This is a genomic window from Paenibacillus sp. LHD-117 (assembly GCF_030929555.1).
Classification (GTDB): Bacteria; Bacillota; Bacilli; order Paenibacillales; family Paenibacillaceae; genus Pristimantibacillus.
In genome coordinates, this window is the sequence record NZ_JAVFVT010000051.1 from 1 (window position 1) to 48,404 (window position 48,404).

At 56.2% G+C, this 48,404-nt stretch carries 42 protein-coding genes and 1 pseudogene; 13 read left to right on the forward strand and 30 right to left on the reverse strand.

The window, feature by feature from the left end; genetic code table 11:
- Positions 1-664: 664 nt before the first annotated feature.
- From RB620_RS27655 to RB620_RS27695, 9 genes are all read right to left on the reverse strand, one after another.
- The gene (locus tag RB620_RS27655; protein WP_308100064.1) at positions 665-1,444 is read right to left on the reverse strand and encodes a DeoR/GlpR family DNA-binding transcription regulator; all 780 of its coding nucleotides are present in this window, start codon (positions 1,442-1,444) and stop codon (positions 665-667) included.
- 165 nt (positions 1,445-1,609) lie between these two features.
- Complete coding sequence (locus tag RB620_RS27660) at positions 1,610-2,701, reverse strand: ABC transporter substrate-binding protein (protein ID WP_308100066.1); 1,092 nt, start codon at positions 2,699-2,701, stop codon at positions 1,610-1,612.
- A gap of 122 nt (positions 2,702-2,823) precedes the next feature.
- The gene (locus tag RB620_RS27665) at positions 2,824-4,116 is read right to left on the reverse strand and encodes an amidohydrolase family protein (protein WP_308100068.1); all 1,293 of its coding nucleotides are present in this window, start codon (positions 4,114-4,116) and stop codon (positions 2,824-2,826) included.
- A 4-nt stretch (positions 4,117-4,120) separates the two neighbouring features.
- Positions 4,121-4,984 carry an ABC transporter permease gene (locus tag RB620_RS27670; protein WP_308100070.1) on the reverse strand — a complete coding sequence of 288 codons (864 nt, stop codon included), beginning with the start codon at positions 4,982-4,984 and terminating at the stop codon, positions 4,121-4,123.
- 16 nt (positions 4,985-5,000) lie between these two features.
- Positions 5,001-6,329, reverse strand: coding sequence for an FAD-binding oxidoreductase (locus tag RB620_RS27675; RefSeq protein ID WP_308100072.1), 1,329 nt, complete (start codon positions 6,327-6,329; stop codon positions 5,001-5,003).
- Positions 6,330-6,345: 16 nt separating this feature from the next.
- On the reverse strand, positions 6,346-7,086 hold the full coding sequence (locus RB620_RS27680) for an ABC transporter ATP-binding protein (protein ID WP_308100132.1): 741 nt from the start codon (positions 7,084-7,086) through the stop codon (positions 6,346-6,348).
- A gap of 114 nt (positions 7,087-7,200) precedes the next feature.
- On the reverse strand, positions 7,201-8,004 hold the full coding sequence (locus tag RB620_RS27685; RefSeq protein WP_308100074.1) for a creatininase family protein: 804 nt from the start codon (positions 8,002-8,004) through the stop codon (positions 7,201-7,203).
- 54 nt (positions 8,005-8,058) lie between these two features.
- Positions 8,059-9,321, reverse strand: a complete 1,263-nt coding sequence (locus tag RB620_RS27690; protein WP_308100076.1) for an isochorismatase family protein — start codon at positions 9,319-9,321, stop codon at positions 8,059-8,061.
- The gene (locus tag RB620_RS27695) at positions 9,282-11,018 is read right to left on the reverse strand and encodes a CocE/NonD family hydrolase (protein WP_308100078.1); all 1,737 of its coding nucleotides are present in this window, start codon (positions 11,016-11,018) and stop codon (positions 9,282-9,284) included. Before RB620_RS27695 ends, RB620_RS27690 begins: the two co-directional genes overlap by 40 nt.
- A 375-nt stretch (positions 11,019-11,393) precedes the next feature.
- Here RB620_RS27695 and RB620_RS27700 point away from each other — a divergent pair, with 375 nt between their 5' ends.
- A complete protein-coding gene (locus RB620_RS27700) occupies positions 11,394-11,933 on the forward strand; it encodes a hypothetical protein (RefSeq protein WP_308100079.1) in 540 nt (179 codons plus the stop codon).
- Positions 11,934-12,007: 74 nt separating this feature from the next.
- Here the strand turns inward: RB620_RS27700 and RB620_RS27705 are convergent, their stop codons facing one another.
- Positions 12,008-13,009, reverse strand: a complete 1,002-nt coding sequence (locus tag RB620_RS27705; protein WP_308100080.1) for a cell wall hydrolase — start codon at positions 13,007-13,009, stop codon at positions 12,008-12,010.
- A gap of 244 nt (positions 13,010-13,253) precedes the next feature.
- Between RB620_RS27705 and RB620_RS27710 the strand changes: the two genes are divergently transcribed.
- On the forward strand, positions 13,254-14,879 hold the full coding sequence (locus RB620_RS27710) for an S-layer homology domain-containing protein (protein WP_308100082.1): 1,626 nt from the start codon (positions 13,254-13,256) through the stop codon (positions 14,877-14,879).
- Positions 14,880-14,984: 105 nt separating this feature from the next.
- Here the strand turns inward: RB620_RS27710 and RB620_RS27715 are convergent, their stop codons facing one another.
- Complete coding sequence (locus RB620_RS27715) at positions 14,985-15,758, reverse strand: stalk domain-containing protein (RefSeq protein ID WP_308100083.1); 774 nt, start codon at positions 15,756-15,758, stop codon at positions 14,985-14,987.
- 139 nt (positions 15,759-15,897) lie between these two features.
- On the opposite strand from RB620_RS27715, the gene RB620_RS27720 reads away from it, so the two are divergent.
- The 6 genes from RB620_RS27720 (at position 15,898) to RB620_RS27745 (ending at position 21,248) form a co-directional block, all read left to right on the forward strand.
- Positions 15,898-16,392 carry an RNA polymerase sigma factor gene (locus tag RB620_RS27720; protein WP_308100085.1) on the forward strand — a complete coding sequence of 165 codons (495 nt, stop codon included), beginning with the start codon at positions 15,898-15,900 and terminating at the stop codon, positions 16,390-16,392.
- Positions 16,389-17,093 (forward strand): zf-HC2 domain-containing protein, encoded by a 705-nt coding sequence (locus RB620_RS27725; protein ID WP_308100087.1) that lies wholly within the window; start codon positions 16,389-16,391, stop codon positions 17,091-17,093. Before RB620_RS27720 ends, RB620_RS27725 begins: the two co-directional genes overlap by 4 nt.
- 283 nt (positions 17,094-17,376) lie before the next feature.
- A complete protein-coding gene (locus RB620_RS27730) occupies positions 17,377-18,279 on the forward strand; it encodes an ATP-binding cassette domain-containing protein (protein ID WP_308100088.1) in 903 nt (300 codons plus the stop codon).
- Complete coding sequence (locus tag RB620_RS27735) at positions 18,276-19,034, forward strand: ABC transporter permease (RefSeq protein WP_308100091.1); 759 nt, start codon at positions 18,276-18,278, stop codon at positions 19,032-19,034. Before RB620_RS27730 ends, RB620_RS27735 begins: the two co-directional genes overlap by 4 nt.
- A 193-nt stretch (positions 19,035-19,227) precedes the next feature.
- On the forward strand, positions 19,228-20,352 hold the full coding sequence (locus RB620_RS27740) for an ATP-binding protein (RefSeq protein WP_308100093.1): 1,125 nt from the start codon (positions 19,228-19,230) through the stop codon (positions 20,350-20,352).
- 146 nt (positions 20,353-20,498) lie between these two features.
- Positions 20,499-21,248 (forward strand): EcsC family protein, encoded by a 750-nt coding sequence (locus RB620_RS27745; RefSeq protein WP_308100094.1) that lies wholly within the window; start codon positions 20,499-20,501, stop codon positions 21,246-21,248.
- A gap of 79 nt (positions 21,249-21,327) precedes the next feature.
- Here RB620_RS27745 and RB620_RS27750 read toward each other — a convergent pair whose 3' ends face one another.
- Together RB620_RS27750 and RB620_RS27755 are read right to left on the reverse strand one after the other, a co-directional pair.
- A complete protein-coding gene (locus RB620_RS27750; RefSeq protein WP_308100095.1) occupies positions 21,328-22,116 on the reverse strand; it encodes a TetR/AcrR family transcriptional regulator in 789 nt (262 codons plus the stop codon).
- A 60-nt stretch (positions 22,117-22,176) separates the two neighbouring features.
- Positions 22,177-22,983, reverse strand: a complete 807-nt coding sequence (locus RB620_RS27755) for a DUF4362 domain-containing protein (RefSeq protein WP_308100096.1) — start codon at positions 22,981-22,983, stop codon at positions 22,177-22,179.
- Between the two features lie 204 nt (positions 22,984-23,187).
- On the opposite strand from RB620_RS27755, the gene RB620_RS27760 reads away from it, so the two are divergent.
- Positions 23,188-23,622 (forward strand): SRPBCC family protein, encoded by a 435-nt coding sequence (locus RB620_RS27760; protein ID WP_308100097.1) that lies wholly within the window; start codon positions 23,188-23,190, stop codon positions 23,620-23,622.
- 64 nt (positions 23,623-23,686) lie between these two features.
- On the opposite strand, the gene RB620_RS27765 is transcribed toward RB620_RS27760, so the two are convergent.
- From RB620_RS27765 to RB620_RS27775, 3 genes are all read right to left on the reverse strand, one after another.
- Entirely contained in the window at positions 23,687-23,971 is a 285-nt protein-coding gene (locus tag RB620_RS27765) for a hypothetical protein (RefSeq protein WP_308100098.1), read from the reverse strand.
- Between the two features lie 19 nt (positions 23,972-23,990).
- A complete protein-coding gene (locus tag RB620_RS27770; protein ID WP_308100099.1) occupies positions 23,991-24,275 on the reverse strand; it encodes a hypothetical protein in 285 nt (94 codons plus the stop codon).
- Positions 24,276-24,555: 280 nt separating this feature from the next.
- Positions 24,556-25,677, reverse strand: a complete 1,122-nt coding sequence (locus tag RB620_RS27775) for a glycoside hydrolase family 88 protein (protein WP_308100100.1) — start codon at positions 25,675-25,677, stop codon at positions 24,556-24,558.
- Between the two features lie 120 nt (positions 25,678-25,797).
- Here RB620_RS27775 and RB620_RS27780 point away from each other — a divergent pair, with 120 nt between their 5' ends.
- Entirely contained in the window at positions 25,798-26,691 is an 894-nt protein-coding gene (locus tag RB620_RS27780; protein ID WP_308100101.1) for a helix-turn-helix domain-containing protein, read from the forward strand.
- 415 nt (positions 26,692-27,106) lie between these two features.
- Here the strand turns inward: RB620_RS27780 and thrS are convergent.
- Together thrS and RB620_RS27790 are read right to left on the reverse strand one after the other, a co-directional pair.
- Positions 27,107-28,798: pseudogene (thrS, locus tag RB620_RS27785) on the reverse strand (threonine--tRNA ligase); the annotation flags it as partial.
- A gap of 796 nt (positions 28,799-29,594) precedes the next feature.
- Positions 29,595-30,593: an ABC transporter substrate-binding protein gene (locus tag RB620_RS27790; RefSeq protein WP_308100103.1), complete on the reverse strand. Its 999-nt coding sequence runs from the start codon at positions 30,591-30,593 to the stop codon at positions 29,595-29,597.
- 207 nt (positions 30,594-30,800) lie between these two features.
- Here RB620_RS27790 and RB620_RS27795 point away from each other — a divergent pair, with 207 nt between their 5' ends.
- Genes RB620_RS27795 through RB620_RS27805 form a run of 3 tightly spaced genes read left to right on the forward strand, consistent with a single transcriptional unit; the run spans position 30,801 to position 33,720 of the window.
- Complete coding sequence (locus tag RB620_RS27795) at positions 30,801-31,811, forward strand: FecCD family ABC transporter permease (protein WP_374121472.1); 1,011 nt, start codon at positions 30,801-30,803, stop codon at positions 31,809-31,811.
- A 1-nt stretch (position 31,812) separates the two neighbouring features.
- Positions 31,813-32,859, forward strand: a complete 1,047-nt coding sequence (locus RB620_RS27800; protein WP_308100107.1) for a FecCD family ABC transporter permease — start codon at positions 31,813-31,815, stop codon at positions 32,857-32,859.
- Positions 32,860-32,910: 51 nt separating this feature from the next.
- On the forward strand, positions 32,911-33,720 hold the full coding sequence (locus tag RB620_RS27805; RefSeq protein ID WP_308100109.1) for an ABC transporter ATP-binding protein: 810 nt from the start codon (positions 32,911-32,913) through the stop codon (positions 33,718-33,720).
- 73 nt (positions 33,721-33,793) lie between these two features.
- On the opposite strand, the gene RB620_RS27810 is transcribed toward RB620_RS27805, so the two are convergent.
- The 12 genes from RB620_RS27810 to RB620_RS27865 form a co-directional block, all read right to left on the reverse strand.
- On the reverse strand, positions 33,794-34,885 hold the full coding sequence (locus RB620_RS27810) for a Fe(3+) ABC transporter substrate-binding protein (protein WP_308100112.1): 1,092 nt from the start codon (positions 34,883-34,885) through the stop codon (positions 33,794-33,796).
- A gap of 36 nt (positions 34,886-34,921) precedes the next feature.
- A complete protein-coding gene (locus RB620_RS27815; protein WP_308100114.1) occupies positions 34,922-36,340 on the reverse strand; it encodes a HAMP domain-containing sensor histidine kinase in 1,419 nt (472 codons plus the stop codon).
- Positions 36,337-37,023: a response regulator transcription factor gene (locus RB620_RS27820; RefSeq protein ID WP_308100116.1), complete on the reverse strand. Its 687-nt coding sequence runs from the start codon at positions 37,021-37,023 to the stop codon at positions 36,337-36,339. Before RB620_RS27820 ends, RB620_RS27815 begins: the two co-directional genes overlap by 4 nt.
- 168 nt (positions 37,024-37,191) lie before the next feature.
- Positions 37,192-38,103, reverse strand: a complete 912-nt coding sequence (locus tag RB620_RS27825) for an FTR1 family iron permease (protein ID WP_308100118.1) — start codon at positions 38,101-38,103, stop codon at positions 37,192-37,194.
- A gap of 85 nt (positions 38,104-38,188) precedes the next feature.
- A complete protein-coding gene (locus RB620_RS27830) occupies positions 38,189-39,670 on the reverse strand; it encodes a stalk domain-containing protein (RefSeq protein WP_308100120.1) in 1,482 nt (493 codons plus the stop codon).
- Positions 39,671-39,708: 38 nt separating this feature from the next.
- On the reverse strand, positions 39,709-40,764 hold the full coding sequence (locus RB620_RS27835) for a hypothetical protein (RefSeq protein ID WP_308100122.1): 1,056 nt from the start codon (positions 40,762-40,764) through the stop codon (positions 39,709-39,711).
- A gap of 31 nt (positions 40,765-40,795) precedes the next feature.
- Positions 40,796-42,358, reverse strand: a complete 1,563-nt coding sequence (locus tag RB620_RS27840) for a hypothetical protein (protein ID WP_308100123.1) — start codon at positions 42,356-42,358, stop codon at positions 40,796-40,798.
- Between the two features lie 30 nt (positions 42,359-42,388).
- Positions 42,389-43,156, reverse strand: coding sequence for a glycosyltransferase family 2 protein (locus RB620_RS27845; protein ID WP_308100124.1), 768 nt, complete (start codon positions 43,154-43,156; stop codon positions 42,389-42,391).
- A 36-nt stretch (positions 43,157-43,192) separates the two neighbouring features.
- Complete coding sequence (locus RB620_RS27850) at positions 43,193-44,662, reverse strand: alkaline phosphatase family protein (protein ID WP_308100125.1); 1,470 nt, start codon at positions 44,660-44,662, stop codon at positions 43,193-43,195.
- Between the two features lie 186 nt (positions 44,663-44,848).
- Entirely contained in the window at positions 44,849-45,808 is a 960-nt protein-coding gene (locus RB620_RS27855) for an iron-hydroxamate ABC transporter substrate-binding protein (protein ID WP_308100127.1), read from the reverse strand.
- A 210-nt stretch (positions 45,809-46,018) separates the two neighbouring features.
- Complete coding sequence (locus RB620_RS27860) at positions 46,019-47,176, reverse strand: copper amine oxidase N-terminal domain-containing protein (RefSeq protein ID WP_308100128.1); 1,158 nt, start codon at positions 47,174-47,176, stop codon at positions 46,019-46,021.
- 93 nt (positions 47,177-47,269) lie between these two features.
- Complete coding sequence (locus RB620_RS27865) at positions 47,270-48,067, reverse strand: Nif3-like dinuclear metal center hexameric protein (protein WP_308100130.1); 798 nt, start codon at positions 48,065-48,067, stop codon at positions 47,270-47,272.
- Between the last annotated feature and the right edge of the window lie 337 nt (positions 48,068-48,404).

Below are 48,404 nucleotides of genomic sequence, written 5' to 3' on the forward strand. Positions count from 1 at the left end.
TTAGGATCATTCGTGCGAAGCATTAAAACACCGCGCTTTCTATGGAATGGTTTCTACCCTCATTATACCATATTAACGCGGTGATTTATTGAAGTTTTTGTATTTCTCAACAGCCTGATGAAATGCAGGATTGGTTCAAGCTGAACCCATCACCGCTAAAAAAGATGTATGTTTTGCAGGAATAGTAACTTTCGGAGAGGTTTTTTGCTGTGAAGTCGGCGGATCGTCGGCTTACTGGAACGCGAAGTAGGCACGGAGAGCGCGATAGGCCGAGAAAATCGGCTTACTGGTGTGCGGAGCAGGTACGGAGAGCGCGATAGGCCGAGAAAGTCGGCTTACTGGCGCGCGAAGAGGCTCGGCTAACGCGATAGACCGAGAAAGTCGGCTTACTGGTGCGCGGAGTAGGTGTGGAGAGCGCGATAGGCCGGGAAAATCGGCTTACTGGTACGCGAAGAGGGTGCGGCGAGCGCGATAGGCCGAGAAAGTCGGCTTACTGGTGCGCGAAGAGGCGAGGGGAGCGTGATAAGCCGAAGAAAAAAAGCGAGGATACATCCCCGCTTTTTCCGCTTCTTCCCTTCTTGTTTTTATGCTGTTTTACAGTGTAATCCGCTTCATGCAGAAGCTCGCTTCCGCGCCGCGACTCTCTCCCTCCCCGTACGCTCCGCTACCCCTGCAGCGACACGACGTTTAGCGCGTAACCCGAGCTGCGGAAGATGCCGATCTCGTGTTCGTCGAGGCGGTCATCCGTAATAATTTCGTCGAAGGCTTCGAGGTCGGAGAAGATGGCGAGCGAGGTGTAGCTGAACTTGGAGGCGTCCGCGAGCAAAATTCGCGTATTGGCCGCCTTCATGCTGCTCTGCCTCGCGCCCACCAGTACCGGCGACCAGGCCATGGCGCCCTTGTCGTAGGAGACGGCCTCGCAGGTCATGAACGCGATGTCGACCGTGACGGCGTTCATCATGCGCTCCGCGTAGATGCCGTCCATGCTGTACGCCCACTTGCTGACGCGGCCGCCGGTGCAGTACACCTCCATGCTGCCGAACCGCTCTTCGTTCGAGAGCAGCAGCGCGATGTGCAGATCCCGGGTGATGACCTTCAGGTTGCGGAACCGCTCCAACTCGTGGACCATCGCCGCCGTCGTCGTGCCCGCGTCCAGGATGATGCTCATCCCGTCCTGGATATGCCGCGACGCTTCCTTGGCGATCGCGGCTTTCTCGAGCGGATTCTCGCTCGCCCGCTGCTCGTAGCCCGCGCCCATGTAGCGCTTCACCTTCACCGCCCCGCCGTGGGAGCGCTGAATTTTGCCCTCGGACTCCAGCAAGTCCAGATCCCGGCGAATCGTCATCTGCGATACGTTAAACTTCTCGGATAACTCCGTTATCGTCACTTGCTGCTTCAAGTCGAGCAGCTTCATAATTTCATGCCGTCTCGTTCCTACGAGCATAACATTCTCCCCCATGGCAGGAATTCGATCAAAAATAGTACGGATCGGATGCGTTTTTTCCCAATAATAGCATAAAACCTGCCGAGGCGCTCCTATAGGAAAGAAGGATGGCCCATCGGCCACCCTCCCTGCCGCTTGCTGCCCGAATCCGGCGCCGAATGCCGCTTACTTCAGCTTCGCGACTGCCGCTTCCACGAACTGATTTGTGAACGCGACCGCGACGTCCTGGGTTTCCTTCATGACGCCAAGGTCGACAAGCGCGTCGTTCATCTCCTGCCAGCGCTCCGTCGTCATATAACCGACGCCGTGCTCGGCCGCGTCGCCCTCGTACACGAGCGGCTGCAGCGCCTTGGCGCTGTAGGCGAACGCGTCGAGCGGCACCTCCGGATTTTCTTTTTGGATAGCAGGGTTGATCTCCTCGTAGTTGTCCTTGTAATACATCCAGCCTTTGATCGTCGCATCCACGAACGCCTGCACCACGTCCGGATGCTCCTTGATCATCTCTTCCGTCGTCACCATGATGTTGGCGTACGGATCGAAGCCGAAGTCGCCGATCAGCATGCTCTCCGTCTCGAAGCCCTCTTGCGTAAGCGTGTACGGCTCGGAGGTGATGTAGCTTTGCACGACAGAGGTCTCGTTTGCCATGAAGCTGCCGAGCTCGTAGTTGTACTTGAGCTCCCTGGCGTCGGATAGATCGTACGCTTTCTTCAGGTATTCCCAATAAGGCGACCCGCTGCTGACGTAGACATCGCGGCCGTTCAGGTCTTCCATGCCTTTGATGTCTTGGCCTTTATGGAAGGTCAACGATTGCGGACTCTTCTGGAACGTGCCGAGAATCGCGACCAGCGGAATGCCGTTCTCGCGGGCGAGCAGCACGTTGTCGCTCGAGCTCATCGCGAACTGCGCCTTGCCCGTGGCGACAAGCTGTGTGCCGGATACGTTGACGCCCGGCATGATCGTCATGTCGAGCCCGGCTTCCTTGTAGAAGTCCTTCACTAAAGCCGCGTAGTTGCCTCCATGCTCCGACTGCGCGTACCAGTTCGTCACTTGAGTAATTTTCGTCAGCTCCTTGGGTGCTTCCGTCGCGGGAGCGTCCGTCGCTTCCGCGGAAGGAGAAGCCGACGGTGCATCCGTCGCGGCGCCGCCGTTATTGCCGCCCGAGGAACAAGCGGACACGATTGCCATCAGAAAGGTGAGCGCCATTACCGTCATCGAACGTTTTCCCATCCGTCGTTTTACGTTTGTTTGAGTTTGCATGGTTGTTCCCTCCACTATTCTCTATAGGATTGGTTACGCACTCTCTGGTTTCCCTTGCATCCGACATTCTGAATTCGACTACCCTTACGAACTTTCCGTCCAAGCCTCAGACCTCGAGCTTCTTACAGCCAGCTCTCTCTCACTTGCGCGCTTACCCACGATCCGTTCGCCATCACCCATCTGGACGGCGACTCCCAGAGCAACAGCTCCGTCTCCGACATCGCGTCCGTCACGACCAGATTGGCGGGGCCGCCGGCCTTCACGCCATATTCGGCAAGCCCTATCAAGGCCGCCGGCGTCTCGGTGATCATCCTCACGATCCTTCCGGCATCCGCCGGAGCGCCCATGTGGGCGGCATACGCGGCGACGGAACCGATATGAAGCAAGTCGCCCCGGCCGAACGGATGGAACGGATCCTGAATGTTGTCCGAACCCGCGGCCACCTTCACCCCCGCTTCCAGCAGCTCCTTTACGCGCGTCACCCCGCGCCGGAACGGACCGTCGTCTCCCCTCCCTTGCAAATACAAGTTCACCGCGGGAAGCGTCACGGCGCCGACGCCCGCCTCGGCCATGAGCGCCATCAACGGCTCCGCTTCGCGCTTCGGCATGCTGGCGAGCGAGCAGAGATGGCCGGCCGTCACCTTGCCTTGGTAGCCCTCCGCGATGGCCGCCCGGCAGATCGCCTCGATCGTCCGCATCGACGGGTTGTCCGTCTCGTCCGTATGAAGGTCGACCGGGACGCCGAGCTTCGCCGCCTGGCGGAAGAGCAGCTTTACGTCGGACACCGGGTCCTCCCGCAGATGCGGGCAGCCGCCGAGGCCGTCCATGCCTAGGCCGATCAGCTCCTCGCTCAGCTTCGCGGCTTCAGCCGGATGTTCGTCGAAGGCCAGCATCGGGAAAAATTGCAGCTCCACGCGCCCCTTCAGCTCCTCCCGAGCCTCCAGCGCCGCTTCCACCGTGCGCATCATGACCTCCCTGCCGTGCTGCAAAGCGATGTCCAGATGCGACCGCATATACAGCGTCCCATGGCTGAGCCCTAGCAAGGCGGCGCGGACGATTCGCTCCCGGATATGCGCCTTCGAGAAACCGGCGATCTTGCCGCCGTAATTCGCGATCGCCTCCAGCAGCGTGCCGGATTCGTTGCCTACCTCCGGAAGCGTCAGCGCCTTGTCCAGATGCATATGCATGTCGGCAAAACCGGGAAGGGCGATCCGACCTTCTAGGTCAATGGCGGGCGCGACTGCGGAAACATCGACCACCCTCCGGTCCCGGATCGGAATAGCCCCGGCCACCTCCAAAAGCTCCTCCTGAGGACGGACGACGGTCCATCGTCCACCTTCCGAAGCCAGCTCGTAGAGGCCCCCGCCCGACAGGGGCAGCCGCGCGTTGACGAAACGCAATTCCCCCTTCGGCATGCGCTTAGTTCTCCTTGGCCAGCTCGGATTCGTGCCAGGAGCTGAGCAGCCATTTGGAAATTTGATTCACGATGAGGAAGAAAACGATGCCGAGAATGGAAGCCGATAAGCCGCATGCGAACAGATAAGGCGTCCGTAGCCGCGTCGCCGCGACGGTGATGGCGTAGCCGAGTCCGCCGTTCGCGCCGCCGAGGCCGGCCATGTATTCGCCGACGATGGCGCCGATGACGGATAAGGTCGCCGAAATTTTCAGGCCTCCGATAATGTAGGGCAGCGCCGCCGGCAAGCGCAGCCGGATCATCGTCTGGAACGGATTCGCGTTGTAGAGGAAAAACAGGTTTTTCATGTTGTGGTCGGTGCTGTTCAGGCCGATCAGCGTGTTCGACAGCATGGGGAAAAATCCGATAAGGAACGTAATGAAGACGATGGCGTTAATGCCCGCCCCGAACCAAATGACGATGATCGGCGCGATCGCGATGATCGGAATCGTCTGCAGGACGATCGCGTACGGATAGACGCTTCGTTCCACCAGCTTGGAGCTGGCCAGCAGGATCGCCGCCCCGATGCCGATGATGACGCTGAGCAGGAAGCCGATGACCGTCTCGGATGCCGTCGTGATCAGGGCGGCCGATAGGCTGCCCCAATTCTCCGATGCGGCGTTCACGATATCCGACGGCTTCGGCAGCAGGAAGACCGGAACGTCGAATTGGCGGCCGATCAGCTCCCATAGCCCTACGACGATGATGAATGCGGAGACCGGCGGGACCACGCCGGCCAGCTTCGCCTTCCATGCGCCCGGAAACGTCCGCTCGCGCGGCGCCGTATTCTCGGACGCGATGGGACCTGCGCTTGCAATGGTTTTACTCATCTTAGCTCACCTCTTCCTATTCGTGGTCGGCATACAGCTTGCCGGGGTTCAACAGATTAAGCGGGTCGTTAACCCGCTTGCGGGCGACCATGCCCTCGTAGGTGGAGCTCTTCGCGCTCAGCTTCCACGTATGCGGATTGTTTACGGGAACGCCGATCGCTTCCAGGAAGTCTACGATTTCATACAATCGCTCCTCCGTCGTGAATTTGAACAGCGGCAGGTTCGCCGGAGCGGTTCCGCCTTCCACCTTCATCCACTCCATGTGCATGAGCACCTCGTCGCCGAACTTTTCTTTTACCAGCGCGATCTCCCGCTCGTAGTCCGTCAGAGAGAATCTGCATTGCAGATAGGTGTAGTTATCGTCCGCTTTGAGCGCCCAGAGTGTCGTATGATTAAATGTAAAATCCGTAAGGCTTACACCCTTGCGCGTATGCGAATCGTCTTTCGTATAACCGATCTCTCCACCTTCTTCGGAGGCATATTGCCGCAGCGTATCCAGCGACCCTTTCTCCACTTCCAGAAGCACGGCAACCTTGCCTTGCTGGATGTGCTTTGCCAACGGGGCAAAATAGCTCGGCAGCGGCCATTCGTGCAAGCTGATGACCCGCTTCGTCAACGCAGGATCGTCGGCGACCCGGTTCGAGAACCGCATCGCGTCCTCCAGCCTCTCGAATTGGCCGATCGCTTCCTGCCATTCCTTGGCCGGAGCCAGCGGGATGACCACCTCCGCGAGAATGCCGGTCGTGCCGTAGCCGTGGATGTAATCGTTCAGTTCTTCGCCGCGGATGACCAGCCTTCTCGGCTCCTCCTCCATCGTGTACACAACCAGCTCGAGCACGTTGCCGTCCCACAAGCCGCCGTACGTGATGGAGCCGATGCCCCCGGAGCCGCCGCCGATGAACCCGCCGATCGTCGCGATCATGATCGTGCTCGGGTAGATGCGAAGCTCCTGCCCCGTCAAGCGGGCCGCCTTCTCAAGTGCGCCGAGCTTCACCCCCGCCTGGCATCTGGCGTAGCCGTCCCCGATTTCCAGAATCTCGTTGTACCCGGTCAGGTCCAGCACGATGCCACCGTTCAGCGGCACCGCCTGCCCGTAATTGCCCGTTCCGCCTCCCCGCGGCGTAACGGGAATGCGGTTCGCGTAAGCGTAAGCCAGCGTCTGCTTCAAATCGGCTTCCGTCCGGATTCGAACCGCACCTTCCGCAACCTTGTCCTTCAGCTTCGCCTGCAGGAGAGGGGAATACCAATAATAATCCTTGGACAGCTTCTCGATGGCCGTCTTCTCCACGACCGTCTTGCCTTCGCCCAGCAATTCGTCCACTTCGACCTGCCAGCTTGCGCCCATGGCGGCACCTCCGTTCTTAATCATGGCTCAGCGACCTTGATACGGAACCGACCAGCTCGCTGAACCTCGCGGTCGTCCGGTATTGCTCTCCTCTCGGATAAGGCACGTCGATAGGAACGACCGTCGAAATTTTGCCCGGGCGCGGCGTCATGACCGCTACCCGGCTTGACAGGAATACCGCTTCGAACACGTTATGCGTGACGAACAGCACGGTCATGCCCCTCTCTTGCTGCCAGATGGAGAGCAGCTCATCCTGGAGCGTCTGCCGCGTAATTTCGTCGAGCGCCGCGAACGGCTCATCCATCAGCAGCAGCTTGGGCTTCGAGACGAGCGCCCTCGCGATGGAGACGCGCATCTTCATGCCGCCCGACAACATCCGGGGCAACGCCTTCGCGTAATCGCGCAGGCCGACCATCTCCAGCACGCGCTCCGCTTCCTTGCGGCTTTCCTTCTTGGAATCGCCCCGGAGCGAAAGCGGCAGCATAACGTTATCGATGACGGAGCTCCAAGGCAGCAGCGTGTGATCCTGGAACACGAACGAGGTGTTGTTCGCTTTGCGCGCGTCCTTCGGCGAGGCACCTAGAATCGACAGTTCCCCCGACGTATGGCTGCTCAGGCCCGTAATCAGCTTAAAAATGGTCGACTTGCCGCAGCCGGATGGGCCGACGAAGGAGATGAACTCGCCTTCGGCGATGTCGAGATTCACGTCCTGCAGCGCGACCGTCCCGTTCGGATACACCTTGGACAAGGCGCTCATCCGGACGAACGCTTCCTCCTCCGCCTTCCCGGCTCTGCCGCCCGCTCCGATACCCGTGTCTGTACCGGTGTCGATGCTTCCATTCAGAATCGCTTCCATGATCAGCCGCCTCCTTTATTCGCCTTTCGATCTCAAGCTCGTCATGTCGAATCGGACAAGCTCCATGAGCGTCGCCGCCATCGCCTTTCCCCAGCGCTCGTACAAATGCTCGCCCAGCGCCGCCGTCGCCAGCTGCGCATTGCCGCAAATGCCCGAAGCCGACAGATCGTTCATGACCCACGCGAACGCCTTGTTCTTGAACTGCAGATTGGGAGACGCGGGCAACGACGATATTTCGTCCGGCGCTTCATCCATGTCGACCCAATGCTCCCGGGAAGCGAGCACCAGGGAGGTCTCGACTTCGCCGCCGTGAATGTCCAGCGTCGGCTCGTTCGGGATGACCGCCGGATCGACGGACCGGTCGAACTGCACCTGGTAGACCGCAAGTCCCGTCTCGATCCGGATTTCCCGGGCCATCATGTTCAGCAGGTCGACGTTGCCCCCATGCGTATTATAGAAGGCAAGCTTGCGGAAGCCGCTGACCTTGAGACTCTTCGCGATGTCCATTACGACCGCCATGAGGGTGGTCGCCGACAGCGTGATCGTACCGGGATGGCCGAGATGCTCCGTGCTTTTGCCATACGACAGGGCCGGGATCAGCCAAACCGGCGCTCCTTCGGGCAACGCCTCAAAGGCGTAGGTCAGCATTGTTTCGTTAATGAGGGTGTCCGTGTAGACCGGCAAGTGCGGTCCGTGCTGCTCGATTGCCGCGACCGGCAGTACGACGAGCGCGTCCGTCTTATCCAGCTCCGCGACCTGCTTGCGGCTAAGCCGAGGCAGGAAATGGGCATCCCACGCTTTTCCCGTATATCTGTTCACCGTTTATCCCTCCTTCGTCCGGTTCATGAATCGCGCCGCAATGTATGCGGGCGGTTATGGAGATACTTGCTGCCTGGCCGGAGCGAGCGCGAGCAGATCTTCTTCGTCGAGCGAGTCGGTCACCCCCGATTTGATCAGATCGGAGAACTTCTCGTCCGGCACCATCGTCGTCAGCACGTACAGCCTGGAGCCGCCCGTGTTGCGAACCTGGTGAAGCTGGCCCGGGGTGACGATGAAATAGGAGCCTTGCCCGATGGGCATGCTGTCCTCCCCGACCGTGGCGATGCCTTCGCCGTGCAGCACGTAGAAGTATTCGAACGCTTCCGCGTGTTCGTTCGGCGGCGTCTGTCCGCCCACGTCGAAAATCTCGACGACCGACACGAAGGGAACTTGCGTGCCGTCGCACAGCAGCACGAACTTGTTGCTGTCTTTCGGCGAAATGCGGTAAACCGGGCTTTGGTCGAAGCGGCCTGCGTACAATGCGGGCATGGTCATTTGAAGCACCTCCGTGGTATGGTTGGTCCGAATGGACTCGAGAAGCTGAACGGAATCCGATAGAAACCCGTAACATTGCTTAATGTTGTAAAAGGTCGCGTCCGCGCAATACGGCGGCGAGTTCGTCGCGCAGCAGTCGCGCAGCAGGATCGCGTCGTAGCCGGCATGAACGGCGTCTTCGAGCGTCGACATGACGCATTGATCCAGGTTGACGCCCATGAACAGGAGGGTGTCTGCTTTCAGATTGCGCAGGATGCTGTCCATCGGCGTATCCCAGAAGCCGCTCATCCTGTATTTGTCCACGTGGATATCGGCTGGATCCACGACCAGCCCGTCAATGATCGCCGCGCCCCAGCTGCCTTTCTCCAATACCTTGGAGCCGCTGCGCGGCAGCCGATCTCCGAGGCCTTTGCCGGTGCCCGCCCCATTGTACACGTGCAGAATGGAAGGACTGAGGTTCAGCCGATCTTCGCGGTTTCCCCAATTAAGCCAAATGACCGGGACGCCTTCGCGCCTCAGCGCCTCCAGCGCGCGGTTCTGCGCCTCGGCCAATGCCGCCAGCGGAGCGTAATCGCCGCCGATGTAGTCGACCCAGCCGCCCGGCGAGCAGAAGTCGTTCTGCATGTCGACGACGATGACGACCGTTCGGTCCAGGTCGATCACGACGCGCTGGGGTTCGGCTTGCAAGCGGAGGATTCTACCGCCGCCGAGAGCACCGCTACTTCTTGCGCCATTCCCTCTCGCCGGGCGCCGGCCCCTGCTGAGATCGACCTCTTCCTCGTTTACGTACCAGTCGTTTCTGCCATTGCCAAGCTGATGCATTCGGCTTCCACCTCCATCTTCATCAAAGGGAGCTCCAGCACGGAGCCGCCATAATTAACCGAGACGGACGCCATCATGAGCTCTCCGGCATTCGCAAGCCGGGCTTCGCTTGCCGGCCTGCCGTTCGGATGGCAGGCGAAGAGCGGATACGCGCTTCCCGTCAGCTCCAGTCTCAGCCTCTCCCCAGCTTTAAGCTCGATCGCGACGGGTCTCAGCTTCAGCCGCAGCGTCTGCCATTGTCCCCGGTCATCGGCCTCGGCTTCCGTTTCGGCGATGCCCGCCGTCAAGAACAAAGCGCTTCCGTCCAAGCGTACGACGCTTACGATCGCGGCCACGTCCGTCGGCCCCCCGATTGTCTGAACCTGAACTGACAGCCGGATGGCACCGAAGAGGCGAGCATCCTCCTCCATCGCGTCTCCCGTATAGACCAGCTTCTCGTAACGGTCCTGCTCGGTTCGCCGATCCTTCGGCTGGAACCCTTCCAGCTTCATCGGAAACCTGGCATCGTAGACGAATACGTCGGGCCTGACCTGCGCCGCGGCGGGCTGCCGTTCCGTCAGCCTGCCTCCGCCGGATGCGCCGTTCGCCGGCTTCCCCTTGCGATCTAGCCAATACCGCGCCGTTCGTCCCGTGCCGGAAGCAGCCGACAGCTGCCGGTATGTCCGCCAACGCCCGCTCCCTCGCTCGTAACAGGCGACCTCCGGTTCCGCCGGCTTCCCGGGCTGGCGATTCGGATCAAGCCAATAGCGAAACCACGCCGCCTGCTCCACATGAATGTCGCCGTCCGCTTCCTCTCCGTGATCGTGACCGCCTGAATGCCTTCCCCACGGAATGTGGTCCCAGGGGCCGATCATGAGTTTGAAGAACAAGTCGCCGGAACGCTCGATGGCGCTTAACCGCTCATAATCGCTTATCGTTCCGGCCAGGAATACGTCGTACCATCCGCCGATGAGGAAAGCAGGAATCGGATGTTTCAGGAAATTTTGCGTCCAGCTCCTCCGCTCCCAATACGCGTCGTATTCGGCATGCTCCCTCCATTCCCGGAAAGCCGGGAAATACGTCTGCAGAATCGGATGCGAGCCATCCTCCATGACCGGATACAACAATTCGTCGGGCGTGCTCTTGCGAACGAGCGTACAATACGCTTCGGCCTTCGCGTCGCCCGCCCGTCTGGCCTCGTCGCGGGCGAGCTGGAACGCCCAAGGCACATGTTCGCCCGCCGCGAACCGGCCTTGCGGGTAGATCATGCCGTGGTAGACATCCGATCCGCACATGCCGGGCGCGATTGCCTTCAGCGAAGGAGGCGCCTTTGACGCTGCCGCCCATTGGGTGCAGCCCTGGTACGAGAAGCCGTACATCCCCACGTGACCATTCGAGCCCGGCAAAGCGGCCGCCCATTCTACGGCGTCGTAACCGTCATCCGCTTCGCGGACGAAGGGATCGAACTCGCCTTCCGATTCGCCGCGCCCCCTCACGTCCTGAATGACCACGATAAAGCCTTGCTGCGCGTACCATACTGGATGAGCCTGCGTTACGGTAGATGCGAGCGTCTTCCCGTAGGGCTGCCTCATCAGGAGCACCGGATACGCGCCCCCCTGCGACGGTCGGTACACATCCGAGTAAAGTACGGTACCGTCCCGCATCGAACAAGGAATGTCGCGCTCCACTAAACATCCGCCAAACCGAATCGCACCCATACCAGCACCTACTTTATGTTAGTTTATATAACTCTAATTTCCGAATAAATCAAAAAACCTCACACATAACTCCCCATAAACACTTATATCCTGCCGCATATCTCACTCGTAACACTCATAATCACGCAAATGCACCTCAATTATCTGAAAATTCATTATCTTATGTCACTTATTATAACGCGTCTAGTCAGCATGTCAACGAAAAAATGTTCGAATGTGATTATTCGTTGTTCATTTTCGTTAAAAAGCGAACATTCGGGATGTAAGGGTTTGCACAAATGATCATTGTTCGACCATGATCGCGAAACAATGCTGCAACTTCGCATGGCTCTCCTTCGTCAATAGAGTAGTTGCTGCCGGGGAGGTGTTCGGTTCATGAGCAAGCGTATTAGACTCATCTTGGTTGTGCTCATTCTCGGAGTCGCGCTAGGCACGGCCCATCGAGCGGACGCCCTATCTTGCGCTCCGCCCGGGCCTGCGTCCGAGGAGCTGAACGAAAGTGCCGTCGTGTTCAAAGGTACGGCCATCGCCGCCAAGCGCAGCGGCCTGACTGCCTTTCGCGTAGAGAGGGGTTGGAAAGGGATAGAGAGCGGCCGGATCGAGTTGTTCGACAACGGCTGGGATCCTTTTCAGCTGAACAAGGAGTACTTGGTGTTCGGGAGCATGCGGGACGGGGAGCTGAGGATGAATCTGTGCGGGAATACCGGCGTCTGGGACGCGAATCGGGATAAGGCGATGCAACAAGCGGACGTGGAGCCTACGGTGTTCGGGGCCGCTTCTTTGGTTGAGGAAGAACCGGCCCAGCCAAGGAGTTTGAAGCTCGGAATAAGAGAGGCATCGACGATCCTGCTTTTTTCCATCCCTGTGTTAGCCTTAATCGTGTGGATGGCCCGGAGGCGCCGCCGAAGTAGGTAGCCGGCGCGTGCAATTTGATAAAAAAAAAACGCAGAACCGGCAACCGGCTCTGCGTCTTGCTTATATCGATTCGATTATTCCGCGAAATGATGATGCCCGATCTTCGCGACGACGTCCAGGCTGGACCAGAACGATCCTTTGGACACCTTCGGATTAAAGAAATAAACCGCGCCTTTTACGTTGTTCTTGCCGTTGAGCGCGTCCTTAGCGGCGCGCAGCACGCTGGCGTTCGGAGCGGCCTTGTCGAGCAGTCCGTTATGCGCCGGCGGGAACTGTTTGCCGGAGTAGATGACGTCGCGGATGGAATCCGGGAACCTGGCATCCTTCACGCGGTTAAGAATGACGTTGGCGACCGCAAGCTGCCCTTCATAGGACTCGTACCCGGCCTCGACCATCGTGATCTTCGCCAGCAGCGTGTAGTCCTGCTCCGTGTACGGTTTCGCAGGTTTGTCGAAGATGGACGGCATGACGACCCGAAGCGACGTTCCCTCCTTGATGCCGTCGGCAGTTTTCATCTCGTTGCGGACAAGCAGCTCCGCTTGGCTCGTGCCGAATGCTTTGACGATCTCGCCCAGACCGTTCTCCTCCGTCACGACCGCGGGCTGCACCGTCGTCAGCTCGGCCGCTTCCTCTTCCTTGTTCCACTTGACCTTCGCATGCAGCAATTCGGCCACATGGCGCAGCGGAACGTACATTCTTCCGTCCTCGATGAACGGCGCTTCATCCATGACGTATCGGGCTTTATTAAAGTAAACGACCGGCACGCCGTCGCCCAGCACGATCGTATCGCCGAGCGCGGTCTCGATTGTCGTTTCTTCGTTTTTCTTGTCCCAGCCAATTTTCTTCGCCTTGAACAGATCCGCGACGAGCGCCACCGGCACAAACAATCTGCCGTCCAGCATTATCGGCGGTTCGGACAGCTTTACGGCCTCCCCGTCCAGCTTGATGACCGTATCCTGAGCGGCTTTCGCGCCCCATGGCGCGGCCGAAGCCGACATCGGCAAGGCGAGCAGCATCATGGCTGCCACAACGATATGTATCCATCTTTTATATTTTCGTTTGGTTGTTCCGATCATGATTACCTCCTTGCAATCGCTAATGCTGTACTGTGTTACCCCGATCCCCTTTGGCCTCGCCAAATTATAGCACAGCATAAAGCGTTTGCAGGATTAACATTTTTTCAGAATTGGAGCAGGCATGCCTCCCCGCATTGCGCGATCCCTTCGGCAACGATGCGAAACTACCAGTATTTTCGCGATGATTCCTACTAATATCCTTGATATAATTCAAAGGTTGGATTTTTATCGAGGAGGAATGATTATGTATCGACGGACAGGCTTAATGGCTAAACTAACATTCGCCACGATTATTCTAGCGGGTTTGTTCATGCCGAAAGCTTCTTCTGCCTCGAATCTTCCATTCGACGACATTGACGATAGCTATGCTAAACAAGCGATAATAGATTTATACAACAAAAAGATTATAACGGGGACTTCGAGCACGAGCTTCTCCCCAACAAGGTCGATGACGAGGGCCGAATTCATTGCCGTGCTGAATCGACTGCTGAAGCTCGAGCAGGTTTTCAGCCCGGTCTCGCCCTATGCGGATGTTCCGAAGAGCGCCTGGTATTACGGCTGGATTCAGGCAGCCGTTCAGCTTGAGCTGGTAAGCGGGACTTCCGCGACAACCTTCGCTCCGAACAAGCAGATTACGCGGCAGGAAGCCGCCGTTCTTTTAACGAATGCCCTAAAACTGTCGGGGAACACAAACGGCAGCGGCGTCTCATTTAAGGACATAGACGATATAGCCGAATGGGCGCTTGATTCCGTTGCGGAGGTTAACAAGCTTAAGCTTATGGTAGGCGATGATCACAGCCGCTTCCGCCCTTCCGACCCGATCAAACGGCAAGAAGCCGCCATTCTCCTATCGCGCGTTCTGAAGCAGGACGGCTGGGAAGCGGAGCTGAATGCCGCACCTGACGATCGGATCGTGATGGGATGGCAATACGGGCAGACGGTGGACGAATACACGAGCACGATCAAAAAGTCGAACGTGAATACCTTGTCTCCACGTTGGTATTTTGTCGGCAACACGGGCGAAGTCACGGATGTAACCGATAGCTCGCTCGTCACCTGGGCGAAAAAGAATAACAAAAAAGTATGGGCCATGGTCGGCAATCGCTCCAACCAAGAGGCGACCCACGAGCTGCTATCCAGTGCAACGGCCAGGAACAACGCGGTGAATCAATTAGCCGCGAAAGCGAAACAATATGGCGTGGACGGACTTAATCTCGACTTCGAAAATGTCGCTCCCGCCGATCGCGCGTATTTCACAGCCTTTGTGACGGAGCTGGCCGCCAAGCTGCATGCGATGAACAAAACGCTGTCGGTCGATGTCTCTCCCGACCTCGGCACCGACTGGACGGAAGCGTTCGATTATGCCAAGCTCGGCAAGCAAGCGGATTATATAGTGTTGATGGGGTATGACGAGCATTATGGCGGCAGCTTGTATCCGGGGCCCAATGCCTCTCTGCCCTATGTTCGAAGTGCCATAAACACTTTGATGAAGGCCGTCGACCCTGCGAAAATCATTCTTGCGCTGCCTTTCTATAATCGCGACTGGACGCTCAATCCGAACGGAACCGCAGCGTCCTCCTCGTACCTGACATTTACCGAGCAGAACGGGCTGATCGAGAAGCTATCGCTCCGGCCTGTATGGGATGCGGAGTTAGGCCAATATGTGGCCGGTTATACCAAGCAGTCGCTCGTTCACTCCATCTGGATCGAGGACGGCCGGTCCTTGATTGCCAAATACAAGCTTGTCGCAACCAAAGGCTTGGCCGGAATCGCCTATTGGCATATCGGCGGCGAGAGCCCGGATATTTGGCCGAGCATGCGCAATGCCGAGCGTTATTACGATTATCGATTCGAAACGGGTAATTCATAATTATAGTGTGGTTTCACGACAAAAAATCATTCGCTTCTTTTTGAAGAGGCGGATGATTTTTTTCATTGATTCAACAGTGATCGGCAAGATCGCATTGCGCCGATATTATTTTGTCGTTGTAGCGAAACGATGGTCTCCGATAAGAATAAAGCTAGTTGTTTCATATTGATTATCCCAAAATAAGATCGACAGCACATAGATTGAATCCATATCGACTTCTCCGGGTTTGGCGAATGCCATAGGCTCCAATTTTTTCAATTGGCCGCTGCTCTCGTTTTGAAAAACGTAAGAAACAGTATTAATCTTTTCGTCCACACCACCATTTCCATACGCCTCGAATACATCATTTTTGGGATTGCCGAGACCAATATCTCTGTTGGTTCGAAATCGATTCGTCAAGTTATCGCCGGCATCAATGATGAATCCAGCTGCCTTGTTTTCTCTGTAATACACTTCAAGACCTTCATACATGTACCTACCCAAAAATTCATCGTCCGGTTCCCCCAAAATCGCTTCCACTTCTTCCTTTGTCATGCCCAAGGCGAACGTTGCGCCGGTAACGGAATCCTTCACGTGGAGATCTTCCACCGTAAACTCGCCAGGATCGTCGCTGATCCAGATTGTCTCCGTCTCCTCGTCCCAGCCGACTTCCTTGCCCAGCGACTCGCCGACGAACCGAATCGGCACATACGTCGTCCCCTTATACACAAACCCCTGCTTGTCCGGATCCGGCGTTTCCTTTACGCCATTAAACTTATACGTGAGATTTTTAAAAAACACATCGATCCGGGTTGAACCTACAGCCGCATAAGCGGTCGTCGCGCTGAGCATCGCGCAGCATACAAAGCCCGCGACAAACGATTTGAATTGAACGCGCATGGCAAGCCTCCTCAAACCTTGTTATGATGGATAACGATTCACAATCATTCCCATTTTGTCACGGGAGAATAAATTTTTCTATATTAACTTGTAACGAATCCTACCTTAAGCGGTCTAATTGCTGTTAGGACGTGAGAATGTGACCACCGATTTCGAGCAAATCTACGCCGAATACTTCAAGCCCGTATACGCCTTTGCGTTATCGCTAAGCCAAGATGCCGCCGTCGCCGAAGAGATTACGCAGGATACCTTCTTTAAGGCGATGAAGAAGATCGATTCGTTCCGAGGCGAATGCAAAATGAGCGTCTGGCTCTGCCAAATTGCCAAAAACAGCTACTTTTCCTATTTGGACAAGCAGAAGAGGCAGGTGCCGACGATCGATCCGGACTACGCCGGGCAATCCGGCGAAACGTTTGAAGCCGCGCTTGCGGACAAGGAACAGGCGTTCCGCGTCCATCAGGCTTTGCACCGGCTCGGCGAACCGTACAAGGAAGTGTTCACCCTGCGGGTGTTCGGGGAGCTGCCGTTCGCCCAAATTAGCTTGCTGTTCGGGAAAACCGAGAGCTGGGCAAGGGTGACCTTCCATCGCGCCAAACAGCAATTAATCGTCAAGCTTGAGGAGGAACAAACATGAGCACCGCCAAATGCGAAATCATTAAGGATTTATTGCCTCTCTACGTGGACGAGGTGTGCAGCGAGGCAAGCCGGCAGTTCATTGAGGAGCATCTCGCCGAATGCAATAGCTGCCGGCTCGCGCTCGCGGACATCGAAGTCGCGCTGCCGCTGCCCCCGTCGATGCTGGAGGCGAACCGCCGGGAAGGGACGGCCATCCAATCCCTCTCCGCGTTCTGGAGCCGCGCGAAGCTGAGAGCGTTTCTGAAAGGGGCCGTTATCGCGGTTTCCTTATGCACCGTCCTGCTGCTTGGTTACGTCGGTTTGTTCCAATGGAACATCCGCCCCGTCCCTTCTGACGTCATCCAAATCTCGGACGTGTCCCGGCTGTCGGACGGCCGGATCGTCTACCACGTGAAGATTACGGACGGGTATGATCTGAACCAGACCAATTTCGAAACCGACGAATCCGGCAACTTTTACGTCACCCCGGTACGTCCCGTCGTGAAGAAGAAACCGATCACCGAAGTGGGCCTGTTCAATATGTACTACACGTTCGACGAAGCGGAAAACAACGCCTACCAGGCGAACTTTGGCAACGGCAAGGCCATCGAGGCGCTGTACTTCGGAAGCGAGAAGGATCCCGTGCTCGTGTGGAAAAAAGGAATGGAGCTGCCGCCTGCGAGCGTGGAAGTCGAAGCTCATTTCGCGCAGGACCACTAAGTAGGCAATACTAATGAGGGAGCGTGCCATGGCAACGGCAATGGCAATCGTCGCGTAGCGCGGCACGCAATCGAATCGGCAGAGCAAGCGACCGCCATGCGGGGGCTTGCTCTTTTTGAGCTGCACCAGGTTCTGCAGCTTCTGCGCGGTCTTCTACGACACCCATGCGCCGTGTCCCCTTCGCCGCCGGGCGCTCCCAAGATCGGTCCGGAGGCTGAGGTATAATAACCGAGTACTTAATATACTGTTTATATAACATACAATTACTGAGGAGTGATAAAAAATGTCGCGAAACGCAATCGAAGTGCGCAGACTCGGCAAATCGTACAAGGACAAAGCCGTGCTTGACGGTCTTAATCTATCCGTGCCTGCGGGCTCCATCTTCGGGCTGCTCGGCCCGAACGGCGCCGGCAAAACGACGCTCATCCGGATTCTGTCCACGTTGACAGCGCCGGATGAAGGATCGGCAAGCATCGCGGGTTACGACGTCGTCGCCGACAAGAAGGAAGTCAAGCGGTCGATCAGCTTGACCGGACAATTCGCGGCCGTCGACGAGGTGTTGACCGGCGAAGAAAATCTGCGACTGATGTGCCGGTTATCCGGGTTGTCGGCGGCGAAGACGAGCGAACGCACGGCGGAGCTGCTGAAGCAATTCGACCTTGAGACGGCGGCCGGCAAGCGGGCCAAAACCTACTCCGGCGGCATGCGGCGCAGACTAGATCTCGCCCTTAGCCTTGTGGTGAACCGCCCCGTCCTGTTCCTCGACGAACCGACGACGGGCCTCGATACCATCAGCCGCCGCGCCTTGTGGGAGATGATCCAGAAGCTGAAGCAGCAAGGCATGACAATTTTCCTGACGACGCAATATTTGGAGGAAGCCGACGAGCTCGCCGACCTGATCGCCGTCATTCACGGCGGCCGCATCGTCGCCCAAGGCACCCCGGAAGAGCTGAAAGCCCGGGTCGGCGGAGAGGTTATCGAACTGCGGAACGGCCGCGACGAGCTCATCCGGTCGATTCCGACGAGCGGCGGCCTAGCAGACATCCGGCAATCGATGAACGAGCTTGCCGTCCTCTATCCGCCGGACACGAGAATCGGCATTCGCAAGCCGAGCATGGACGACGTGTTCCTCGCTTTAACGCAAGAGCCGTCAACCAAGAAGGAAAAGGAGGTATCCGTTTCATGAGAACCTTGCTAACGACAAACGCCATGTTCATAGGGCGCAGCCTGCGCCACAGCATTCGGAACGTCGAAGCGCTGCTGATGGCCATTATGCTGCCTATATTTCTTATGCTGCTGTTCACGTACGTATTCGGAGGCGCGATCGACTCGGGCGGCGATTACGTCAATTACGTCGTGCCGGGCATTATTTTGTTATGCGCGGGCTTCGGGGCGTCCAGCACGGCGGTCGATGTGGCCACTGACATGACGAACGGCATCATCGACCGATTCCGCACGATGCCGATCCAAGCGACCGGCGTCGTGACGGGCCATGTCGTCGCCAGCTTGGCACGCAACCTGGTGGCCACCTGCGTCGTCATCGGCGTCGCACTTCTTGTCGGCTTCGAGCCGTCCGCCAGCCCCGCGGAATGGCTCGCGGCTTTCGGGCTCATCGCCCTGTTCATCCTCACATTCACTTGGCTATTTGCGGCGATCGGCCTCGTGACGGGCAGCCCTGCTGCGGCGAGCGGCTACGGCTTCGCGCTCCTGTTCCTCCCGTACTTGTCGAGCGCCTTCGTGCCGACGAATACGATGCCCTCTTGGCTGCAGGGCTTCGCGAACCATCAGCCGATCACGCCTGTCATCGAGACGATCCGCGGGCTGCTCTCCGGCACGCCGATCGGCGACACCGGCTGGCAGGCTGCACTCTGGTGTGTCGGCATTCTGGCGGCCGCCATCGTTTGGGGCGCTATCGCTTTCGCTCGGAAATCGCGGCAATAACACGTGCGCAAGCTGAAAGGGACCTGGTCTCCATCGCCGGATGGAAACGAGGTCCCTTTTTTCCGTTCGTACTTTTTCCGTTCGTACTTTTCCCCTTCGTCGCTTGCCTTGATCCTTTGAATCATATTTACAATTACGACACTGAGTGTTATTATATAATTACGTAATTACGTTATTAAATAATTTAATCGAGGTGATTCGCTTGACCAGAGATTACGGAAAGGAACTGGACTCGCTCAAGCAGCAGCTTGACCAGCTTCAAGCAAGCTTTGAGCGGTTTGCCAATCAAGCATCGCGTCAATCCCCGTTGCCCGGCAACGGCAGCGGCAGACAACTACATGCCGAAGACGTACAAGACCCGCAAGACATGGGCGCCTTTTATTTCTCGGGACAATTCAAGGGCGAGAACGGGCGCTACAAATGGGAGCCGCAGGAACGCTCCGTTCGGCGCCTGCTCGACCTCGACGGCGACAAAACGGCCAAAATTTTATCGGCGCTCGGCCACAAACAGCGGATCGATATCCTGCGAGCCGTCTTGCAAGAGCCGCTGACGGGAGCTGAACTAGTGGATCGCTTGAATATGGGAACAACAGGACAACTTTACCATCACATCAAAGCTTTGCAAGGAGCCGATCTCCTCGCGCAAGAGGAACGCGGCGGCAAATATACCTTTCCCGGCCATCGGGCGCTACCGTTCCTGCTGTTATTGGCCGCGGCGTCGGAGCTTCTGGATACGAGCGAATACATGGAGTTGGCGGAGGCCAGAAATCATGCCGGCGACTATTTAGGAGCTTCGCCGGAACAATATGATCCGCACCATTTATTAAGATCGGTATTGGAAAACTCGATTCTCGAGCATCAAGCCGGCTATTGCTCCGACGTGAGCGTCGTTTTTCACAACGATGGCAGCGTGACAGTGGCCGATAATGGCAGAGGCATCCCCGTTCAGGCTTTTCCCAATTCGGAAAAACCTCGCGTGCAAGCGGTTCTCACTGAAATTAGCCGATTCGCCACCGCTACCATCCATTCTCCGGGCGGCGAAAAAGGGATCAGCATGCCGATCGTCAACGCATTGTCTCAAAGGCTTACGGTCGAGGTGCGAAGAGAAGGCAAAGTGTTCCGTCAGGATTATAAGCACGGTATCCCGCAAACGTCCCTTCTCACCGTCGGACTCACGAGCGAAACCGGAACCAGCCTGACGTTTCTACCCGACAAAAACATCTTCCAAATCGGCTTTGATCATAGATTGTTCGCCAATGAAATAACGGGCATCACGAAAACCGCTCCAAACTTAAAGATCCATCTGCTTGAGGATTAAAGGTAATGCCAAAATGGAGCAGCAGCCATCGCGCGCCGCTCCTTACCCCCGACTTCCGCCCAGGTTCGCCACCTGCCAAAGTCTATTCCTCATCGGGCCGTCTGACGGTAAAATAAAGCCATGTTTGACTAAGGGAGCGAATGACGATGCATTACGAGCAGAAAGTCCGACACGAAATCGCCGTCTGGGAGCATCAATTGTTCAAGCCGCCCGGCTGGCTGGAGCGAACCTCGAAGACGATCGGCACTCGAATCAACAATTTGATTCCCCCGAAGGTTCACAACGTCATTACGACGACCATCAAGTCGATCGTGCGCACGGCGCTGTTCGGCGCGGAGTATTCTCCGCATCGGCCCGTGCAGCGGGATATCGGGCTGGAGCTTACGGATCAAGAAGCGAAGCGTCTCTTCTCCTTATACCAAAAAATCGCGACGGCCGAAGGCGCGGGCACTGGCGCAGGCGGTTTTGTGCTGAATCTCGTGGACTTCCCGGCGCTGATCGCGATAAAGATGAAGATGTTGTTCGAGACGGCCCATGTTTACGGGTATGATACGAAGCAGTTCGACGAGCGGGTTTTTATTCTGAAGGTGTTCCAGCTCACGTTCTCCGGACATGGGCAACGCGCCAGACTGCTGGATTCGATCAAGAGGTGGAATACGGAGAAGAAACAGTGGGTATCGGAAGCCGATTATTCGACCAACCTGGACTGGGAGACGTTCCAGAAGGAATACCGCGATGCCATCGACTTCCGTAAAATGCTGCAGATGGTGCCGGGCATCGGCGCGGTTGCCGGCGCTTGGGCGAATTATACCATTCTCGAGGAGCTTGGCGAATCCGCCATGAACGCCTACCGATTAAGAAGATTAAACGACGACGCAGACAGAATGCTCGAATAAATGGGGAGTCATGGGTTCTCGAACAAAAAACCACTCTCCTCCGCATCGTCGATACGAAAGTAGAGTGGCTTGGCTTTTCTCATTTGGCCCCCATGCAGCGCCGAGTCTCGACGTATTGCTCGATGCCGTCCAGGATGCGCTCCAGTCCGAAGGCCAAGTCATCCTCGATCGGATTACCCGTCTCTCCGGTGTAGGCGCCGGACATGATCAGCGGGGACAGGAACGGGAATTGTCCCGGCTTCACGAGCTCCTGAAGAGCGGTGGTATAATCCAGCCCGTTAAAGGCGTCCATGGTCCCCCCCGCTTGCAGCACAAGCGCCTGATCCCGTTCGATCAAGCCGCAGGCTCTCGAATAGCTGCTGACGAGAAGAAGAAACGACATTTTCTCGAAATCGTTCACCGGAAAATCGCGCATGATGCGCAGCATCCAGTCGATGACGCGCAGGTTGTTCGGCATGAGCGGCAAGCCCTGAATCGGAATGTCGGCGTACCACGGATGATCGCGGAAGACCCCGACGCAGACGCGCACGTACTCCTTCATTTGCTCCCGCCAGCTATCCCCTTCGCGCTCTTCCGGAATCGGAATGTCGCACACGGCGTCCTGCATAAGCAGGAGAAGATCATTTTTGCTTGATACGTATCGATACAGGGACATGGTCGTAAAACCGAGCGATTGCGCGACTCTTGCCATCGACACCGCCGCAAGCCCTTCCGCGTCCGCGATCGCGATGGCCGCCTGCACGATTTGCGGAATGCTGAGCTCGCCCTTTGGCCCCCTGCGCTGCTTCTTCATGATGCCCCAGCCCAGCTTGACGCTTTCGGGGAGACGATTGATCGCTTCTTCATTGTACTGGTCGTTGCTTGACATAGAACCCGCGCCCTCCGCTGCTGCATTTGTATACTTGATATACAGTATATCATAAGGGGGTCACGGCAACACCAGTTCGAACAACCCATCGGTCTCGCCGCCGCAGCCGGCCAGCTTATATTCCGTTCCACGTTCCGTCCCCGCCTTCTCGATCGATTCGCAGAAATCCACCCTTTTATCCGGCACTCCGAACGCATCGTGTGTATTATCGTAACGGAACCGGATCGTATCCCCCGCGAAATTCAGATTATAAAAGATCGGACCGCCTTCGATCGTATACTGGACGACCTGCACGTCGTCATGTTTGCCGCCTTCCACATTGCTCACGAACGTCTCCCACTCCTCGGCATTCGCGTATTCGCCGGTCGGCTCGCCAACGACGTCGCCGTTCGCCTTCGCCTGCTCCGAGTCGTATTGAACCTCCCAGATCAGCTCGTACAGCGCTTTGGTCGCTTCCTTCGTCAGCGTATAACCCGTGCCGGTGTCGCTTACATAGGTGAACATGCCATGATCGCTGCCGGCATCCAGCCACAAGTGGATTTCCTTCCGCTTGCCGCCTTGATCGATCACGACATCGTAATCGGGGAACGACACATCGAGCTGCCCTTCCATTTTGTCGGCGGATTTGACCGCTTTCGAAAAGGCCGCAATCTCATCTTTCCCCTCGAACGCGGCGTACGGCTTCTCATTCACGCGCATGAAGTCCAGCGACCTGCTTACAACGACCCTGTTGCCTTGCATATCTCCGCCCTGCGTCCCGGCTGCATTCGTAGCCGTCGGAGCTGCTTCACCTTGCTTGCCGGCGCCGCAGCCAGCTATGGCCATGCCCAAGACGATGCTCATCCCGATCAATAATAGGCGTCTCATCTTCATTCCCCCCTCTTTTTTTATCAATAACGAAACTCACGAAGCAAAAGGTGCAAAACTCCCTGGCCTCCAAAAAATAGCAGCAGGCATTAGCAGGTCATAAAGTCCTAAACTACTTTTGTTCGATTGAACAATCGTATCCGTTAGTGGTATCATTATCCAGAAACCGAAACCTAAATCCAATAAAGCGAGGCGGTATTCCAAATGGAAACAGAGAACACGGTCACTATAACGGTAGAAACCACGGTTCACGCACCGGTCGAAAAAGTATGGGCATACTGGACAGAGCCGCAGCATATTACCCAGTGGTCTTTTGCTTCCGATGACTGGCATGCGCCGCATGCCGAAAATGAGTTAAAGGCCGGCGGAAAATTCCTTACGCGAATGGAAGCGAAGGATGGAAGCTTTGGATTTGATTTTGGCGGAGTTTACGATGAGGTAGTAGAAAACAAACTTATTTCTTACACGCTTGGAGACGGAAGAAAAGTCAAAATTACATTTATTAGTCAAGAGAACGGCACTCGGATCATCGAAGATTTCGAAGCGGAAGGCACCAATCCCGTTGAAATGCAACAAGCAGGCTGGCAGGCGTTTATGGACAATTTTAAAACATATAGCGAAACTACGAATCAAGCTTAGGCAAAATGAATCGGACAAGCAGATTGAACCTTCCTTTCGGAAGGTTTTTTCTTTTATTGAACATTTACAGCAAAGGCGCCATCTTCAGCCCAAAAAAAATGATGCCGCCGATGCCCAGCAGAACGATGAGGCCGTACAGGGCTGACGCGGCGTATGGACGCGCGTTGCCGGCTGGAAGCCTGCATTCCAGCCACTTGGCCGCAGAAACGATCGCCATCCCTTGCGCGAGGAACAAGGATGTCCACAGGGCTTGATTAACCGCTCGATAAACGGGCTGCTCCAGATCCGTCAGAACAAGGAAAAGGAAGGGGATGCCTATAACGATAAATAACAGGAGCCCGTTAAGCACGGAGGCGCGCCAGGCTGATTTAGGCAGAAAACCTGCGCAGGAGCGCATAAGCAATTCCGGACATCGACCCGGCGGAGAGGAACGCGAAGAGCTGGATGCTGAACAACCCTCCCCATGTAAAATCCGGCACGCTATCGGACATGATCGCGGCGACTCTCATATAAAGCCGCGAAAGCAAACCGACGGGCTGGCTTACCGCAAAACCGGCGATAAGGGCAACCGCTAGATTCCGTATGATCGGCAGCAGCTTGCGGAATCGATTCGCGGTTTTTTCAGTTGCGGTTGCGGTTGCGGCAGGATTCATAGTCGTTAGCCTCCGATAGAATCAGATAAAAAAGGATGCCATTTTCCCTCAATCTTACTATACAAGAAGGCGCCTATATAGCGCGTTTTTCGAAAAAAATAGGTTCGCGAGGCGTATCTATTCCGTGCGCCGCCCCTCGCGTACGGCGAGCCGGCCGCATAAAAAAACAACAAAAAGGACTGCCGCGGAAAGTCCGGATGACTTTCGCGACAGCCCCGAACCGGAACTGGTTTTGTATTTGTGCTTGCCTAGCCGCTTGCTACTAGCCAATCACTCTCCGTTACTCGTACCAGTACCCCTTGTGCCCCTTCTCGATCCGCATCAGCGCTTCCATATAATAGTAGTCGCCCCAGATCATGAAGTCGTCGGGGGAGCTGCCGCCGCGCACGCTGTACGAGCCACGCTCCAACAAACCTTGCGCGTCAGGCTTATCCTTCGTGTAATAATGCTCCGCGAGACCTTTCATGGTCAGACTCAGGCCCTCTTCCAAAGCTGGACGAGCCTCGTGTCCCTCCGGCAATACCTTCAGCAATTCCAGGATGCCGCAAGCCGTGATGGCAGACGCCGAGCTGTCGCGTTTCGTCTCCGCGTTCACCGGCGCGTTGAAGTCCCAGTAGACGACATGATCCTCCGGCAGCCGATCCAGGAAATAACGAGCGAGACGTACCGACGTCTCCAAATACTTCTCGTCGCGCGTGTAATGATAGGATAACGCAAAGCCGTAAATGCCCCAGGCCTGCCCGCGCGTCCACGTCGAACCGTCCTTATAGCCTTGGTGCGTTCCGCCTCGCTGCGCGTCGCCCGTCTCTTGGTCGAAGTAGAACGTATGATAGGACGAATCGTCTCCGCGGACAAGGAATCGGCGGCTCTGATCGGCGTGCGTAACCGCAACGTCGTAATACTTCCGGTCGCCTGTCACTTGATGCGCCCAGTAGAGCAGAGGCAAGTTCATCAGACAATCGATGATGATGCGGCCCCCGTTATGCGGATCTCCCTTCGGTCCCCATGCCTGAATGATCTGCAAGTTCGGCCGCCAGCGCTCCATGAGCGCGTCCGCTGCCTCGATCGTCAATTGTTTGGCCTCTTCGTCGCCTTCGATCATCCATTGCGCTTTAGAAGACAACGAGTAGAGGAAGCCGATATCGTGATGGTCGAGCGCGACGCGGTTGTCAAGGCGCTGCCTGAAGCTCGCCACCGTTTGCCGCGCCGCTTCCCTGAACGCTTCGTCCCCGGAATATTCGTAACAGAGCCAGAGAAGGCCCGACCAGAAGCCGTCCGTCCAATCCGTGTTGTCATTCAGCAAATATTCGTCGTTCAAGCTAACATGGGGAAATTGACCTCCGAATCGCTCCATGTTTTGTTTCGTCTTCCGTACTGCGTCATCCATGATATGCAGCCACATGCGCATCCCTCTTCCCATTGGTTTCTACCATGAGCATACCAAAATATCCGCGGCGACAGTTCAGTTCTCTTGTGCTAGACTGTAGTTATATTGCGGTTTTTTGGAAGGGGTTGCATCCGCATGAACCGTCTGATGTTTGTCGATTTCCATGACGCGCCAATTCATGGAAAGCTTCAGATCGAAGCCGAGCCCGGCTACAAAGGTTACTTTCACTACCATCAAGGCATAGAGCTCCTTTACGTCCATCAAGGCGATGGCAGCGTCATTCTCGATCAGAACGTTTACCCCATTGAGCCCGGAACGTTGTTCCTCTTCCAGCCTTACCAGCTTCATTACGTCAAAGCATCGACCGAATCGGCAACCTATGTCCGATCAATCATTCACTTCGAGCCCAACACACTCCAAACCGCGCTGCAATCCTTCGGCAGTTTAGCCGTCGCATTGAAGCGAATCTGGCGGGAGCGTTTAACGACGCAAGTATTCCGGGGTTTCGGCAACCGCCATCCGGCAGAGCCGCTTTACCGGTATTACGGCGAGCTGCTCGAACAAGCGACGCCGGAAGGCCGGCTATCGCTGCTCGCGGCGCTGCTCACGCAGCTTCTCGTCTTCCTGGACGCCGAAGGCGCCTATCCGCAGGACAAGTCGCCAGCCGTATCCCGGTCGGCTTCGCATACGGAGTCCATTCTGGAGTGGATCGAGAAGCATTTCGACAAGCCGTTCAAGTTGGAGGAGCTGGCGAGCGACCTCCATTTGTCCAAATATCATGTCTCCCGTCTGTTCCGGGAAGAAACCGGCCATACCGTCACCGATTATTTGCTTGCCCGGCGCATTCAGGAGGCTTGCTTGCTGCTCATCTCTTCCGACCGGTCCGTCGAGGAGATCGGCGCGAAGGTCGGCTGGCCCATCCCGTCCCACTTCTCCAGCCAGTTCCGCAAGTGGGTCGGCTGTACGCCCTCGCAATACCGGGGCAAACAATCGATCCTCCTGCAGCAGAATGCGGATACGCCCATATGAGTGTTACCGTGCGCTGCAGGTTCGTTTCGCGGACCTGCAGCCGACAAGCTGGCGCTGCCGCGCGCTGCAGGTTCGTTTCGCGGACCTGCAGCCGCCAAACCGGCGCTACCACGCACTGCAGGTTCGTTTCGCGGACCTGCAGCCGACAAGCTGGCGCTGCCGCGCGCTGCAGGTTCGTTTCGCGGACCTGCAGCCGACAAGCTGGCGCTGCCGCGCGCTGCAGGTTCGTTTCGCGGACCTGCAGCCGCCAAACCGGCGTTGCCGCGCGCTGCAGGTTCGTTTCGCGGACCTGCAGCCGCCAAACCGGCGTTGCCGCGCGCTGCAGGTTCGTTTCGCGGACCTGCAGCCGCCAAACCGGCGCTACCGCGCGCTGCAGGTTCGTCTCGCGAACCTGCAGCCGCCCCACCACCTTCGCCTACGCCCTCGTCCGAAGCTGCTCCTCCAGCATGGCGACGAACTCGCCCGCCTCGTATGGTCGCTGGACGCCGTCGCCGAAAGCGCGCGCCTGCAGACCGCCGCTCGCGAGCTCCTTGTCGCCGACGACCGCCGCGTACGGGATTTTGCGGAGCTGGGCTTCGCGGATGCGATAGCCGAGCTTCTCCTTCCTGTCGTCGACTTCGACTCTGATCCCCGCGGCCGCCAGACGCTCCCGCAACTCCGATGCGTATGCTTCATGCGCCTCCGCGACGGGTACGATTATCGCTTGAACCGGCGCCAGCCAGAGCGGGAACGCCCCCGCGTAATGCTCGATCAGGATGCCGAGGAAACGATCGATCGAGCCGTAGACGGCGCGATGGATGACGATCGGCGTTTGTTTCTCGTTCCGCTCGTCGACGTACGAGAGGCCGAACTTCTCCGGCATTTGGAAGTCGAGCTGGACCGTTCCGCATTGATGGCTCCGGCCGAGCGCGTCCTTGATGTGGAAGTCGATCTTCGGTCCGTAGAACGCGCCGTCGCCCGGATTCAGCGAATAGGGAATGCCAGCCGCGTGCAGCACGTTCCGCAAAGCCGCTTCCGCCAGCTCCCACTGCTCGTCGCTGCCCATGGAGTCGTCCGGCCTTGTCGACAGCTCCAAACTATACGAGAACCCGAACAGATCGTAAATCGTTTGAATGAGCTCGATCGTCCGCATGATTTCCTCTTCCACTTGTTCGGGTCTCGCGAAAATGTGCGCGTCGTCTTGGCAGAACGTCCGCACCCGGAACAGTCCGTTCAGCGCCCCGCTGAATTCGTACCGGTGCACTTGCCCGAACTCCGCGTACCGAATCGGCAGCTCCCGATAGGAATGCTTCCGGTTCTTGAACATCAGCATATGTCCCGGGCAATTCATCGGCTTCACCGCAAAATGCTGCCCATCCAGCTCCGAGAAATACATGTTGTCGCGGTAATGCTCCCAGTGCCCGGACTGCTCCCACATCGCCCTGTTCATGATGAACGGCGTCCGCACCTCGTCGTATCCGAACTTCGCCAGACATTCCCGGGACAACCGCTCCAGCTCATTCCGAAGCACCGTCCCTTTGGGCAAATAAAACGGCATCCCCGGCGCCTCGTCCGCGAACATGAACAGCTCCAGCTGCTTGCCGAGCTTTCTGTGATCGCGCTTCTGCGCCTCCTCCTGCCAAGCCAGGTACGCGTCAAGCTCCTCCTGACTCCCGAAGGCAACGCCGTAAATCCGCTGCAGCACGGCGTTATTGCTGTCTCCGCGCCAATATGCGCCCGCAATATTGAGCAGCTTGAAAGCCAGCCCGGCCGCAGCGCCGCCTACGCTCGGTACCATACCTTCCATACCGATATCCGCGAACGCCCCCTGCTCATAAAGCGCCACATCCTCCGCTTCCGCATGCCCTCGCAGCTCCTCCAGCTTCCAATTCTCGCCCCTCGACTCGAATAGGCGCAGCGCTTCCGCATGCGGGATCTTACGCCATCCGATTGGCTGATTCTCGGCCAGTATCGCCCGCATCTCTTCCTCGACAGATGCCAGTTCCTCCGCGGCAGGCGGCTGTTCCAGGACGCCTTGGAAGTCGAAGTCGTAATAAAAGCCCTGATTCGTCAGTCCGCCTATCCCGAGCCGAGCGCCCGGATAACGCCGCTGGACGGCCGCCGCCAGCAGCATGGACGCCCCCATCCTCAGTTGTCCCTCTTGATGATCGTGATTACATTTAACCTTCACTCCTTCGTTTTTTTTTGGAAAACAAAAAAAGCCCGTCCGCAAAGGGACGAGCTTGCTCGTGGTTCCACCCAAATTCAATTTGTTTCATAACCCGTGCGCACGCTCGCAGTTTGACGACGGCCAATTGTTTATGGTCCGCACATCCGAGCTCCGCTCGCAATGGATTCGTAAAACAAATCCTTAGCTATCCTGTAACGGGAATGCCCGGCGATCCTTACACTCATGTGCCCGCGCAAAGCCTCATGATTTCAGAACCGCAGCTGCAAGGGGGTAAACGCTCGTCATTCCCGAAAGGGCTCTCAGCCGGGTCCCCTCTCTCTGGGCGGTATGCGCGACGCGCTCATGTCCTTGGTCATTGCTATTATTCCATCTATTTAATGCTGTTAACGACAAAAAAGCGCGTCGTCCGCAAAGGGACGAGCGCGCTCGTGGTTCCACCCAAATTCGATTTACGGCCGGCCTTACGGAGCGCCGCCAAATCCTTCAGCATTCGATAACGGGAATTCCCGGCGATCCCTACACTCGCGGAACGGGGCCCCGTCCTCATGATTTCGGCATCGCGGCTACAAGGGGGTAAACGCTTGTGATTGCCGAAGGGGCTTTCAGCCGTGTCCCCTCTCTCTGGGCGGTATCCGTAAGCGAGCATGTCCTTGATCTCAGCCATTTGATTTGTTCTCATTCTATGCAGTCCATCCACAATTGTCAATACCTTACTGTTTCTGGCTAGGATGAACTATTTAATTTCGTAAATTTTGTAGATCTCGTCGAGCATGAGATTCGCCGCGATCACGCCGCCTGCCGTGTTCCAAATCGCGTCGTCCACACGAATGGCTTTATTGTTTTTCACGACATTAAGACTTTGCCAAAGCGGATCGTTCAGCATTTCTTGTTCCATTTCCGTGCCTTTGCCGTCTCCGGTCTCGTAAGTGAAGTAGAAGAGCATGTCGGCATCTACTTCGGGCAGGCGTTCCTTTGTAATTTCTTCGACGAATGTATCTTTGTACTTCTGACTGTCCGGACGCGTAATGCCAAGCTTCGAGAACGCTAGGCCCGTGAACGTGTCTTCCAAATAGATGCGCGTTTTGCCAGCCATGAAACGTACAACGGATACTTTCTGGTTCAGCTTATCTCCGGCTTTGTTCTTAAAGTCGGCCGCGCGGGCATCGTAGTCCGCGATGATTTGGTCGCCTTCCGCTTTTTTGCCAAGCGCGTCGGCGTACAATTTGAAGTTGTCCTGCCAAGCGCCGCGCAGCGTTTCGGAGAAGATCGTAGGCGCGATCGCGTTCAGCTGGTCGTACACTTTTTCTTGGCGCAATTTGTTGCCGATGATCAGATCCGGCTGAAGGCTTGCGATGAGCTCCATGTTCGGCTGGCTTTCTTCCCCGACTTCCGTCACGCCTTCCATGTCCGCCTTGATATGTGCATACCAAGGATCGCCCGTCCAGGATTTCACGGCGCCAACCGGCTTCACGCCAAGCGCAAGCAGCGCTTCCGTTCCTTCGTTGGTCAATACGACCACGCGTACAGGGTTGCCTTTAATCGGCGTCTCGCCCATCGCATGCGTAATGACTCTTTCTTCGGCCGCGTTCGATGCGCCGGAATCATTTGCGTTAGCCCCGTTATTCGCGCTATTGTTCGAACCCGATTGGCCGCAGCCCGTTACGACCAGCGTTAACGCCAGCAGCAGCGCGGTGCCTGTCCAGGTCAGTTTTTTCTTAAGTACATTAAACATATTATTCCCTCTCCCCATGATGAAAATGATTCTCATTAGATCCACAAACGAAACTATACCAGCATATCAATTCAAAGTCAATCAAACAATGATAATGATTTTCAAATTCGTTGACACCCTCTGCTCATTCCCCTACAATATTTGAGTATTCGATTCATGCGATAACGAGCATAACGAATCAGATTGGCAACGAGGGAAGAGGACATGATGAAGACATCATTATTAGATACACGCGCCCAAAAGGCGGCGGGACTGATCGTTGGGCTGCTTCTTGCGGCCGCGGGTATCGTTAGCAGCATCGTATTCGGCGTGGCTGACATCGGCTGGCGCACTATCTGGGCATCTTATACCGCATTTGACGGTTCGCAAGAGCATCTTATTATCCAAACCGCAAGGATGCCGCGCGCGCTGATTGCCGCCGCGGCGGGAGCAAGCCTGGCCGTCGCGGGGACGTTCATGCAAGGCATTACGCGGAATCAGCTGGCATCGCCAAGCTTGTTCGGCATCAATGCGGGAGCCGCCTTCTTCATCGTGACCGGGTCGGCCTTCTTCGGCGTCAGCGGCTTATCGACGTTCGCGACGCTCGCGTTTATCGGCGCGGCGTTCACTGCCGCTCTCGTGTACACCCTTGGCTCCATCGGCAACGACGGCCTGACGCCGCTTAAGGTTACTTTGGCCGGGGCCGCTTTGACCGCGTTTTTCTCATCGCTTTCTTTGGGCGTCCTTCTCACGAGCGGCCAGACGTTCGATCAAGTGCTTTATTGGTTCGTAGGGTCGGTCGCGGGACGCGATCTTCATATCTTCACGGCGGCAGCGCCTTATATCGGAATCGCTTTGGTCGGCGCGTTCATTCTGGCGAGACATATGAACGTGCTTACGCTTGGGGAGGACGTCGCCGTCGGCCTCGGGCAGAAAACGGTCTACATCAAATTGGCGGCGGGCGTCATTATTGTACTGCTCGCCGGCGGCTCGGTATCCATGGCGGGTCCGATCGCGTTCGTAGGCATCATCGTTCCTCACTTGATGCGTTATTTGGTCGGCATCGATTATCGCTGGGTCGTTCCGTATTGCGCCGTATACGGAGCCATCCTGCTTCTGGCGGCCGACATCGGCTCCAGGTATATTTCGTTCCCGAAGGAAGTTCCGGTCGGCATCATGACGGCTGTCATTGGCGTTCCTTTCTTCGTCTTTATCGCAAGAAGAGGAGGCCGTTCTTAAGATGGATAAATTAGTCACGATAAGAAACCGCATGCTTTCCTTCCAGATCGAGCGCCGGACGGTCATGATGATCCTATTGCTGATCGTCGCCAATCTGGCGGCCATCGTCGTATGCGTCGGGCTCGGAAGCAAGACGATCAGCCCAATCAACGTCGTTCGGATCTTGTTCGGATCCTTGAATTCGCCCGATTCGATGATTATTGAATCGCTGCGGATGCCGCGCGTCATCATTGCCGTCATGGTCGGCTCGGCGCTCGCGGTATCCGGCGCCTTGCTGCAGGGCATCGTGCGGAATCCGCTCACCTCCCCGGATATCATCGGCATTTCCGGCGGAGCTTCCCTAGGCACCGTCGTATTTATCTTATACTTCTCGCATGTCAGCATTCGCTTCATGCCGCTGAGCGCGATACTTGGGGCGTTCGCGGCCGCGTTCCTGATTTATCTATTCGCTTACCGCAAGGGCGTAACTCCGCTTAGGCTCGTCCTGATCGGCATCGGCATGGCTACCGCATTGACGGCCGTCACGTACATGTTAATTCTGACATCGTCGTTTACGCCTACGGCCGTGGCGGTCAAAGCGTTCACCTTCATGACCGGCAGCATCTACGGCGTCTCGTGGGAAAGAGACGTCTACACGCTGCTCCCTTGGATCATCGTACTGTTCCCGATCGCGTTAATCTATGCCCGTCATCTGAACGTACAGGAGCTCGGAGACGAAGTGGCAACAAGCGTAGGCAGCTCGGTCCAGATCAAACGAACCATCTTGCTCGTCATCAGCGTCGCGCTGGCCGGCGCTGCCGTCGCGATCGGCGGAGCAATCAACTTCATCGGCCTGATGGCCCCGCATATCGCGCGCAAGCTTGTCGGACCTTCGTACGGGGGAGTGATCCCCGTATCCGCGCTTATCGGATCTCTGGTGCTCTTGTTGTCCGATCTCGTCGCGAGAGTGGCGTTCATCCCGCTCGATATTCCCGCGGGCGTGTTTACGGCCGCGATCGGAGCGCCGTTCTTCATCTACTTGCTCTACCGTCACCGCAACGGATCCTAGCAGTCGCCGAGGCATGCGACAACCAAATTCCATAACGAAGGAGTCCTTCTTGTGTCCTCCATTCAAGCGAAAAACCTGACGTTATCGTACGGGCAAAAAGAAATATTCAACAAGTTGGATTTACTCGTGCCGACGGGAAAAATAACCGTATTCATCGGCAGCAACGGCTGCGGCAAGTCTACGCTGCTTCGTTCGCTTGCCCGTCTGCTGAAGCCCCAGGAAGGCTCCATCCTGCTTGATGGCACCGAGATCGCGAAGCTCTCGAGCAAGGAGATCGCCAGACGGCTCGCCATCCTGCCGCAAGGCCCGCTCGCTCCGGAAGGGCTGACCGTCCACCAGCTTGTGAAACAAGGGCGCTACCCTTATCAAAGCTGGCTCCAGCAATGGACGCGCGAAGACGAGCGAATGGTCAAGCGGGCCCTCGAGGTTACCCACATGGAGGAGCTGTCCTCCCATTCGATCGACTCGCTGTCCGGCGGCCAACGCCAGCGCGCTTGGATCGCGATGACACTAGCCCAGAACACGCCGACTATTCTGCTGGACGAGCCTACTACCTACCTGGACATGTCCCATCAGATCGAAATCCTGGACTTGCTGTTCGACCTGAACGCGGAGGAGAATCGCACGATCGTTATGGTTCTCCACGATATTAATCTGGCTTGCCGGTACGCGGACCATATCGTGGCCGTCAAGGATGGGCGAATCCACGCGCAGGGCAAACCCGAGGCCATTATGAACGAGCAGCTGATCCGCGAAGTGTTCGGCATGGAATGCCAAATCACGGTCGATCCGATCTTCGGAACCCCGCTGTGCATTCCTTATGGCAAAGGCAGAAAGCTGAAGATGCTGCAAGCCAGATAATAGCCCGAAATTCGCACAAAAAATAGGGTTGTTCCAAAGGTCCATTTTTCGACCTTTTGGAACAACCCTTACGCTATTTCCAACCGGCCTTATCGAAAATGCCGATCGCTTCTTGCCGGTATTGCTCCAAATCCGCGAAATCAAGCCGCTGCGCCTTGAAAGTCCCCCATGACCGCAATGGATCCGCCGCTTCCGCCTCCAAGTTAACGGGGAATTCGAAGCTCTCGCGCGCCAATAGAGTTTGCCCTTCCTTGCTGGTCAAATACTCCATCAACTTCAAGGCATTGTCTCGATTCTCGGAATAACGGGCGAGGCCAATCCCGCTGATGTTGAGATGCGTGCCCGTCGTCTCCTGATTGGGGAAAAATACGCCTAACCCTTCCGCCAATTGCGCCTCGTCAGGGTCGCTAGAGGCGGCAAGCTGGCCAACGTAGTACGTGTTCATGATCGCCACGTCGCCAATGCCATCCGCGATCGCTTGCGCTTGATCGCGGTCTCCCCCTTCCGGGGTTCGCGCGAAGTTGGCCACGATGCCGCGTGCCCACCGTTCCGCTTCATCCGCTCCGTTCAGGGCAATGAAGGAGGCGAGCAAGGACTGGTTATACAGGCTGGCGTACGATCTGGCGAGCACCCTGCCCCTCCACTTCTCATCGGTCAAATCTTCGTACGTGGACAGCTCCTCCGGCTTCACCCGATCCTTCGCATAGACAATGACGCGGGCCCTCGTCGCTACTCCTGTCCAATAATGATCTGGATCGCGCCACTTGGCCGGGACTTGGCTGTCCAGCGTCTCCGATCGCAGCGGCTGCAGCACGTTTTCACGCTTCGCGACGTTTAATACTCCCCCGTCCACGGCAAAAAACAAATCCGCATCGGAACGATCGCCATCCCTCTTCATCCTCGCGATCAATTCTTCCGCCGTACCCTTGATTTCTACGACCTCGATACCGGTTTTTTTCGTAAAAGCTTCGAACAGGAGGGGATCGGCTTCATAGTGCCTTGCCGTATAGACCGTCACGAATCCGTTTTTCATTTCCGTATTTTGTTTCCCGCGACTCGCCGCCGTTTGCCCCTCAGACCGGCTATCAGGCTGGAGCTCCGATCCGATGAGTCCCAGCACGACGCAGAAGACGCATATGGCCGTAACGATCAACAACCTCTTCAACGCGAACCCCCCTTGATTTTTTTCCTCACATGAATGTTACTCGCGCGGCAGACATGGCAACCGGACGGTAACCACGGTGCCCGCCAGCTCCTCGGAGCGTATCGCTAGCGTTCCGTCGTAACGTTCGGCCAATCGCTTGGCGATCGCGAGTCCCAGCCCGTTGCCTCCTTGCTCGCGGCTTCTTGCCCGATCTACCCGGTAGAACCTGTCCGTTACATAAGGCAAATCTTGGGCGGGAATGCCAATGCCGCAATCGATCACTTCAATATCGGCCCGCTCGCCGGCCACATCGGCTTTGATGACGATTGTCTTATTCTCCACGGAGTATTTCGTCGCATTATCCAGAAGAATAAGCAATATTTGCTCCAGATGCCCGATCGGAATCATCAAGCTAATCCCTTTCAGCCGGTGCAAATCAAATTCGATCCGAAAGTCGGGATGGATAAACGCGAAACGCTCGATGATCGATGCAACGGCATCCGGCACATTCGTGAGCGGGGATACTTCGTCGCGAGCTTCCTTCTCGGCGCGGGACAAAGCCAGCAGCTCCATGACCAACCGCTTCAATCGCGCGAATTCTTCCAGGGAAGCATCCAGCGATTCGTTCAAAACAACAGGATCGTCCTTCCCCCATCTTCGCAGCATGGCAAGATGGCCTTCGATGATCGCGACCGGCGTCCTGAGCTCGTGGGAAGCATCCTCGACGAACCTGCTTTGCTGCAGGAATGTCTCTTCCACCCGATCCATCATATCGTTGAACATGACCATTAACGTGGAAATTTCATCCCCATTCATGGCAGGGCGCATCCTTTCCTGCATGCCCTTGTTGTTCACGTCCCTGATCGTCTGCGCCATAGCCTGCAGCGGCCTCAGCAATCTGCGCGTCAGCAGCCATCCAACCAATACGCTTAATGCCACGGCACCAATCGCAAAATAAAACATAACCTGCGAAATGGTTTTCGTCAGCGCCTCGAACTGAGCCAGACTCTTGACGATTTCGACGGTTCCCGTAAATCGGTGGATCGTTAAGGGGCTTTTCATGATCAAGAGCGAATGGCCGTCCTTCTTGTAAATGCCGATCTCTTGCTGCGGTATCGGCAAGGGATCCATCCACGGGTCCGTCACGTTGTCGGTTACTGTAATCAACGCGCGATGATCGGCATCTAAGACGCGGATTCGCTGATCGTCCGAATTCATCTTGTCCAAATACTGCTTGATGTCCGCAAGACTGTCGGACTTGAATTCCGCCTCCCGTTCGAGCAAATCGTTCAGGATGGCATTCATGTCATGCCGGATGTTCTTCTTCTCGCGTTGGATGATCCATTGCTCCATGACGATGTATTGCAGCAGGTTATACCCGACGAACAACGCCATGATCAATAGGGTCGAGCCTAATGTCAGCTTAATTTTTATCGGCAATCGGAAGTAGAAGCCCGTCCACTTTTTTAAGCTCATTTTCTCATCACGTACCCAATGCCCCTGAGCGTTTGAATATAGCTGGACTCCCCGGGATAATCGATTTTGCGGCGCAGGTACCTGACGTATACATCCACGACGTTCGTATCGACCGCAACCTCGAAGCCCCATACTTTATCGAGCAAGGTTTCGCGGTCCAGCACGCGGTTCGCATGATTCAGGAAGACGCTGAGCAGATCGTATTCGCGTTTCGTCAGCTCGATCGGCAAGCCTGCCCTGCTTACCTTTCGCGTATTCGGATCCAATCGGAGATCGAGAAACGAAAGAACCGGCAGAAGGTTGTCATCTTGCTGCTCCCGCATCTCCTGCCTTCGGAACACGACTCTCATCCGGGCAAGCAGCTCTTCGATCGCGAACGGCTTGGGCAAATAATCGTCCGCGCCGCAATCCAGGCCGGACACCCGCTCGCGAACGCTGTCTCTGGCGCTCAGCATGATGATCGGCGTATATTTGATGGACCGGACCCGCCTGCAAATCTCGAGGCCGTCCATTCCCGGCAGCATAAGATCGAGAAGAATTAAATCCCATTCTTCATCCAGCGCGAACCGAAGCCCCGTGTTGCCTTCGGATGCGACGGTTACCGAAAACGATTCGTACTGCAGCTCGAGCTCGATAAACCGCGACATGTTTTTTTCGTCTTCGATCAATAAAACCTTTTTCATCTTGAGCCTATCCCCCCGCAACGCGAAAGCTGCGTCATCCTGCTAGACGCAACAGGAATCGAAATGATATCCAAAATAATGAAAATGATTCTCATTATTATATATTTCTCTATTTTATTCGATATCCTTCGTTCGAGCAATCCTTGTTTTGCAATCGGACGATTGTTTTTACGTGATAGCCGGCCGCAGCTTCTCATGGCGTTTTTTCTGCATGCCCTGCAACAACAAAATAACCAAATAAAACGCCCAATAAAGGACAAACTCTTCGACCGACGGGTTTTGCGTATACCCGAGAAACGCTTTAAAGAAAATGCCGATCTGCCCGCTGACCAGCGGCTGCTCGCCCGTATCGCGAATATGCTGCGTCTCGTCGAGCGGATGCTCCGGCATGAATGCGGTAATGTTATAGATTTCGCCGACTTCGCCGCCAGGCGTTCGGTAGATCGTCCCCATGAGCCCGATATCCTGCATAATTCCGACGGCCTGCACCAACAAGCCTCCCGCAATCATCATCAAGAATACGCTGGTTATGCGGAAGAACGTCTTCAGCTGTATTTTTTTTGTGCTTCGGAAAAAGAGCAGGCCGACCGTAAACGCCGCGATCAACCCGATCAACGCGCCCCAGCTTTGCAAGGCTTTCTGGATATCTCCGCCCGTGATCGCCGCGAAGAAAAACACCGTCTCCACGCCTTCCCTGACGACAACGAGGAAGGAGTGGAGGATCATGTTCAGCACGCCGCCGACGGTCAGAATCGCCGAAATTTTGTTCTCTACCTGGCCTTGCAGATTGCGGCTCTGACTGCCCATGAACAACACCATATGCGACAGCAGCACGCATGAGACGAGCATAATGCCGATCTTCAAATAATTCTGGCTGCCCATCGTCGCGAATCCGGTCAGTACCGTCTGGAACACCAGCGCGACGCCGTAGCTCGCCGCCAGCGCCAGAACAACTCCGACCCAAACCCACTTGTTCCACTGCGTCTCTCCGATTCTCTTTAAATACGTCATGATGATGCCTACGATCAGAATGGCTTCGAGCGCTTCCCGAAACGTGATCAGAAACGACTGTAGATCCATCGTTATGCCTCCCCGCGCGTTTCAAATAGAGCAGCGGAAAACACCTGCGCGCATGCGCAGGCGTCTCCCGCTGATAAACCGCTATTTATCTCAAAATAATGATTTGTTTGTTATCGTAAAATACGCCCTTGCCGAACAGCTCTGCTACGGCCCGCAGCGGAATGAAGGAGCTGCCGTTCTCCAAGACGACCGGTTGGTCCAGCCTCATCGTTTCGTTAACCTTGCCGTCCTGAACGATCGTATCGGAGCCTACCTTCAGCTCGGTTTTTTTGCCGTCTTTCACGATCGTAACGGTCTTCGTGCTATTGTTGTAACTGACTTCGGCATTGATGGCATCCGCGATCAGACGGACGGGGACAAGCGTCCGGTAAGTCTTCTTGTTGATGTACGGCGCGCTTGCGGCCGTGCGCGACTCGCCGTCTACTTTGTACGTTTTCTCGTTAAGCGTCAGTTGAATGCCGTCTTTCGCAACCATGTATTTCAGCATTTGGAACGATGCCTTTCGTGCAGCAGCCAGATCCGACCGGTCGACGGCATCCGCGAATTGCTGCGCGTAGACAACCGCCGAAGCGTAATCTTCCTTGGCGAAGAACACTTCCTGCGTCGACAAGAACATGTTACCTTCCATGGCATAGCCGCGCGCGCCTTGCAAATCGCCAGCCGCCAGCTTCGTCAGGGCGTTCGCGACGTATTCGGATACTTTGCCGATCATCGCGCGTTGCATAGCCGCTTGAATCTTGTCTTTATCGATCCGTCCTGGATCTCCCGAGGCGAACGCGTTCAGGATGTAATCGGCATCCTCCGCGCTTCCTCCTCTCAGGTAAGTGTAGACGGGCAGATAGAGGAAGTAGCCTTCCGTAACGGCGGTCGGTTGATCGGCGGCCGGTTTCGTCGGAATGTTGGTTGCGTACGTAAAGGCAGCGAGCGAATAGGTTTTGATAATCGTTTTGTCCAGCACTTGGCGGTGTACGTTAAAATCGTCGGCGTCCTTCTCTTTCAGATCCTTCAGGAGCTGTTCGATCGTCCCTTTCAGAATGCCGACCATATCAAGCCCGTACGTAGCGTCCCGCTTCGCGACTGTGCCTTGGGTAACGCCTTCGTAGATTTGCACGACTTTGTGGAATTCGACGGTCGCGGCGTCAAAATCTTTGTTCGCGAGCGCCGGACGAACCTTATTGCTGATCAGATCGCGAATATAGAAATAGAAGTACCACTGCAGTCCTTTATCTACCGCTTGTTTGGCTTGACCCACGCTGAGCTTGCCGTTAACGGCATTCTCGAGCACGAACGAAATGTTTTCGTCGATCATCGGATCGTTTGGTTTGATGTTGGCGTCGATGCGTTTCACATCCGCTTGAAATTGATTGATGTAGAACGTTTGGACCGCGTTCAAATCCGTCTTATCCGTGAATAACGCTTTAATGTCGGCAAAAGCTTTCACTTTGGCTGCGATATCCGCATCCTCGACGATTTGGAAGCTTGACGCTGCTTGAGCGTCTTGGGATACCGAGAAAAAAGTAGAAACAACAAGTGCCAGACATACTGCAATGGACCAAAATTTACGCATGATCATCTCTCCTCAAATTGTGTTTTACCGCTGTTTGATTACAGCAATCCTTTTCTCCGAATGAACCATACCGTCCCGCCCCCGGCCGCGGCGACTCCCGCGATTACGAATATCGTGACGTACGGATTCGTCCGGTCTGCGCGCTCCATCGGCGCATGGCCCTCCGTCTGCGCCCCATCTTCGGAAGAGGCAGCTAACGCGGGGGCATCGGCCTCGCCTTCAACAGACGTCCCGCCGCCGGGCTCGGCAGGCGGCGACGCTTCCATCCCCGCCCCGTCGGCTGCCGACGACTCTTCCGGACTTGCCGTTGCGCTGCCTTCCGGGCTCTGGCTCGGCTCCGCGCCAGGCGTCGCCGATGGCGTCTCCTCCGAAGATTCGGAAGCAAGCGGCTCTGCAGTCGCAACGGGCTTCTGGGAAGCGCCTGGCGATTTGCTTGGTACCGGCTTCTGGGAAGAGGCGGGTTCCTTGGTCGGCTTCGCTTCGTTCGTCGCGGTCGCCGCCGGCTTTACGTATGCCTTGTAAGGAAAACCGGGCTTCACCTTGTCGTAAATAAACTTCACCTTCTGCTCGAACGTCTCCGGATCGGCTTCCTTCTTCCCTACGCCGAAGAGACCGGGGTTGCCCAGCGCCTCAAGCGCGTCATCGAACGCCTGATTGATGTCATCCGTCCCGGAAGCCATGTACGGAGACAGCGTGTCGAAGGTCGCCTTCGCCTTGGCCAGCAGCAGCTTGGCTGCGGCATAGTCGCCGACATCCTTCAGCGCGTATGTAAAGCGGCGATCCAGATTCATGACCAACACGGCTTTGTAGTTGGCGATCAACAGCTTGCCGTCTTTCGCTTCCGCGTTTTTGTCGAGCGTGAGTGCAACGGATTCGCCGAAATGCGATTGGATCTCGGAGCGCCTTACCCGGTGCGTCTCCAGCGCCGTCTTCCAATCCGGCTGATCCCCGCTTAATGCGCTGACGATGGCTTTGAACGTCTCGGCGACATCCTCCGTATTCGCATCGCCGTAAGAATAAGCCGAAGCATGAGCCGGGACGAGCCATAAAAATAATAGAATCGCCGCCAGCCCGGTTCCTAACTGCTTAGACACCTGCGTACTCCCCCTCTCCGTTCCTTGCTTTCTAATTCGATAGTTCCTGCTCCGGTTTCTTCCATTCGTATAACGTAATTCGGGAATAAACCGGATCGAATAACGACTCGGAATCAAACCGGGCGACTGGTACAAAAGACGATCCCGAACCGGCGGCTTGCTCCATAAATCCGCTGCGCACATGATTCGTCACGAACACCCGCCGACCCGTCCCGGCGTTCGCGAGCGCCAGGAAATAATCGTATGTGTAAATCTTGCGATGCTCGTAGCCGGCCCGCAAATAACCTAACACGCGGCTTTCCTCCCATGTGTACAGCACGAGCGGCTGCTCCATCGCCTTCAAATAGTCGTTCATCTGATAGACCGCTGGCCTTTGCTCGGCTTGAAGCTTGAGCATTTGCGCACCGACGGCCGTCTGAACGGTTATGAGGGCCGCGATCGCGACCTGAATGGCAGTCGCTGCAGCCTGATTCCAAGTGCGATCGGAGCTCCGTTCGGGAGGATACTTTAGCAGCTGCGCGGTTTTCATGGCCGTCGCGTACAGGACGAGCAGCAACGGCCCGGCGACCGGGGCAATATGGCGCGGCTTCTCGATATTTTGGCCGAGCAGCACCCAAGCCGCGTATACCGCGAGGCAAACGAGCAGCCATTTACTTTGCTCCAGAACGACGAATGCCTTCCGCTTGCTACTCCCGAGTCTCCATATCCCGTAACCGGTGAGCGCCAGGAGCAGCGCATACAGCGCTCCGAGCGCGCCAGAACGGCTAAGCCATACATCCCGAATCAAGTGATCGGCGACGAGCACGACGAATCTTGTACCTATCGGGACGTTCGCGGAGGCGACGCCGCCGCCCCATTCGGAGAAATGTCCGGCCACGAATGCCATGGATAACGTCCAGAACCCTTGCAGCGTCCCTTCGGACCATACAAGCCCGCTGATCCAAATGAGCTGCGCTCCCACGGCGCCCGCGATTGCCAGCGTCAACCTTCGAAACCTCATTTGCTTGTCCGCATCCGTTCTGTATTGGAATGCCAAAAGCAGCAGCAGCGCCAACCCGAATGGAAAGTACGACAAACGAATGCCCATCAGCACGCTAAACAACAGGATCGAAATGGCTAAGCGGACGCTCGATCGCGGACGTTCCGCAGCCGACTTCACGCTCCATAAGTACCACCAAAGCACCGCGATGCCCGCGCATTCGGACATCGGCCTCGAGCCCATCAGCCATAAGTACGGCGCCGATAAAACAGCGGCGGCCGCCCATCCCGCTGAGCTTAACCCGACAACTCTTCTGGCCAGCAGCGCAATCGGGATAGCCGAACTACATGCAAGCACCGCGTTCCAGGCAATCATCGCTTTCGCCGGATCCGTCACCCACGCGTGGAACAGCTTCGCCCCCGCGATGAAATACGGGTACCCCGGAAAGTGGGGCTGCATGGCCAGAAGATCGAATCGCTCCACCGCGAGCACGAAGTCCACTTCATCCCATGCGCGCACGAAAGGGCTTGCGTACCACAGGTTGATCCCTAGCAGCGTCAGAACCAGAGCGGCGGCGGCGCCGAATGACCAATGGCGAACGATTCGCTGCAGCATCGAGCTGTCCCCCCTCAAGTGCGGCCGCCATTACGTTTGCCAGCCCGATGTTTCCTTCGGCTGCCTGCGCGTGGGAAAGGAAGCACGGCGCGGAACCGGACGCCTCATTTCTCTGTAAATCGCAGGGATGACGGAAGAGACGTACTCGCGAAATCGGATGAAGGACTGCCCTTTCGTCCTTACGCTGTAGGCAATGGGTACTTCCTCCAGACGGAAGCCCTTCCTCAGCAAGTTCAATGTGAGCACCTGGGCATAGTTGTAATCGTGAATAATTTCCGCGCTTTCCATCGCTTCCCGCGAGAACCCCCGCATGCCGGATTGACCGTCATAAATCCATTTGCCCAGCAAGACGGATTGAAGCAGCGTGAACAAATAGTTCCCCAGCCTCCGATGCAGCTTCATGCCGAAGATGCTTCCCTTAAAGCGGGAACCAAACGTATAATCCGCCGCGTTGTTCATAATCGGAGCAACCACATCGGGAATTTGCTCCGGAGGATATTCATTGTCCGCGTCGATCATCAGCCCGATATCCGCGCCGAGCCGGCAGCACTGTGTCAGTCCTTCCCTGACGGCAGCCCCTAGCCCCCTGTTTCGCTCGAAGGAAAACACCGCGTCCGCGCCTGCTTCCTTGGCCGCTTCTGCCGTCCGGTCGGTGGATCCATCGTCGATCACGATGACCTGAACGCGATAATCGGGATGGAACGCTCTCGGAATTCGGGCAATGACGCTTTCGATGTTGCCGGCTTCGTTATGCGCCGGGATAAAGACGATAAGCTTCTTGTTGCAGGTTGCGTTCATCGGATTCCTCTTTTCGTCTATCAATTCAATAAGGGCTTAGGGATTTAAGGCGTCCGTCAGCACCTTCCCGCGGCTTGCGTTCGGATACGGGGAGCCCAATAAGTAAGCAAGCGTCGGAGCTACGGAGACGAGCGAATGTCTATCATCGACTCTGACGCCCCGTTTAATGGCCGGACCATGCAGGAAAAAAGGGACGAACCGTTCACCTTCATCCAAGTGGCCATGACCGCCGATGCCGTCGGCTTGACCGTGATCGGCGCAAACGATTAGCGTCGTATTCCGCATCATGCCTTGATCCGTCAGCCATTGGACGAATTCCTCCACCAGCCTGTCGGCCTCGGCGATCTTCTGCAAGTATTCGTCGTAAAGCACGCCCATGCTATGACCGGTTTGATCGACGGCAATCATCTGGACGACGAACAAGTCCGGATTTTGTTCGGCCATTATTTTTTTGGCCCGGTCGATTATATTGCGATCCGCTTTGTCGTTGTGCATGACCGCCGTCACACTTTCGACGTCGTCGCCCATCGAGTCGATGAGATGCGCGATGCCAAGCAGGCGCCCTCTCTTCCCGACCTTCCTCAGCGAATCGAAAATGCTTTCCACCCGGATGCCCAGCTTCCATACCATATTGGAACGAATGCCGTGATCCCTCGGATAAGCTCCGGTGAACATCGAGGAGAAACAGACGACCGTTCTCGCCGGGTACACCGTCTCCATCTGCGTATATTCGGTCCCCTCCTGCCGCAGCTTCTTGAGGAACGGCGCGTCGGCCTCCTCGAACCGTTCCTTCCGCATGCCGTCCACGACAATGACGATCACCTTCTCGTTCGCCGCCATTCCGGTTCTGTCCGGATCCGCGGTGTACAGCTCCGGTTCTTTGGGTTTCCAATCGAACAAATGGCGATGGAGGATCCAACTGTACAGCCACAAGCTTGCCGTGAAGATGCCGAGCACGATCACCTCATCCAAGATTGCAGGGGCAGGCTCGGCGTTTCCGCCAGGTGACAACAAGACATAGAACCGATTCCAGACAAATAGTAGCAGCAGCAGCTTCGGCAGTTGTTCCTGAGCGTTGCCGCTCGTCGAATCGCTGTTCTTCAGCACAAGCTTCCAGAACCTTCTGAAGTTCCACCATGACGTGCCGATTCGCATCCGGTAATAGAAGGTGCCCCAGAAGAAAATGGTGAAAAACAGGTACAAGCCTATTGCGGCGGCATATAGCAGAAGATGTTCCGGCTCCCATAGAAGCAGTGCGGCCACGACCGGAAACCATAAATAATTGCGCAGAAACAGCGGAAAATCATAATGGTAAAAGATCGCGAGCATAGGCAGGATTATCAGCAGGCTAAGACCGGCGGCCGCCCAGAAACCGCCAGCCGTCCATTGATCAAGCCGGTAAAGCAAAAAGACGGAGACGGTAAATATGGGGGTAAACGGCTTGCCCTCATTTAATAGATTCCAACATCTCGCCGCCACGATTTCGAATGCCGATGCTTGTTTCATTACATGTTCCTCTCGGTTGTTTCTTTTCGTGATAATGATTATCATTCTGAGTACATTTGCAATTATAGCGAATGAAAATGAGAAAACGCTGTGAAAAACAAAAAAAGTTCGACTGCGGGATTTGCGGCCCGCCGCAAACAAAAATAGCGCCCGCCCCATTTAGGGGCGAGCGCTTCCGATAAGCGATTAGTTCTCGAGAAAGCCTTTTTTGAAAATATCCAACATGTATTCGAGCGAGATTGGATCGCTGTAGGTCACGGCCTCGGTATCGAGCTCGATAACATGGCCGTTCTTGACGGCCGGAATGTTATTCCATGTCTCTGTTTTCATGAACGCATTGTCTGCTGCGCTGCTTCTGCTGATGACGATGTAATCGCCCGCGTAGTCCGGAACGGTCTCTAGCGACAACGTATAGTAGCCCGGTCCAAGCGCGTCCGTCTTCACCTTCTCGGTCATGTTAAGGCCCATGGCTTGGTACAAAATTTCCGTGCCGCGCGCCCAGTTGTTGCCGAATACGTAGTAGTCCTTCGAATCCGTTTCGAAGACGGAGACGGTCGCGTCCGCGCCGATCTTCGCTTTGATTTCTTCGCCTGCCGCCGCAGCGCGCGCCTTGAAGTCGTCGATCCAGGCTTGCGCTTCCTTCTCCTTGTTCAGCAGCTTGCCGATCTCCAGCTGTTGATTCAAGTAGTCCAACTTGCCCCAAGTGTACACGACGGTCGGAGCGATTTCGGCCAATTTGTCCAAGTTCTTCGAATAAGAACCCGCCACGATCAGATCCGGCTCCAGCTCGATGATCTTCTCGAGATCCTCGTCCGTTACCGTTTCGACGTTAGCCAGCTTGTCGGTGAAGAGCGGATTTTTTTTCGTCCACTCGTCGACGCCGACCAGCGTTCCTTCTAGCGACAAAATGTTAGGAGCGTTCGTCAGACCGATGATGCGCGTCGGGCTCGCCGGTACCTCGATCGGTCCCATCTCGGACTGATACGTGATTTTGCCGGTGTGCGCCTCTGCCGACGGCGACGGACTTGCTTCGGCCGACGGGCTCGGGCTCGCCGACGCCCCGCCTTCATTCGCGGTATTGTTGTTGCCGCATGCGCTCACGATCAGCATGAGCAGCGCCAGCATTGGAATCCAAACTTTTTTCATGATGGTATTCTCCCCTTTATGTAGAATAACGACTCAACTTACACAGTGAAAATGATTATCATTTTCCTCAACTTCATTACTATAATAAGAGCGCCCCCGGTTTGTCAATAGCCCTATTCGCAAAAATCGTTAAGCCACAAGGTGAAACGGCTGGCGCAACAAAAACCGCCCTCGGCCTAAGCCAAAGGCGGTTCGCAATAGACGCGATCCTTATTTGAGATCGTAAATGTATTTCGTATCCTTGCTGTCGATGAAATAATAATGGTTCAGCTGCAGGCGGTTTCCTTCACGCGTTACGACATTCAGCCCGTCCCAGTTCGCGAATTCGGGACTCAGCTTATCCAGGGATTGATAGATGTCCCACTGTGCCTTGGACAGCAGCGTCTCCGTCAAATTCACCGTTTCCTTCGTCTTCTGGTTCACGAGCGTCAGCCAGCCGGTCCGATCCGGCCGAACGACCATAAACTCGTCGTCGTACCACTCGACGTGGAAATTCTCGTCCTCGTATCCCGTCAACGCTTGCAGGTCATGCGTAGCGACGATCGCCCCTTCATGATTTACCTCGTAGAGAGTAGAGCCGTTGACGAGCAAGGCGTGCATGGCGCTCGACCAATCGATCCCCCTCACCGGATGGCCATAATAATAGGCCTTCGATTCCAGCGTCAGCTTCCCGCCGGAGACGACCAGCTTGTAGATCAAGCTGTTGTTGGCCGGCTCGCCGTAATTGTCGTACGCCTTCAGCACGAAGGTTTGGTCGGACAACGTCGCGATTTCCAGCTGCCCATATCCCTTTATCGCCACATTCGTATCCGCTACTAACCTCGAAGGTTCCGCACCTTTGGCTGCATGCAGCTCTCCGTCCTCGCGAGCCAACCAAAACCCGATTCCGGCGTAATCCAAAAACATATAAGGTTCTTCTCGCGTCAACGCGACATGCCGCTTCTTCTCGTCCCAAGCCACTTTGCCTCCGAACGCTTGGGTGACGAACCGGACCGGCACGTATACGACGCCGTTTTTGTTGATCGGGGCCGTGCGCATGACCACCTTCTCGCCATTGATCTCGGCTTCCTTGCTCCCGAGCGTCAGCTCGACGGCAACGTCGGGATGGCTCATGACGATCCGCCGTTCCTCCGCAATCCATGTCGTCTTTCCGTTCAGCAGCCTGCCCATCTCCCTCAGCGGCAAATAAGCGGAGCCGTCTTGCAGGAAAGGCTGGTTCTGGAACGTCTCCTCCCACGTGTTAAGCGATACCGTAACGGGCTTCGGTTCCGGCGAGGCGTTCGCCATGCCCGGACATTGGCTGACTCCCATCACGGCGAAAACGAATAACAGGGCCAGAGCTATTTTTTGTTTTAATCGTCTCTTCATCATTTCCCTCCCGGTCGTCCACTATGGTTCTTCTAGTAAGACGCCGTCTCGGAAAGAAAAGTTGCCTTAGGTTTTCATATTTATTTCCACCGATTAGATGATTCGGAATATCGGTTCATCCGCCAAAAATTGAACGGGCAGGCTCGGATACCGACTTTGGAGCCGCTTGGCCAGCAGCTTCATGCCCGCTTCTTCACTCTCTGCATGGCCCAAAACGATGGCGGCCCTGGATCGCCCTTGATAGACGGCGTCCCTGACGTATTCCGGCGTCTCCCATTCCGGTCCCTCGCCGTATATGATCAGATCGAGACGATGCTCCTCGAATAAGGGGATCGCCACGTCGCCCTTCCCTCTGTAACCCGCCAGCAAGCCTACTCGGCTGCAAGACAAATCGAGATCCCCCGTTACGCGAACAAAAGCAAGGCCAAGCCGTTCCTTCACGTACGCGGCCGCTTCCCGGACCGTCATGGGCGGTATCTCAGCTATGGAGGTTACCGGTCGGTGCTCCGTCACGTAACCGTTCCAGTCCAGCGCCTCGATCAGCCCTTCCATGATGCCATCCGGCCGGTAACGGTGGATGTAGTCGTGAAGCCGGAACAGGGCGAGGTTCGATTCGAGCATGAACCTTTTTTTGGCCTCGTATACCGGATCGCCTGCAAGCGTATGCCCAAAGGCTTCATGATGGCTATAAAAAGGCGCCTCGTGCGCAATAACCAGATTGGCGCCGAGCGCCGCCGCTTCCTCTATCACCCGCTGCGTCGGCATGAACGCCGTCACGATTCCAGTCACTTCCGCTTGCGGATCCCCGAATTGGAGCGTGTCCACCGTATTCTCGATCCTATCGAGCGGTTCTATCAAAAATCGAATAATATCCTGCACCGTTTCTTTCATCGCTGCGAAGCCCCTTTCATATCACCTACGAGAAAAGTGTACGCTGTCCCGCTCCAACCGGCAACAAGAAAGAACCGCGCCCGCAGAGCGCGATATTCTTAAGGATTCTATTAGCGTTTCAGTTCCAGAACGTAAATCGAATCCCCGCGCGGCGCGAGTACCGGTTGCAACCCTCGAATCGAATTCTTCGGGCGCTCGCGTGACTGTTGATGCATTTGTCAGGCTGTTGGGAAACCCCACTAATGAAATTGTCTTGAGACTTTTTATTGGAGGAGAGACGCATAAACATGCGGAATTACTCACCCCGCTAGCTTAGCGAGGTGCGTGGCTATTTTCT

Coding starts and splice junctions, on each gene's coding strand:
- RB620_RS27655 (WP_308100064.1), bottom strand. CDS start 1,444: ATGCTCGTAGGAACGAGACGGCATGAAATTATGAAGCTGCTCGACTTG.
- RB620_RS27725 (WP_308100087.1), top strand. CDS start 16,389: ATGAGCACCGCCAAATGCGAAATCATTAAGGATTTATTGCCTCTCTAC.
- RB620_RS27660 (WP_308100066.1), bottom strand. CDS start 2,701: ATGCAAACTCAAACAAACGTAAAACGACGGATGGGAAAACGTTCGATG.
- RB620_RS27865 (WP_308100130.1), bottom strand. CDS start 48,067: ATGAAAGAAACGGTGCAGGATATTATTCGATTTTTGATAGAACCGCTC.
- RB620_RS27690 (WP_308100076.1), bottom strand. CDS start 9,321: ATGCATCAGCTTGGCAATGGCAGAAACGACTGGTACGTAAACGAGGAA.
- RB620_RS27775 (WP_308100100.1), bottom strand. CDS start 25,677: ATGTGGCTGCATATCATGGATGACGCAGTACGGAAGACGAAACAAAAC.
- RB620_RS27750 (WP_308100095.1), bottom strand. CDS start 22,116: ATGTCAAGCAACGACCAGTACAATGAAGAAGCGATCAATCGTCTCCCC.
- RB620_RS27755 (WP_308100096.1), bottom strand. CDS start 22,983: ATGAGACGCCTATTATTGATCGGGATGAGCATCGTCTTGGGCATGGCC.
- RB620_RS27735 (WP_308100091.1), top strand. CDS start 18,276: ATGAGAACCTTGCTAACGACAAACGCCATGTTCATAGGGCGCAGCCTG.
- RB620_RS27795 (WP_374121472.1), top strand. CDS start 30,801: ATGAAGACATCATTATTAGATACACGCGCCCAAAAGGCGGCGGGACTG.
- RB620_RS27825 (WP_308100118.1), bottom strand. CDS start 38,103: ATGGATCTACAGTCGTTTCTGATCACGTTTCGGGAAGCGCTCGAAGCC.
- RB620_RS27760 (WP_308100097.1), top strand. CDS start 23,188: ATGGAAACAGAGAACACGGTCACTATAACGGTAGAAACCACGGTTCAC.
- RB620_RS27845 (WP_308100124.1), bottom strand. CDS start 43,156: ATGAACGCAACCTGCAACAAGAAGCTTATCGTCTTTATCCCGGCGCAT.
- RB620_RS27860 (WP_308100128.1), bottom strand. CDS start 47,176: ATGAAGAGACGATTAAAACAAAAAATAGCTCTGGCCCTGTTATTCGTT.
- RB620_RS27850 (WP_308100125.1), bottom strand. CDS start 44,662: ATGAAACAAGCATCGGCATTCGAAATCGTGGCGGCGAGATGTTGGAAT.
- RB620_RS27715 (WP_308100083.1), bottom strand. CDS start 15,758: ATGCGCGTTCAATTCAAATCGTTTGTCGCGGGCTTTGTATGCTGCGCG.
- RB620_RS27680 (WP_308100132.1), bottom strand. CDS start 7,086: ATGAGCGCCTTGTCCAAGGTGTATCCGAACGGGACGGTCGCGCTGCAG.
- RB620_RS27770 (WP_308100099.1), bottom strand. CDS start 24,275: ATGAATCCTGCCGCAACCGCAACCGCAACTGAAAAAACCGCGAATCGA.
- RB620_RS27855 (WP_308100127.1), bottom strand. CDS start 45,808: ATGAAAAAAGTTTGGATTCCAATGCTGGCGCTGCTCATGCTGATCGTG.
- RB620_RS27745 (WP_308100094.1), top strand. CDS start 20,499: ATGCATTACGAGCAGAAAGTCCGACACGAAATCGCCGTCTGGGAGCAT.
- RB620_RS27830 (WP_308100120.1), bottom strand. CDS start 39,670: ATGCGTAAATTTTGGTCCATTGCAGTATGTCTGGCACTTGTTGTTTCT.
- RB620_RS27815 (WP_308100114.1), bottom strand. CDS start 36,340: ATGAGCTTAAAAAAGTGGACGGGCTTCTACTTCCGATTGCCGATAAAA.
- RB620_RS27780 (WP_308100101.1), top strand. CDS start 25,798: ATGAACCGTCTGATGTTTGTCGATTTCCATGACGCGCCAATTCATGGA.
- RB620_RS27840 (WP_308100123.1), bottom strand. CDS start 42,358: ATGCTGCAGCGAATCGTTCGCCATTGGTCATTCGGCGCCGCCGCCGCT.
- RB620_RS27700 (WP_308100079.1), top strand. CDS start 11,394: ATGAGCAAGCGTATTAGACTCATCTTGGTTGTGCTCATTCTCGGAGTC.
- RB620_RS27790 (WP_308100103.1), bottom strand. CDS start 30,593: ATGTTTAATGTACTTAAGAAAAAACTGACCTGGACAGGCACCGCGCTG.
- RB620_RS27670 (WP_308100070.1), bottom strand. CDS start 4,984: ATGAGTAAAACCATTGCAAGCGCAGGTCCCATCGCGTCCGAGAATACG.
- RB620_RS27800 (WP_308100107.1), top strand. CDS start 31,813: ATGGATAAATTAGTCACGATAAGAAACCGCATGCTTTCCTTCCAGATC.
- RB620_RS27710 (WP_308100082.1), top strand. CDS start 13,254: ATGTATCGACGGACAGGCTTAATGGCTAAACTAACATTCGCCACGATT.
- RB620_RS27695 (WP_308100078.1), bottom strand. CDS start 11,018: ATGGGTGCGATTCGGTTTGGCGGATGTTTAGTGGAGCGCGACATTCCT.
- RB620_RS27820 (WP_308100116.1), bottom strand. CDS start 37,023: ATGAAAAAGGTTTTATTGATCGAAGACGAAAAAAACATGTCGCGGTTT.
- RB620_RS27675 (WP_308100072.1), bottom strand. CDS start 6,329: ATGGGCGCAAGCTGGCAGGTCGAAGTGGACGAATTGCTGGGCGAAGGC.
- RB620_RS27730 (WP_308100088.1), top strand. CDS start 17,377: ATGTCGCGAAACGCAATCGAAGTGCGCAGACTCGGCAAATCGTACAAG.
- RB620_RS27705 (WP_308100080.1), bottom strand. CDS start 13,009: ATGATCGGAACAACCAAACGAAAATATAAAAGATGGATACATATCGTT.
- RB620_RS27665 (WP_308100068.1), bottom strand. CDS start 4,116: ATGCCGAAGGGGGAATTGCGTTTCGTCAACGCGCGGCTGCCCCTGTCG.